Below are 55,393 nucleotides of genomic sequence, written 5' to 3' on the forward strand. Positions count from 1 at the left end.
CGTTCCCATACCGAACACGGAAGTTAAGCTCTTTAGCGCCGATGGTAGTTGGGGGCTTCCCCCTGTGAGAGTAGGACGTCGCTAGGCAAAAGTAAACCGCTGAGTTTTCAGCGGTTTTTTTATTGTAAAAAAGTGACCAACTAATAAGATTGAAGGTTAATTGGCACGACGCGGGTAACGTGGTCAGCCGCCATATCATATGCACTTCGGAGTCTAGCGCCGATGGTAGATGGTTACACCCTGTGAAAGTAGGAATTTGCTAGGAAAACAAACCCGTTGAAATTCAGCGGTTTTTGTTTGGTAAGAGAAATGGAAATTTAAGACTGATATGAGCTAAGTAAAAAAGCTGTTTAAAGCTTCACTCTGTACACGTTTGCCTAGAATGTTGTTGATGTAGTATTGGTAATTCTCAACAATATAACTTTAGAGTCAGGTGTCATTTAGCAAACGTAAGACAGTGCGGAATATATTAGTCTTTTATTGAAGTGTTATAACTTATATCAACTAGATTAATGTAAAAAAAGGATACTCCTATTTAGATGGAAGTTTCCTATTACCAGTGCAATGCTGCTTAAAGCAGAAGAAATGATTAGTAATTGGGCATTAAATGATCATACGGTAGCAGATATGGAAACAACAACAACCTTGGCAGTAGCGAGAAGGTATTTGAAAAAAAGCAATTGGATTGTTAAAACTTTCGGACCACCTAATCATAGGAGATACGCTTTACTCCTATACAAAAGAAAGAGAATTAATTGAAGAGGAGAGGAAATAGATGAAAAATAAGGGATGTTGCATAAAGTCAAAAAAACATTGAATAGTATTTTTTTCTAGTCATGCTCTTTTAACCTATTCACTTCCGTTTTCACACTCTCTGCGACTATAATAGAAAGGGATAAATGAACGGAGTGAGAAGATGAAAAGGGAAAGACCGGTCGTTTCGGCGCTACAAAATTTTGCTGAGATGGAGCCGTTGAGTTGGCATGTTCCGGGGCATAAAAACGGCTTATTATCAAACTTACCAAGCACTATCAAAGACGCACTTACATACGATTTAACAGAGTTAACAGGCTTGGATGATTATCATCATCCAGAAGAAGCCATTGCACGGGCTGAATTGCTTTTAGCGAAGGCATATCAAGCGAATAGAAGCTTCTTCTTAGTGAACGGCTCAACAGTGGGAAATCTGGCAATGATCTATGCAACCTGTAAACGAAATGAAAAAATTATAGTACAAAGAAATGCACATAAATCAATTTTCCATGCATTGGAGCTTGTCGGGGCAAAAGCTATTTTTTTGGCACCGGCATGGGATACCACAACAAAGACTCCCGGAGCTGTTCCAACGACTGCATTAAAAGAAGCGTTGCTGCTTCATCCGGATGCGAAAGCAGTAGTGTTAACCTATCCAACCTACTATGGCGTAGCAGGTCAGGAGCTAGAGACACAAATCGAATTGTGTCATGAAATGAAAATACCGGTTCTTGTTGATGAAGCACATGGAGCACATTTTATAGCAAGCCAATCATTTCCGCCCTCTGCCATCCAACTTGGAGCTGATGTCGTTGTACAATCTGCACATAAAACACTTCCAGCTATGACCATGGCATCGTTTTTGCATGTGAACTCTCAATTGATTAAAGCAGAAAAGATTAATCATTATCTAAGAATGCTTCAATCAAGTAGTCCATCCTATCTGCTTCTTGCTTCTTTAGATGACGCAAGAGACTATATAGATAGTTATTTAGAAAGTGATGCAAATTATTTAAAACAGAAAAGAAATCAGTGGATTGAAGCATTGCGTTCAATAGAACCTTTACAAGTGATTGAAGTAAATGACCCGTTGAAGCTATTATTACGTTTCCCGGGATATACAGGGTTCCAGTTAAAAGAAGTACTTGAACAACAAGGGATTTTTGTAGAGCTTGCTGATCCTTATCAAGTATTATTTATTTTACCTCTTTTAAAACATGGACAAACGTATCCATTCGCAGAGGCGCGTATACGTATTAAAGAAGCAATTTTTAATATAAGAGAAAAAGGGGTAAATACTATTGAAACGGTTACACCATCCAATGAATATACTACCGTTTCAATACCGGAGTATTCCTTTGATGAAATGGAACAGCTTGAAAAAGAATGGGTTCCATATATGCGGGCGATTGGTCGTGTTGCAGCAAGTATGCTTATCCCATATCCACCTGGAATACCATTATTTTTGCCTGGAGAAAAAATTACTGTGGCAAAGTTAAGTCAACTAGAGGAGTTACTTGCGATGGGTGCAGCTTTTCAAGGGCAACATCATTTGAACGAAAAGCTGATTTACGTCATAAAGTAATAGTCGGAGGAATATAGAAATGAAAAGCAATTTATTTATTACATTTGAAGGCCCAGAAGGAGCGGGGAAAACGACAATTTTAAACCAAATCGTTGAGCGACTACGGGAGCAAAACGTTGACGTCTTAGCCACGCGAGAACCAGGTGGAATTGAAATTGCGGAAAAGATTCGGGAAGTAATCTTAAACCCTGCCAATACAGCGATGGATGAGCGAACAGAAGCACTATTGTACGCTGCTGCCAGAAGCCAACATTTTTTTGAAAAAGTAGAGCCGGCAATGAAACAAGGCAAACTGGTATTATGTGATCGTTTTATCGATTCTTCATTAGCCTATCAAGGTTATGCTCGTGGAATTGGCATGGACGAAGTTTTATCCATAAATGAATTCGCTATTGGGAAACAGATGCCTGATTTAACAATTTTATTTGACTTGAATCCTGCAGTTGGACTAGCCCGCATTCATGCACACAATGAGCGGGAGTTGAATAGACTTGATGTTGAGAGCTTATCATTTCATGAAAAGGTTAGGGAAGGCTATCATGAAGTAGTTAAACGTTATCCTAATAGAATTAAAGTAGTAAATGCTGATCAGTCTGTGGAGAAAGTAGTAGAAGAAGTCTGGCGTCTGATATGTAAGTCACTAGAGGAAAAGTAAATGAAGTGTGCTATAATATAAACACCAATTCAATATATGGGAGTGAGTGCGGATGAAGTTAGTTGTTGCAGTCGTTCAGGACCAAGATAGTAATCGTTTGTCTAGCGCGTTAACTAAAAATAATTTTCGTGCAACAAAATTAGCAAGTACTGGTGGTTTTTTACGTTCAGGAAATACAACCTTTATCGTTGGAACGGAGGATGCATTAATCCCCCAATTGCTTGATATTATTCGAGATAATTGTCGTTCCCGCGAACAGATGGTATCACCTGTTTCGCCCTTAGGTGGCAATGCAGACTCTTATATACCGTACCCCATTGAAGTTGAAGTTGGGGGAGCAACAGTTTTTGTATTACCAATCGAACAGTTCCACCATTTCTAACCTAATTTAGTAGAAATTTTCGTATAATTTATTCAACAAAGTATTGTAGAATTTATATAGTAAGATTTATATTCGATAATAGGTGTTACCAATGGCGGGTGCTTAAATATATAGACACTTAAGCTACTGGTTTTGTGATTAGGTGGAGGCGAAAGGTAATTGAAGATAAATCAAGATTTACGTTTAGGTTTAAAAACGAATCATCAAGATATAAAACAGCCGAACCAATCCGGAAATCGCTTTAGTGAAGTGCTTGTAAAACAAGGCTCAAAGCTACAAACAGAGCAGTTAACGAGATTAATTGGCGATATATCTGCAGCTGGTGACCGTGTGGCAAGGTCTCGTAACTTGCGTGAATTGACTCGTTTTAAAATGCTAATCAAACGTTTCCTGCAAGAAGCTGTTGAATATGGTCTTGATATGAAACAATCTCATACATGGAATCGCTTCGGAGAAGGGCGTCGCCTGAAAATTGTTGAAACGATTGATGAGCGATTAGTAGAACTTGCACAGGATCTTTTAAATGAAGAGAAGAGTTCAATCGATTTGCTTGATAAAATTGGTGAAATCAAGGGATTGCTAGTTAATTTATATATGTAAAACCCGTGTCTACTTACTTTCCTGTATGGGACACGGGGTTTTTTCTAAGAAAAGTGAAATTAGGAAGACTTAACTATTTTCATTAAATGTTACGTTTAGAGAAAAAGGTGAACAAAGTGGTAGAAAATGTGGAAGAGCTAAAGGTTTTACAGCCTGTAGTAATGAAGCAGTTACAAACGATTTTTGAGAAAAATAGAACCGGACATGCGTACATATTTGATGGTGAAAAAGGGACAGGCAAAAAAGCAATAGCAATGTTCTTCATAAAACTACTTTTATGTCTGAACCCGTCGAATAATGTTCCATGTGAAACATGTCGAAATTGCAAACGTATTGAAACCGGGAATCATCCGAATATAAAACAGCTGGAACCAGACGGACAGTTTATAAAAATCGACCAAATTCGAGACCTTATTTCTGGAATGACGAAAACAAGCATGGAAGAGGGGCGTAAAATTTATGTCCTACATCATGCTGATCGTATGAATACATCTTCCGCTAATACACTACTAAAATTTTTAGAAGAGCCCGAGGGTAATGTGACAGCTATTTTATTAACAGAAAGCTATCAGTCTATTCTGCCGACGATACAGTCACGTTGCCAACATATAAAATTTGCTACTGTTCCACGGGATATTTTATTAAAGCAACTTCAAGAACAAGGTATCACCTTTTCAATGGCATCTACTGTCAGTATGCTGACAAACAACTTAGAAACGGCTATTTTATTGGCACATGATGAGCAGTTTGCACATGCAAGAAAAACAGTGTTAAAATTAGTAGAGACAGTCAGAAAAAATGTCCATGAGGCATTATTGGTTGTCTATGAAGATTGGCTGCTTTCCTTTAAAGAAAAAGAGGAGATAGAACGAGCCTTAGATTTACTACTATTCGCATATCGTGATATTGTAGCTATAAAGGCGAATCCTCAAAGCTCTTGTACATATCCAGACATGTTACAAAGTTGGAAGGAAATTGCGTTACACACAACGTATGATCGTCTGTCTGATCAATTGCAAGCAATTTTACAAGCAAGGCAAAATTTGCAGCGCAATATGAATCGATCGCTTTTGATGGAGCAGCTAATGCTTAATCTGCAGGAGGGGTATACATTTGTATAATGTAGTAGGAGTCCGCTTTAAAAAAGCGGGTAAAATATATTATTTTGACCCCGGTGAATTTCTACTTGAAATTGGGCAGTATGTCATAGTAGAAACAGCAAGAGGGGTCGAGTACGGAAAGATTGTCGTTCCGATGAAGCAAGTTGGGGAAAATGATGTTGTTTTACCACTAAAACAAGTTTTACGCCCAGCAGACGAACGTGATCGAATCCAAGTTGATGAAAATAGGCAAGAATCACAGCGAGCTTTTGAACTAGCCAACACTAAAATTAGTGAACATAAGTTAGAAATGAAGTTAGTTGATGTTGAGTATACATTTGATCGAAACAAAATTATCTTTTACTTTACGGCTGAAGGAAGAGTGGATTTCAGAGAATTAGTAAAGGACTTAGCTTCGATTTTCCGTACACGTATTGAGTTACGTCAAATTGGTGTGCGTGATGAAGCGAAACTTCTTGGCGGTATTGGCCCTTGTGGCAGAATGCTTTGCTGTTCGACATTTTTAGGGGATTTTGATCCAGTTTCCATTAAAATGGCGAAGGACCAAAACCTTTCATTAAACCCAACGAAAATTTCTGGCCTTTGCGGTCGTCTTATGTGTTGTCTAAAGTATGAGAATGATGATTATGAAAACGCTAAGGTAGGAATGCCTGATATCGGTGATTCAACAATGACACCGGATGGCCCAGGTAAAGTAGTAGGAATTAATGTGTTAGAACGGTTGATTCAAGTGTTCTTAGAAGAGCAGGTACGTTCTGTTGAATATACTTTAGAAGAAATTATTGAATGTGAGAAGAATTTGATTTAGATAAACAATGGGGTGGCTTTCTAGTGAAGGACCGTAATTTCTTAGATACTGTTATGGAATTCGAACAACAGCTCGAATCGCTACAGCAACAATATAATGATTTAAAAAAATATGTTGCACATATGGTGGAAGATCATCAAGCAATTCAAACGGAAAACCTTCACCTACGTAGACGTCTAGAAGAGCTTTTATCTACAGATTCTACAGATGAGAGTAGCAATGAAGAGAAAGTAAGCTTATTAGATATTGGCGAGGGGTATGATAATTTAGCACGTCTATACCAAGAAGGGTTCCATGTTTGCCATGTGCATTTTGGCGGTTCTCGAAAAGGTGAAGATTGTTTATTTTGTCTATCGTTTTTAAATAAACAAAATGCATAAGTTCTCTCTTTAGGTAAAAGGCTGATACCACTTAATGTGGCTTTCAGTCTTTTCTTTTGTTTAATTTTTATTAATTCTTATTTGATAGTACAATGATATAAGTAAATAGAATCGAAAGGTTAGTGAAAGTATAAATAAAGTAACTTATCCTTTCCTGATTGGATATATGGGTGCCTAATATTAATTTAAAGGTGCAGATAGTGGTTTTAGGCAACCACTACACAGTGGATGCATATGGAGGTTTTTTATGGAACAGTGGTTAAAAGAAGATGAACGGCTGGATTATCTATTGGCTGAGGATTTAAGAATTATTCAGAGTCCGTCTGTTTTCTCTTTTTCATTAGATGCAGTATTATTATCGAGGTTTGTCAATGTCCCTATAAATAAAGGGAAAATTGTCGATCTCTGTTCTGGAAATGGTGTTATACCCTTGTTTTTAAGTGCCCGTACAAAGGCTGAAATTATTGGTGTCGAATTACAAGAGCGACTATTTGATATGGCTGAACGCAGTGTAAAATACAATGGATTAGAAAGCCGAGTCAAAATGGTTCTTGGAGATGTAAAGACGGTACCACCTCAACTGGGAATAGAAAAATATGACGCAGTGACATGTAATCCTCCTTATTTTTTAGCACATGAACTAAGTGATAAAAATGTTAGCGAGCATTATGCAATTGCACGTCATGAACTATATCTCACGCTGGATGAAGCAATTGAGTCAGCAAGTAAATTACTTAAACAGGGTGGAAAGGCTGCCTTTGTTCATCGTCCGGGAAGACTTCTTGATATTGTAACAGCAATGCGGGCACATCGTCTTGAACCGAAACGAATTCGTTTTGTCTATCCGAAATTCGGAAAGGAAGCCAACACATTATTAATAGAAGGAATTAAAGATGGGAAACCAGATTTAAAAGTATTACCTCCATTATACGTATATAATGAGAACAATGAGTATACGGATGAAGTGAGTGAGATTCTTTATGGAGACAAAAAATAATCATTTCTTTTATGTATTAGAATGTGCAGATCAGTCTCTCTATGCGGGTTACACAAATAACTTGGAAAAACGAGTGGCAACTCATAATGCTGGGAAGGGAGCAAAATATACAAAAGCACATCTACCTGTAAAATGCGTTTATTATGAGACCTATGAAACAAAGCAAGAGGCGATGCGTGCGGAATACGCATTTAAACAATTAAAACGAAATGATAAATTGAAGTATATCGGAGGGGCACCAACATGAAATCGCAAAAAAGCAGTCTGCATGAACAAGGAAGCTGTCTGTATTTAGTGGCAACGCCAATAGGAAATTTAGAGGATATGACGGTACGTGCACTGCGAATCTTAAAAGAAGTAGATGTGATTGCAGCGGAAGATACACGAAATACAAAGAAGCTATGTAATTACTTCGAAATTCAAACACCGCTTGTGAGCTATCACGAACACAACCTCGAACAAGGAGGAGAGAAGCTGCTCGGCTATTTAAGAGAAGGAAAATCTGTTGCCTTAGTTAGTGATGCCGGTCTTCCTTGTATCTCAGATCCAGGTGCGGATATTGTGGTGAAAGCGATTGAAGAAGATTTTGCAGTTGTGCCAGTGCCAGGGGCCAACGCGGCTTTAACCGCATTAATCGCATCGGGGATTACACCGCAGCCCTTTTACTTCTTTGGTTTTTTAAGTCGTCAAAAAAAAGAGCGTAGACTGCAGCTAGAGAAGTTAGGAAAGCGTGAAGAGACAATGATTTTTTATGAAGCTCCTCATCGACTGAAAGAAACATTAAAAGATTTGGACCTTGTTTTAGGGGATCGGAAAATTGTATTAGCACGAGAACTGACAAAGAAATTTGAAGAGTTTTTGCGCGGAACTATTTCAGATGCACTCAATTGGGTAAATGAAAATGAAATCCGAGGCGAATTTTGTGTAATATTAGAAGGAAATGTAAATGGTGAGATGGAAGAGGAAGAAACAGCCTATTGGACAAACCTTTCAATAGTAGAACACGTTGACTATTTAATAGAAGAAAATCAAATGAACTCAAAAGATGCCATTAAAGAAGTGGCAAAATTGAGAGGATTAGGTAAACGTGATGTATATCAGCACTATCACGTATAACGCTTATAAATTTTGCTTCCGAGTATTGAAGAAAACTGTGTAATATATAGTAATTAAAAAGGAGAATCTCACCCACTAATGAGATCTCCTTTTTTCGTTTGAGAAATTAATGAAAACGACTCTCGCAAGTTCTGCGAAGATTGTATTTTCTCATATATTATTTTGAAAAGTGTTGTTGAATTTCTTTTACTAAAATATCCGCGCCTTCTGGACTTAAAATTAATTTCCCACCAGCAAGACGGAAATTCTCATCAGATACTTCCCCAGTTACAGCACAAGTCATGTTAGGCATGTATTTTTTAAGAATAATTTTATCGTCATCAACGTAAATTTCCAATGCATCTTTTTCTGCAATTCCTAGTGTGCGACGGAGTTCAATAGGAATAACTACACGTCCTAATTCATCTACTTTACGAACGATACCTGTTGATTTCATGACAATATTTCCTCCTATGTTTGTATAATATATTTTACATTCGTCAAAATTCGACATATTTTTTCTTTCTGAATAGAATCATACCAAGTAATCCCATATACGTCAATTATTTAGTATTAATGGTTGAAACTTGATGTGAACATGTTGTGAACATTATTATAGATAAATGAGGTTTAGTAATTATAAATCGCTTTAATTGGAGATTATTATTATAAAACAAAATATATAGTGGAAAAGTGCCAGTGATTTTACACCTTTTTCTAGTCATATTTTTCGACAAATCCCTGTAATAATATTCTTTCATTGAAACAATTTTCTTACTTCGATAAAATAAACATTATAAAGTTGACAATGGAGGCCATTATACGTGAATGAAAAGAACACATTTTATATAACAACCCCAATTTATTATCCAAGTGGTAAATTTCATATCGGTACCGCTTATACTACAGTTGCATCAGATACAATCTCGCGTTACAAACGTTTAAGAGGATATGATGTTCGCTTTTTAACAGGAATGGACGAGCACGGACAGAAAATTCAAGAAAAGGCTGCAGAAGCTGACAAAAATCCTCAAGACTATGTAAATGAAATTGCTGAAAGCGCTAAGAAACTTTGGGCTTTAATGGATATTTCCTACGATGATTTTATCCAAACTACACAAGAACGCCATAAAAAAAGTGTAGAGAAAATTTTTCAAAAGTTCTTAGACAATGGAGATATTTATAAAGGTGAATATGAAGGCTGGTACTGCACACCTTGTGAATCATTTTATACGGAAACTCAATTAGATAATGGAAATTGCCCGGATTGTGGAAGACCAGTACACAAAGTTAAAGAAGAATCTTACTTCTTTAATATGAAGAAATATTCAGAACGCCTACTGCAATATTATGAAGATAACGTTGAATTCATCGAGCCGGAATCACGTAAAAATGAAATGATTAATAATTTTATTAAACCTGGATTAGAGGATTTATCTGTTTCTCGTACTTCGTTTGACTGGGGAATTAAAGTTCCAGGTGATCCAAGACATGTTATTTATGTTTGGGTGGATGCACTGACAAATTATATTACAGCTTTAGGATATGGCTCAGATAACGAGGAATTATTTAACAAGTACTGGCCAGCAGATGTGCATGTAGTTGGGAAAGATATTGTTCGATTCCATACGATTTATTGGCCAATTTTCTTAATGGCCCTAGATCTTCCATTACCAAAGAAAGTATTTGCACACGGCTTTATTATGATGAAAGACGGAAAAATGTCGAAGTCGAAAGGAAATGTCGTATACCCAGAAATGTTAATTGAACGTTATGGATTAGATGCGACAAGATACTTCCTTCTTCGCGAATTGCCATTTGGTTCAGATGGCGTATTCTCGCCTGAATCCTTTGTTGAACGAACAAACTTTGACTTAGCAAATGATCTAGGAAATTTATTGAATCGTACTGTATCCATGATGAATAAGTATTTTGATGGCATTATTCCAACTGAAAACCTGGTTGAAACAGAATATGATGCCGCTTTAAAGATTCATGCAAAAGAAACGCGTTTAATATATGAGAAAAATATCGAAAAAATGCAATTTAGTGTTGTATTATCCGATGTTTGGTCACTTGTTTCACGTACAAACAAGTATATCGATGAAACACAGCCATGGGTATTAGCGAAAGATGAGGAAAACAAAGGGAAACTTGCCTCTGTAATGTTGAACTTGGCTGAAAGTCTTCGTCACATTGCTGTTATGCTTCAGCCATTTATGACGTCAACACCTAAGCAAATTGTCGAACAATTAGGTTTGGACGCGACTCATCTGACTTGGGAAACAATTGAAACATTCGGAAATACTATTTCAGCAAATACTAAAGTGGCAGAAAAAGGAATTCCGATTTTCCCGCGTTTAGACGTTGAAGTTGAAGTTGCTTATATAAGAGAACAAATGAGAGGATCTGTGAAAACACCTCAAGAAGAGGAGAAAAAAGCAGAAGTAGAAGTTCCGGAAGTACCTGAAATCAGTATCGACGATTTTATGAGAGTGGACTTGCGAGTGGCGACTGTTACAGCGTGCGAACCAGTCCCAAAAGCAGATAAATTACTAAAACTTCAAGTTGATCTTGGCTACGAACAACGCCAAGTTGTATCTGGTATTGCACAGTATTATAAACCAGAGGAATTGGTGGGACAAAAAGTTATTGTTGTGGCAAACTTAAAACCTGTAAAACTCCGTGGAGAATTATCTCAAGGAATGATTCTAGCGGGATCACATGATGGTGTTTTAACACTCGCAACAGTGGATCCAACACTTCAAAATGGTGCAAAAGTAAAATAATTATTAATAATAAATAAGCCTGTTGGACAAACTTCGTTCAACAGGCTTTTCACTCGAAGTTATTCTAAAACACTATACTATTATAATAAAATGATAAAAAGTACATGTCGAAATAGGGAAATATTACTAAAGTAAGTGGAAAATTGTATGATTTATGACACAAATAATTCACCCTGTAATAATTCTGTAATTTTATTGTCAACTACGAAATGTTTATATCCAATACAATAGGTTAGGAGAATGAAGTATGTTTATAGATACACATGTCCATTTAAATGCAGATCAGTATGATGAAGATTTACAGCAAGTAATCGAGAGAGCAATAGAAGCGAAAGTTGAAAAAATGGTGGTAGTTGGGTTCGATCGAAAAACAATCGAAAGAGCTATGAAGCTTGCAGATGATTATGAATTTATCTATGCGGTTATTGGGTGGCATCCTGTTGATGCGATTGATTGTACATCCGAAGATTTAGAGTGGATTGAACAACTTGCCGCTCATCCAAAAGTTGTCGGTATTGGCGAAACTGGTTTGGATTATTATTGGGATAAATCACCAAAGGAGGTACAACAGGAACTATTCCGTAAACAAATTCATCTAGCAAAAAAATTGAAACTACCAATCATCATTCATAATCGTGAAGCAACTGGCGATGTTGTAAAAATCTTACGCGAAGAAAATGCAGCATCAATTGGTGGTGTTATGCATTGTTACAGTGGTAGTGTTGAAACTGCTCGTGAATGTATTGACATGAATTTCATGATTAGTTTAGGAGGCCCTGTTACATTCAAAAATGCCCGAATGCCAAAAGAGGTAGCAAAAGAAATTCCGCTAGAGCATTTAATGATTGAAACAGACGCTCCTTATTTAGCACCACATCCTTATCGCGGAAAGCGTAATGAACCGTCATATGTGCCATTAGTTGCTGAAGAAATTGCTCGCCAAAAAGAGCTATCAGTTGAAGAAGTTGCACAAGCGACAACCTCAAATGCTATTAAATTTTTTAATCTCGATGAATAGATTTCCTAAATGCCTCCAATACTGCGTTTAGGAAGGCTTCGTATAAATGGACTATAATTCTTGAAAAGTTAATTTGGTTGACAGCTAGAAAAGTAGTCCGTATAATCCAACGAGTGCTAAGGAGGCGTTTTTTCATGTCAAAAATAATTTCCATGAAAAACTTGTTCCGAGGATCATTGAGGAGTAAGCAAACAGTAGTTGGTGTGATTTCACTGATTCTGTTTGTTTCAGTAGTATCATTCGTAGTATTTCAAGTCACCAAGGACTCGGTGGTAGTGAATGCAAACGGAAAAGAAAAAGAAATATCAACACACGCAAATACAGTAGGCGACCTTCTAGAATCAGAAGGAATCGCAATCACTCAATATGATAAAGTATCACCCTCACTGAATACAAAAATCGTTAATGGTTTGACGATTGATTGGGAACAAGCAAGAGAAGTCACAATTTCAGTTGACGGAAGTCAGTCAAAGGTATGGACAACTGAAAGTAAAGTGAAGAACATTTTGGAAGAAGCAAATATCGAAGTAACAGAGCATGATGTATTATCAGCTGCTCTGGACGCAGAAGTAGGCGAGACTAACCAAATTGATATTCAAAAGGCGTTTCAGTTAACGCTTGTCGATGGTTTAGAAGAAAGACAAGTTTGGTCCACTTCGACTACGGTCGCTAACTTTTTGAAACAACAGGGAATTCAGCTTAATGAGTTTGATCGTGTTGAAAATGGTCTGGAGAAAGTAATTGCCCCAGAAGATAAAATCACAGTTGTTCGCGTAGAAAAGGTTACCGATGTAGTGGAAGAATCTATTGATTTCGCAGTAGAAACGAAATCAGACTCTTCATTGCTAAAGGGAAAAGAAAAAGTAATCACACAAGGCGAGGCGGGTAAAGTTGCTCGTACTTATGAAATTACGAAGAAAAATGGTCAGGTAGTACAAAAAGTAGTTAAAGCCGAAGAAGTGATTCAAAAACCGACTACGAAAGTAGTAGCCGTTGGAACAAAGGTTGTAACAGCAGCTGTTTCCCGTAGTAACAGTTCTGCTTCTAGCAGCAGTAAAGAATTTTATGTAACGGCAACAGCTTACACTGCTAATTGCTCAGGCTGTTCAGGTGTAACGGCAACTGGATTAACCTTGAAAGATGGTATGAAGGTAATTGCTGTAGACCCAAGTGTTATTCCATTAGGGACAAAAGTATGGGTTGAAGGTTATGGAAATGCCATCGCTGCTGATAAAGGCAGTGCAATTAAAGGAAATAAAATCGACGTATTTATAGGTTCTAATTCAAAAGCAAATAGTTGGGGCCGCAAAAAAGTACGCGTTAAAATTTTAAATTAAACTAGTAATATACAAAAAGTTTAGCATAATTCAACCAAAATGATGAAAGCCTTCCTGTAGACTGACAGGAAGGCTTTTCCTTTGGATAATTTAAAGTGAAAGTAACTGTGGATGTGTTTCATAAATGAGAAGAATACCACGTATATACGTGAATTTAGATAGCTGTTTGCTTGCAGAAACCGTATCCTACTATGGAAGCTATGTACACTATTACCAGAAAGTCTAGAAGTCTTAACTTTTTGGTCTGGCCTTTATATTAGCTTTTGACAAAACCCCTGATGTAGCTGGATTGTTATCATGATTAAGGCCTTTAAAATTTATAGTAAAGCTTGTATGCCGACACATCGAAGATCAAACAACGCTGATTAGTCTGATTGAAGCCTGTATGGTGACACAACCAAGATCAAACAACGCTGATTAGTCTGATTAGAGTCTGTATGGTGACACAACCAAGATCAAACAACGCTGATTAGTCTAGTTGGAGCCTGTATAGTGACACATCCCAAACTCAAACATGTCCGATTTGTCCATATAGAGCTTGAATTGCACACATCTACTATCAATCTTCTCAGTCCTACCCACATTTTAAGTTTTCGCAGAAACCACTACAAGGTAGCCCGAGCTGCATATGTGCTAATTACGCCCATCTAGCAAAGTCTATATAAATAATTCTAAGCAATCTTAAGTTTCTCCATGCAACATCTATCAAACGAATCAAAACGACGTCACATCACTTTTCGTGTTATTATAAGCAGAGATTGCTTTAGAAGAGGGGTATATTTTTGAATATACAAGAAATCATTGTTGTAGAAGGAAAAGATGATACAACGGCGATTAAAAGAGCAGTAAATGCAGATACAATTGAAACAAACGGTTCCGCTATTTCCGAGGAAACTATTCGTCGTATCGCACACGCGCATTCAAAACGTGGTGTCATTGTTTTTACAGACCCAGATTATCCGGGGCGCCGCATACGTGCAATTATCGAAGAACGAGTTCCTGGTGTAAAGCACGCGTTTTTAGCAAAGGAAAAAACCATTGCAAAAAACGGAAAAGGACTTGGAATCGAACATGCACGTGATGAAGATATCCGTGAAGCTTTACGTCATGTATATACACCAAATCTCGATTTTAAAACAGAAATAGATATTACATTGGAAGATTTGCTATTAGCGCGCTTGATTGGACATCCACAATCAAAGCAACGCCGCAATCGTTTAGGAGAAATCCTGAATATTGGGATGACGAATGGTAAACAATTGCATAAACGACTAGCAATGTTTCAAATTACTGCCGAGCAATTTGGAGAGGCCGTAGTTCAACTAAATCAGGAGGAACAATATGAATAAAGATATCGCAACACCTATACGAACAAAAGAAATTCTAAATAAATATGGATTTTCATTTAAGAAAAGTTTAGGACAAAACTTTTTAATAGATCCGAATATTTTACGTAATATCGTAAGCCACGCAGATTTGACAGAAAATAGCGGAGCCATTGAAGTAGGGCCAGGGATCGGTGCATTAACGGAGCATCTTGCGCGCGCGGCAAAAAAGGTTGTTTCCTTTGAAATTGACCAACGTCTTCTGCCGGTACTAGAAGATACATTAAGCCCATACAATAATGTGACAATTGTACATTCCGATATTTTAAAAGCAGACGTAGAAAAAGTTATAAAAGAGGAAATGACAGGTATAGAAGATATCATGGTTGTGGCAAACTTACCTTATTACGTCACAACACCAATTTTATTGAAATTGCTAAATGATCGTCTTCCAATACGCGGATTTGTCGTTATGATGCAAAAAGAAGTAGCGGATCGTATTACGGCAAAGCCAGGTACAAAGGAATATGGTTCACTATCGATTGCCATTCAATACTACGTTACAGCTGAAGTTGCAATGGTTGTTCCGAAGACTGTATTTATGCCGCAACCCAATGTTGATTCTGCCGTTATTCGTCTAATAAAGCATGATGAACCGCCTGTAAGAGTCATCAATGAGGATTTCCTATTTGAAGTTACAAGAACTTCTTTTGCACAACGCAGAAAGACGATACTAAATAACCTTCAATCAGGTCTTCCAGCAGGGAAGGAAAAGAAGCAGCTTATACTGGAAGCACTTGAAAAAGCGGATGTTGAACCAACAAGAAGAGGAGAAACCTTGTCAATTCAAGAGTTCGGTAAATTGGCAGATGCACTTTATCCTCACTTTTGCAATGTACAATAATTTGAACGTGATTCTATAATCTATAACATTTATAAAATTTTTATATAAAAAAAGTTGACAAGGATATTTGTCTGCTGATAAAATATTATAATTTGTTGACAGTTACCCATAAATGGGCTATAATATTGTGTAGTGAGGTGTATGCGAAATGCCAAAAACGTTAGCTGACATTAAGAAGTCTCTAGATGGTAATTTGGGAAAACGTTTGCGATTAAAAGCAAACGGAGGTCGCAAGAAAACGGTTGAGTGTGATGGAGTACTTAGTGACACATATCACGCAGTCTTTGTCGTAGAACTCGATCAAGAAGATAACGCATGTAAACGCGTTTCTTATAGCTACACGGATATTTTAACAGAAGCAGTAGAAATTACATTTTTAGATGATGTACAGGTTGCCATTGCCAAATAGTTTTTATTTGTCTTATTAAAACACTCAAATTTTGAGTGTTTTTTATTTTCTTCCGCACATACTACGATTGTCAACCTACTTATTCCTAAGGAGGCAAAACTGCATGGCCAGAAGAAAAGGTATCATGTCGAGTCGTCTAAAAGAAGAGATAGCCAAGGAACTCGGATTTTATGATGTAGTCGAACGTGAAGGCTGGGGTGGAATTAAGTCACGTGATGCAGGTAATATGGTCAAGCGAGCAATTGAAATGGCCGAACAAGGTCTAGCACAGCAAAACCAAAACGATATGAATAAGTAGTGTTGACATTTTGCCAATAGCTCCTAATCGGGGTCTATTGGCTTTTACTTTACATAAGAACTGATATTCAATTTAAATCAGACAAGAAATAATGAGCTAGCGACACTTGTATATACAATATGGTAAAATATATGGAAGTATTGAAGCTCAAATTAAAGGTTACAAAAAAGATTTGAATGGCAATCCAAGGAGGACATATATGCTTTATGTAAAAGCCCCTGCGAAAATAAATTTAACATTAGATGTTTTATATAAGCGCCCTGATAATTATCATGAGGTGGAAATGATTATGACAACGGTTGACTTAAGTGACCGAATTGGACTAGAGTCACGAGGTGATGGTTTAATCAAAATTATTTCCACAAATGGATTTATACCGGACGATAGCCGAAATCTTGCTTATCAAGCAGCCCAGTTAATCAAAGATACATATGGCATAGCAGAAGGTGTAACTATTTCGATTGAAAAAGAAATACCGGTAGCTGCTGGACTAGCTGGCGGTAGCAGCGACGCTGCAGCTACATTAAAAGGGTTAAATGAACTATGGAATTTAGACTTACCTATCGATACTATGGCTGAACTAGGTGCCAAAATCGGGTCCGATGTTTCGTTTTGTATTTATGGTGGGACGGCACTCGCGACTGGACGCGGGGAAAAAATTCAAAAATTACCAGCTCCTCCGACTTGTTGGGTAGTTTTAGCTAAACCAAAAATCGGTGTATCAACTGCTCAAGTGTATGGTGGGTTAAGTATTGAGGGCGTAGAACACCCTAATACGAAACAAATGATTCAAGCGATTGAAACAAACGATTATGACTTAATGTGTAATTCTCTTGGGAATGTATTAGAGTCCGTTACATTTAATTTACATCCGGAAGTTGTCATGATCAAAGAACAAATGAAACGCTTTGGAGCGGACGCCGTATTAATGAGTGGCAGTGGCCCTACTGTGTTTGGTTTAGTAGATAATGAATCAAGATTAGGGAGAATTTATAACGGTTTAAGAGGATTTTGTGATGAGGTTTTTGCGGTTCGTTTATTAGGTGAAAGGAATTCACTTGCTTAAATGCGTATGTTTGTGGTACTTTTTCTATAAAATATTCGTGTTTAAAAAATGCTACAAATGAAGGAAATTAAGAGAACTGTCTGCTGTTATAAGTAGGCAGTTAATTTTACATGTAGGATTGGAGTGGATCTCGTGAAATGGAAGCGAAGCGAACGTCTTGTTGATATGACGTATTATTTACTTGAGCATCCACATCAGCTAATCCCGCTTACCTTTTTTTCTGAAACATATCAATCTGCCAAATCATCTATAAGTGAGGATTTATCGATTGTTAAAGAAACGTTTGAAGAAAAGGGAATCGGATTGTTGATGACAGTACCTGGAGCTGCAGGCGGGGTGAAATATATCCCTAAAATGTCTGATAACGAAGTGCGGGAGATTATTCAAATCTTGATTAATGAGTTAAGTCAGTCTGACCGTTTGCTGCCAGGCGGTTATTTGTTCATGACTGATTTGCTAGGAAATCCGGAACTTATGAATCGAGTTGGAAAAGTATTTGCAAGCATCTATGCTGACCAACAAATTGATATCATTATGACGGTGGCAACGAAAGGGATCTCGATTGCCCATTCGATAGCGAGACATTTAAATGTTCCTGTTGTTGTGGTACGCCGTGACAGTAAAGTAACAGAAGGTTCTACCGTTAGTATTAACTATGTATCTGGATCATCCCGTCGCATTCAAACAATGGTGCTTTCTAAACGCAGTATGAAAGGCGGCCAACGCGTCCTAATTACCGATGACTTTATGAAAGTTGGCGGAACTATGAATGGGATGAAAAATCTACTGGAGGAATTTGACTGTAAGCTAGCTGGAATGGCTGTTCTGGTTGAAGCCGAACATGCAGATGAAACACTAGTAGACGATTACTATTCTTTAGTGAAACTTCATGCTGTGAATGAAAAGGATCGTACGATTGCTTTAAGCGAAGGTAATTACTTTTTAAAGGAGAGAAAATAAAATGAAAACAGTATCTACAACAAATGCACCAGCAGCAATTGGACCATATGCACAAGGTATCGTAGTAAACGGAATATTTTATAGTTCTGGACAAATTCCTTTAACAGCTACGGGCGAATTAGTAGAAGGTGATATCGTAGCACAAACAAATCAAGTATTCGAAAACCTGAAGGCTGTTTTAGAAGCAGCAGGAAGCTCACTAGATAAAGTTGTAAAAACAACTGTTTTCTTAGGGGATATGAATGACTTCGCTGCTATGAATGAAATCTATGCAAACCATTTCGGTGACCATAAACCAGCTCGCTCAGCTGTAGAAGTTGCTAGATTGCCAAAGGATGTAAAAGTAGAAATCGAAGTAATTGCGGTAGTAGAGTAGAATAGCAAGATGATGGAGGCAAAAATAGCATCCATCATTTTTTTTATAAATAATATTTATAATTTTTCAAATTTTTGTATAATAAAAGAAGGGAAATTGAAATTTTTGTAGAATCATATCTTTTAAAGGCATCATAGAAGAGAGGAGTGAAAGAATGGAAGTAACTGACGTAAGATTAAGACGTGTCCAAACTGATGGTCGCATGCGAGCGATTGCTTCAATTACATTAGACGACGAGTTTGTCGTACATGATATACGTGTGATTGATGGCAACAACGGATTATTTGTTGCAATGCCAAGTAAGCGAACACCAGACGGAGAATTCCGTGATATCGCACACCCTATTAATTCTGATACAAGAAATAAACTTCAAGAAGTTGTACTAGCTGCTTATCACGCATCTAGTGAAGAAGAAGTTCTGCAACTTGAAGAAGCAAATGCATAGTTTGTAAACAATAGAGCCTACTCAAATACGAGTATGCTCTTTTTTGTATGCAATTATCAAAAATTTCCAATGCAGATGTCATTGATTTGTCAAGCTTGGAAACCTTGAAAATCCACTGAATTTACTATATAGTCATAATAGAATATGAATAAAATTGGAGGACTCAAAGATCATGACGAATATTTTTGCGGTCATTTTGGCTGCTGGTCAAGGAACTCGCATGAAGTCCAAATTATATAAGGTGCTCCACCCAGTAAGTGGAAAGCCAATGGTAGAACATGTTGTAGAGAACATTCAAACATTGAATGTAGGTCGTATTGTTACTGTTGTTGGACATGGAGCGGAAAAAGTAAAAGAGCAGCTTGGTGAAAAAAGCGAGTATGTACTTCAAGAAGAGCAGCTTGGTACTGCACATGCAGTAATTCAAGCAGAAAGCCTATTGAGTTCACTTGAGGGAACTACCTTAGTAGTTTGTGGTGATACACCATTAATTCAGCCGGAAACAATGAAAGCGCTATATGAACACCATAATAATCAAAAAGCAAAAGCAACAATCTTAACAGCTGTAGCAGGAAATCCAACAGGATACGGTCGCGTGATTCGTGATGCGAACGGTCAGGTTTCACAAATTGTAGAACAAAAGGATGCTACACCAGAACAACAGCTAGTTACAGAGATTAACACAGGCACATATTGCTTTGATAACAAAGCATTATTTGAGGCTTTAAAACAAGTTAACAACGAAAATGCACAAGGTGAATACTACTTGCCTGACGTTATCGAAATCTTGCAAAGACAAGGTGAAATCGTTTCAGCTTATACTTGCAGCAATTTTGAAGAAACATTAGGTGTAAATGATCGCGTGGCATTAGCGCAAGCTGAAGAAATTATGCGAAATCGCATTAATGAAAAGCATATGCGAAATGGTGTTACAATCATTAATCCAATGACTACTCACATTAGCGCCGATGCACAAATCGGCCGTGATACGGTGATTAAGCCTGGCACAATTATTGAGGGACAAACAATAATTGGTGAAGATTGTATTATAGGGCCAAATTCTAACATTGTAAATAGTAGAGTTGGTGACCGTACGACTGTACAAAATTCGGTTGTAACTGATAGTTATATAGGAGAAGATACTGCAGTTGGTCCGTTTGCACATTTACGCCCCGAAACACATTTAGGCAATCATGTAAAAATCGGTAATTTCGTTGAAGTGAAGAAAAGTACTTTAGGTAATGATACAAAAGTTTCACACCTAAGTTATATTGGCGATGCCGAAGTTGGAAGTAATGTCAATGTTGGCTGTGGCTCGATTACAGTGAATTATGATGGCAAAAATAAATTCAAAACAACTATAGAAGATAACGTTTTTGTAGGATGCAACTCAAATTTAGTAGCACCAGTCACATTGGGTGCTGGATCATTTATAGCAGCTGGTTCAACCATTACAAAAGATGTACCAGCAGATGCATTAGGAATTGGACGTTCAAGACAAGAGAATAAATTGGACTACGCAAAGAAGTTAAAATAAATTTGTAAAACTATTAGGAGGCCATCATGCCGTATCAATATGCTGACACAAAGTTAAAAATCTTTTCTTTAAATTCTAACTATCCATTAGCACAAGAAATCGCAGAACAAATGGGAGTAGAGCTTGGTAAATCATCTGTAAAACATTTCAGTGATGGAGAAGTTCAAATTAGCATCGAAGAGAGTATCCGTGGTTGTGACGTATTTATCGTTCAATCAACTTCTGCTCCTGTTAATGAACATCTAATGGAATTATTAATTATGATTGATGCTGTAAAACGTGCTTCAGCTCGTACAATTAACGTTGTAATGCCCTATTACGGATATGCCCGTCAAGACCGTAAAGCGAAAGCTCGTGAGCCAATCACAGCAAAATTGGTAGCAAATTTATTAGAAACTGCTGGTGCTAACCGTGTCATCGTATTAGACTTACATGCGCCACAGATCCAAGGTTTCTTTGATATCTTAATTGACCATTTACAAGCAGTTCCTATTCTTTCTACCTACTTTAAGACTAAAAACTTCAATCCAGAAGATTTGGTAATTGTATCTCCTGACCACGGCGGTGTTACACGTGCACGCAAAATGGCTGAGCGTTTAAAAGCACCGATTGCGATTATCGACAAACGTCGTCCAAAACCGAATGTGGCTGAAGTGATGAATATCGTTGGTAATATTGAAGGGAAAACTTGTATTCTAATTGATGATATCATTGATACTGCCGGAACGATTACAATTGGGGCAAATGCATTGATTGAGGCTGGTGCGAAAGAAGTTTATGCTTGCTGTTCACATCCTGTACTTTCTGGTCCAGCAATTGAGCGTATTGAAAATTCAGCTATTAAGGAATTGGTAGTAACAAATACAATCCAACTTTCTGAAGAAAAAATGTCTCCGAAAGTAAAACAACTTTCAGTAGCAAATCTAATGGCAGAAGCAATTTCTCGCGTATATGAAAACAAATCTGTAAGTACATTATTCGATTAATATAATCTAAGTTACTAGAGACAAGGCGAATTCTGCCTTGTCTTTTTAGTTGTGTTGATTGAAAGAATTCCTAGGGAAAAAGAGTTAAGTGATTATTCTTAGGTGAGCCTTCTAAGCACAGTCATATTTCCATTGAAGTATTATCTAAATTTTCTGAATTGACAATTATTTATATTTGTCTTACAATAAAATTCGTAAACTACTGCTGCATGTTTGAACAGCGAAAATCCTTAACCTTACTATTAAAAGTAGAACTACAATACATACCAACTTTTCCCGCAAAATACCCTCAATAAATAACAGTTTCTTACAACGTACATTACTCACACTTAAAAATATATTTTCCGATCAGCCAGGTTGTTGCGTATTTATTTTTAGTGAGTTTTCATAACACGAGACTCCTATTAAATAATTAATTAATAGAAAAGGAGTGATTCTATATTCAAGTTATTGAAAAATAGTACAAATGAAAGAATCTGAAAAAACAATGCTTCATCGTTCGCTAATTAATATTAAGGAGGGTTATATGAGAAAATTAAAAATTGAATTATTTATTGTAATTGCTTTATTAATAATTGCGGGGACTACTAATAATGAAGTGTATGCTGCAAAAAAAGATGATGTACAAACCTATGATGGACTTGTAATCGGAGATCCTATTATCACGAAAGTTAATGATAAGGAGGTTGTTTCAGTCGAATTAATAACACAAGGAAAACGAATGAATCTTCAAACCCAGGCTATTGATAGCAGTGTCGTGGATGATGTAACAGTGAATCTTGTAAAAGGGAATCTAGTAGACTATAAAGTGAATAAGAATGTTGTAATTGTTCCTGAAGACCCTTCAGAAACATTTAATAAGGTTCTGGCTAAAGGTACTTCTACAGATGCCCAGTTCGACACAATGAAATATGGACCAGAGCTTTCGTCAACAAACGGTGAGGCGGGTAATATGGTCGCTGCAGGCTGGGTATATAATAAAACAAAAAATACGATAACTGTCGGGGATGGAAGAATTGTAACTGAAGATATTAGTGGCAGGCCATTACCGGAACCAATAAAACGCTATGAAGAAACATATAAAGTAGCCAAAAATGTATCCGTTTACAATGTCAACACTGAAAATTATGCGTACTCTACGGTCTCTGATTTTGAATCAATACCTGTTACCGCAGATTATCATTATTCAACAACCCAAAGACAAGCGGTATACGTTGTATTTGATCGAAACTATCAACAATCCAACGCTGCAAAGGTAACTTCCATATACTATTTTACTCCGCAGTCAACTTCTGATGGGAAACCTGTGTGGGATGTTCCATCGATGAGTTATTTACTTAAAGACAAAGGCATTGATCCAATATCAGGGGAAAGCTACGATAAAATTAGAGGAAACAAGCCTACTGTATCCCCATATGCTAGTAGTACCGAGCCTTTTGAAATTGTAGAAGATACATTTTATTACGTGGGTGACAATGAGGTATCGGCCTATTTATTCCACGCAGATATGGGAACGAAAGCAAAATCTGATGACCGACTTATTTTATATGATGGTGGTTGGCCGTATAGCGGTTATCAGTATTGGAAGAACATAGAAGCTGTTGGCTTTGATCCACGTGAAATTACAGATATCATGCTTACACATGGCCACCTTGACCACTATGGAACAACAGTAGAATTGATTAATATGATTGAAAATGCTGGTGGGTCTGTTACTCTGCATGGTGCGTATGAAGAGGCTAATGGTATCCGAAAAGATGCGATGGGCAATGAGTGGAATATTGAGGGAGCACTTCCTGAAGAAGAAACAGAAATTAGAAATAGAATAAAACCTTATATCTATGACGAGTACATGGATTTTGGGAATGTCCAACTGTTAATAGCTCATACTCCAGGACATACACCAGGTACAACTTCGGCAATATTCAAGCTGAAAAATCCTCAAAACGGTGAATGGGTGAGCTTTGGGTATATGGGAGGCTATGGGTTTAACGGACTTTACACACCAACTGAAGAGAATGGTTACTTGAGGCTCGGTTTTCAATATGGACTTGCTTGGCTGCAGCAAATGTTTGATGTGGATTATGTAGCGCCTCAACACACAAATCAATATCCGATAATTGAAATTTACCAAGCGTTGAAGGCTTACAACAATGATCCAGCCAATTCGAAAAAACAATTGACGATGCTCGATGCTTTGGCAAAAGATGAATTTGTTAATTTCCTGGAAAAAAGATACTCTGTCGCTACTAATGCTTTAAGCGATCTCTCGAATCCGAATTACCAAAGTATAGAGAACTATGGACCCTTTAAACCAGGCAGGGAAAACGGACTTACAGATGTTAAAGCAACATTGGTAGATGGTGGAAAAATCATTCAAGGGTACGACAGTTATCAAAATGTAAACAAAGAGATACCATTATTAGAAGATGGAATTAGGATTGAATTAGATTCTTATACACATGATCCAGACGGATGGTATGTTCAATTCCATATCGATGTGCACGATACTTACCAAGGTTATCTACCAAATAACGGGCCAGTAGAATCGGTTCATCGAGCAGAAGGCACAACAGAAGTCTTACGTACACAAAGGTTAAACTCAAAAGAAGAGGCAGAAGCAATCCTAAACGCTGTTCAGCAGGGAGAAACCTATACGATCAGTCTCACAAAAGCGAGTGCGATCATCGTTCCTGACAATGTTCTAGATACATTTAGAAGTGCAGAGTAATTGTATCAACTAGGAGAGACTTTTTAGGAATTTAATATGGGTCATCAGAGTGCAGGCAAAGTCGATATTCGACTTTTTCTGCACGTTTTTTAGGTGATTTTTCGATAAGGCTTGGCAGACAATGCTGGCAGGAAAGTGTCGAACCAAATCATTTAGAAATATGGTCGAAGTGAATGATGTTTAATCTATGTAAAGTACGTTGACTAAATATTAGGTACCTCTTCTGAAATGAACAATTTTTAAATATTAAGCTAAAGTGATAGCTGCGGCTTTGTTAGTTCCAAAATAATCCTATTAGCCAAATTTATGTGCTAGAAAAGTTTAGGATTCCAAAAATAAAGGAATACTGAAAGTGGACATAACTTTGAGAGGAGTTTATTTATGGATATTATTTTAGAAGCAAAACTTAGAGAAACAGGAGCTAAATCTACTCTAACAAAACTTCGTAATGAGGGACAGTTGCCTGGAGTCATTTATGGATATAAAGTTGATAATAAACCGGTAACAATTGATTATAAGGAAATGTCAAAAGCTGTTCAAAAGTATGGACGCACAAGTGTTTTTAAAATCAATTTAGAAGGAAACCAAATCAATGCAGTTCTAACTGATGTGCAAAGGTGTGCACTAAAAGGCACTGTAAAACATGTAGATTTACTTTCTATTAATATGGCTGAGGAGTTGGAAGTAGATGTACCAATCACGGTAATTGGTGAGTCCGCTGGCGTAAAAGAAGGCGGCGTATTAATGCAGCCTATTCGTGAATTGAAAATTAAAGTAAAACCATCTGATATCCCAGAGTCAATTGAGGTGGATGCATCAAATGTAGGAATGAATGAATCAATCTCTGTTGCGGAAATCAGAAATACGGTTCCATATGAAATACTAAACGCAGATGAAGACACACTTGTTTCTGTTACTCCGCCAGTTGTCGTAAACGATGATACAGCTGGACAAGGTGATACAGAAGTTCAAGACATTAAAGCGACTGAAGCACCTGAATCACAAGGCTAAATGTGTGCAAAATGTATGAGTCAACTGCTCATACATTTTTATTTTTTAAAAGGGAATAATAAAAATATTCGTCTACATCTAATTGTTAGTTTCCAGAAAGCTGTCCATTTTGAAGTCGCATCCTAACAAGTAAGATGTGCAATATATACAGAAACTAAGAGTGAATACCATGTGAGCGGGCCTTACAACAGCAGGCGACAAAAAAACACCACGTCCGCATTTCTTGTCGCCATGACCGACCTAATATAGATTTCTAATATAGAAGAACTCTATAAATTGGAATTATATATGTACATACATTACTGTATTTTATTTTATCCGAGATTTTTATTTATAAATAAAAGGTAATTCCACTTTTATGAAGTAATAAATACATAAATAAACTAGTTTTTTCTCTTTCAATCCTGCCTATGTTAAAATATTTACGATTAGTGGAAAAAAAGGATGAGTATTCATGAAATTAATAATTGGATTAGGGAATCCAGGGAAACAATATGACTATACACGCCATAATATAGGCTTTGAATGTATTGATGCATTATCTAAAAAATGGGATGCACCATTAAATCAAATGAAGTTTAATGGAATGTATGCCAGTGTTCACCGTCCGGAAGGAAAAGTAATTTTATTAAAACCATTAACATATATGAATTTATCTGGGGAATCTGTGCGTCCATTAATGGATTACTTTGATATCGACATTGAAGATATTATTGTCATTTACGACGATCTGGATTTGGAAACAGGGAAATTACGTTTGCGCCAAAAGGGAAGTGCCGGCGGACACAATGGAATTAAATCATTGATCCAACACTTAGGAACACAAGAATTTAATCGTATTCGAGTTGGCATTAGCCGACCAGCTGCAGGAATGAAGGTAGTGGATTATGTATTAGCTAAATTTTCAAAAGAAGATGGCCCAGCAATCGAGCAAGCTATTGAAAAAACAGTTTCTGCGGTGGAAGCATCCTTATCCAAGAAATTTTTAGATGTGATGAGTGAATTTAATGGTGCATAAGTGACGAAAGCTTGCGACAGTCGCAAATACGAAAGCTCTATATGATTGGTGCATAAATAGGCAAAATTAGGTCAATACTTTGAGTATGCAAAGCTATTGCTTACATACTCAAGGGGGAGGACGATTGTAATGCCTGTAAAATATCGTTGCCGACATTGTGAAACAGAAATTGGAACATTACCATTTGATGCAGATGACACAATTCGTAAATTGCATTTATTTGAAGTGGGAGAAGTTGACGACTATATTGAGAAGAATGAACGCGGTGATACAACCGTACATTGTATTTGTGAACACTGTGAAGATTCATTAAGACAATTTCCCGATTATTATGCACTCAAAAAGTGGTTGCAATAATGCAGATGGTTTGAAACTCTTCTAAAAGGAAGACAGTTGTCATCAGTCATGGGTGAACAAAGGCATCTACAGCCAATGTGCGAAAGAGTGGGCGACTTAAGAAAACAGTCTCCTGCTTTTTCCACTTTGTTCTATGAAAAAATCAAAAGAATTCATATAAAATAGGACTAGTTACATAAATAGGAATGAAGGAAGGGGGTTTATGAATGAATGTTATTCATCAATTATTCTCTAAAGATAAACATATAAATACTTTCATCCAACAAATTGGTGAAAAGAATTATGATTCACAGCTTATTACGGGGTTAACAGGAAGTGCTCGACCTGCATTTATTCATACCATATTTGAAGATCTAAAAAAACCTATCTATATATTGTCGCCAAATCTTCTACAAGCCCAAAAATTAGTAGATGATTTATCTTCCCTAGTAGGAGAAGATGCAGTTCATTATTACCCAGCCGATGAGTTTATCGCTGCCGACATGACAATCGCATCACCGGAATTAAAGGCTGCCCGAATTGCGACCTTAGATCATTTAGTTAAAAAAGAGCCAGCTATTTATGTCATTCCGATTGCCGGAATGCGCAAAATAATGACACCTCCCGAGCAGTGGAAAGGTTACTTTTTAAAAGCAACAATTGGAAAAGATATTGATATAGATGAATGGTTGCTTCACTTAGTGACGATGGGATATACAAGAAGTCAGATGGTTACAACACCTGGTGAGTTTGCGTTGCGTGGGGGAATACTCGATATCTACCCACCCTATGCAGAGTCACCTATTCGTATTGAGCTTTTTGATACTGAAATCGATTCCATTCGTACGTTCTCAGCAGATGACCAACGCTCTATCGAAAAACTGGATTCTGTCGAAATATTGCCAGCTTCGGAAATCTTATTAACGAAGGACCAACGTTTGCAATTAGCTGAAAGACTGGAATCGGCTCTTGCCAAGAGCTTGAAAAAAATTAAAAAGCAAGAAACTCAAGAAGCACTGTATCAAAATATAAAACATGATATCGAACTTTTGAATCAAGGAAGTATCCCTAATCATGTGACAAAATATGGGTCTCTTTTATATGAAAACCTGTCCTATTTAGGAGATTATTTTGATGTTGATGGGATTGTCCTATTCGATGAACTGGGCAGAATCCAAGAAGTAATGGATGCATGGGAGCGTGAAGAAGAGGACTGGTTTATTTCATTAATAGAAGAAGGGAAAATTGTACATGATGTAAAGCCTTCTTTCTCATTTAAGGAAATCAATTCAATGTTGGAACACCAAAAGCTCTATTTTGCACTTTTTGCCCGAACTTTTTCTGGAATCCAATTTAAAAAGACAACGAATTTCTCTTGTAAACCAATGCAACAATTCCATGGCCAAATTGCCCTCCTGCAAAATGAAGTAGAAAGATGGATGCAGGAGAATTTTACGGTTCTCTTTATGGCAGATGGAAAAGAAAGAGTCAAAAAACTCCAAAGTATGCTGGAGGAGTATGGGATTCATAGTTTAATAGGAAACCCGGTCGATGCTGGAATCTATATCGTGGATGGCCAACTAGCTTCAGGCTTTGAATTGCCGCTGCAGCGAATTGCAGTTGTGACGGACGACGAATTATTCAAGCAGCAGTCAAAAAGAAAACAACGCCGGCCACAAAAAATGTCAAATGCCGAACGAATCAAGAGTTATACGGAAATTAATCCTGGTGATTATGTCGTTCATATTCATCATGGGATAGGAAAATATATCGGTATTGAAACATTGGAAGTGAACGGTAATCATAAAGATTATCTTCATATTAAGTACCGGGCAGATGATAAGTTATTTGTCCCTGTTGAGCAGATTGACTTAATCCAGAAGTATGTAGCCTCTGAAGGAAAAGAGCCAAAGCTGCATAAACTGGGTGGAGCAGAGTGGAAAAAGGCAAAAGCCAAAGTTTCATCCGCTATTAATGATATAGCAGATGATTTAATTAAACTTTACGCAAAACGTGAAGCAGAAAAAGGATATGCCTTCGCTCCTGATACAGATGAACAGCGAACTTTTGAAAGTGCTTTCCCATATGAAGAAACTGAGGATCAACTGCGTTCTATTATCGAAGTAAAACATGATATGGAACGGGAACGCCCAATGGATCGCCTTGTTTGTGGAGATGTTGGTTATGGGAAGACAGAAGTTGCGATTCGTGCAGCTTTTAAGGCGATTATGGATGGAAAACAGGTAGCCTTTCTTGTACCAACAACAATATTGGCACAACAGCATTATGAAACAATTCAAGAGCGTTTTGAAGGCCATGCTATTAATGTAGGCTTATTAAGTCGCTTCCGAACAAAAAAACAGCAGACAGAAACGATAAAAGGGTTAAAAGAAGGAACTGTTGATATTGTGATAGGTACACACCGAATTTTATCGAAGGATCTTATTTTCCGTGATCTAGGTTTGTTGATTGTCGATGAAGAGCAACGATTTGGTGTAACGCACAAGGAAAAAATTAAACAGTTAAAAACGAACGTGGATGTTCTCACTTTAACCGCTACGCCAATTCCGCGTACATTACATATGTCGATGGTGGGGGTAAGGGATTTATCGGTTATTGAAACACCACCTCAAAATCGATTCCCTGTACAAACCTATGTCATGGAGTATAGTGGTGCACTTGTACGTGAAGCTATTGAAAGAGAAATGGCACGTGGCGGACAAACGTTTTATCTCTATAATCGTGTAGAGGATATGACAAGAAAAGTAGAAGAAATTCAAATGCTTGTCCCGGAGGCACGTGTTGGCTATGCCCATGGAAAGATGACCGAATCTCAATTAGAGTCCATCATTTTAAACTTCCTAGATGGTGAATATGATGTCCTCGTTACAACAACCATCATTGAAACGGGAGTAGATATTCCTAATGTGAATACATTAATTGTCCATGATGCCGATCGTATGGGATTATCGCAGCTTTATCAGCTACGCGGTCGTGTGGGTCGATCAAATCGTATTGCATATGCTTATTTCATGTATCAAAGAGATAAAGTATTAACAGATGTGGCAGAACAACGACTGCAAACAATCAAGGAGTTTACAGAGCTCGGGTCTGGATTCAAGATCGCGATGCGAGATTTATCGATTCGTGGTGCAGGTAACTTACTAGGTGCACAACAGCATGGCTTTATTGATTCTGTCGGGTTTGACTTATACTCACAAATGCTTGAAGAAGCGATTGAAGAGCGAAGAACAGGTGTTGTAAAAGAGGAAAAACCTGATGTTGAGATTATTCTGCAAACAGATGCCTATATTCCGGATGCCTATATTCCAGATGGCTATCAAAAAATTCAAATGTATAAACGCATTAAATCAATGGAACGGGTGGAAGACTTTAATGAAATTTGGGATGAATTAGTGGACCGCTTCGGCGATTTGCCAGTTGAAACAGAAAAGCTTTTACGCATTGCCCGGGTAAAAGTATGGGCGCTTGAAGCAGGTATCACAGCGATCAAAGAAAAACAAAAAGTAATTTCCCTTTATTTATCAGAACAAGGTACAGCAAATGTTGATGGTAGTGTGATTGTAACAGAATCCATGAAATTTGATCGTGCAGTTGGATTTTTAATGGAAGGGGCAAAGTTAACACTAACAATAGAAGAGAAAAAATGTGGCAAGATTCCTCCTTTTGAAGTGTTGGAACAATTAGTTGAAATTGTTGCTAAAGCCAAAAAGCAATAAGAAGACTTTCATACAAAGTTAAAATGAAACTTTATTGAATATTAGCATAATAATTTACTTTTGTTGCCCGACTTTAGAATTTAAACCTCTTCATACACTTTCTGCATACATTGACCAATTCTTAACCATACTATCTGTGTGAATGAAAATTGATTCTGAAAGAGAGGCAGCAAAGATGAAAGCAACAGGAATTGTCCGTCGTATCGACGATTTAGGTCGCGTTGTTATTCCAAAGGAAATTCGCAGAACGATGCGTATACGTGAGGGAGATCCATTGGAGATTTATACGGACCGTGAAGGTGAAGTTATCTTAAAAAAATATTCCCCAATAAATGACTTAAGTGAGTTTGCAAAAGAGTATGTTGAATCACTTTATGAAACAGTTGGTACGCCAGCGCTAATAAGTGACAGAGATGAAATGATTGCGATTGCTGGGTTAGCGAAGAAAGAATACGCAAATCGTCGTTTATCAGTATTTGCAGAAGATTTCATGAAACAACGATCCATTGTATTGGATAAAAATGAATCGACTATAGAACTTGTACCGGGCCAGTTTGAACAAGTGAAATCCTACTGTGTAGCACCAATTGTTACGAATGGCGATGCAATTGGAGCGGTATATTTATTATCAAAGGTTCATGTTATAAGTGAAGTTGAATCAAAAGCGGCAGAAACAGCGGCCAATTTCTTGGCAAAGCAAATGGAAAACTAAAAATATAAAACAACGTCTCTATTCGAAGGGGACGTTTTTTTATGCATTTATAAAATGCTTTAGTCGATTGTCATAGAAGACACTTATCTGGAAGTCGAGCCCCTCTGGTATTTCGTGATATACTATTGGCAATGTTACGGGGGATAGGATGAAAATGGCAGATAATTTTGGAATGAAGGAATATATGAAAGGTGCACTGCTATTAACGATGGCAGCTTTAATTGTGAAGGTTTTAAGTGCGGTCTATCGGGTACCCTTTCAAAATTTAGTTGGAGATCAAGGTTTTTATATATATCAACAAGTCTATCCGTTTATTTCTTTCTTTGTCGTTTGGACATCTGGTGGCTTTGCAGTAGCCATTTCCAAAATGTTGGCGGAAGCGCAGAGTATGACGGATGTTGAGCAAAGAAGAAATTTCATCAAGCGCACGATTTTTCAGTATCTAACATTACTATCCATTATGTTCTTTTGCGTATTATTTTTTGGAGCAGATTTGCTCGCGCATCTAATGGGTGATGCACAGCTAGCTTCACTCTTAAGGACGGGTTCTTTTGTAACGCTATTTATGCCAATTGTTGCGTTAATGAAAGGGCATTTTCAGGCAAAGGCCGAAATGACGCCCGTTGCATATGCACAAGTAATTGAACAGTTTGTTCGGGTGAGTATTATATTACTGGGTGCAGGGCTTATAATGACAACATCGAAGTCACTATATGCAGCAGGAAATGCAGCGGTCATTGGTACAGTCATTGGGGAGATAGCGGGAGTCCTTTTACTGCTTTATTTCTCCAAAAGAATAAACGTGATACCAGGGAAAGTTAAAAGTAAGGAACGGAAATGGCCAATCGTAAAAGAAGTTACCATCTTAAGTTTAAGTGTGAGTATGAGCAGCTTATTACTTTTGTGCTTTCAATTAATTGATTCATTTACTGTATTTTCAATATTACTTGAAAATGGTATGGCAGAAATAGATGCAATGAATATGAAAGGAATCTATGACCGTGGTCAACCTTTAGTGCAGCTAGGTGTTATAATCGCTTCCTCACTTTCGCTTGCGATTGTACCTCTAGTAGCTTATCAATCCAAGAAAACGAGTGGACGTGGAGCCGCCCCCTTTATTCAATTGACCTATCGAGTTTCATTGCTTTTAGGTGTTGCAGCATCAATAGGACTAATCATTGTCATGCCTTACGTAAATGAAATGCTTTTTGAAACAAATAGCTTATCAACTGTATTAAGGATTTATGTATTACAAATTATTCCCTTATCAATTATATTAACTTTTACGGCAATCCTCCAAGGTATGAATAAGCTGAAATTTCCAGCAGTCATTTTATTAGCAGCGATACTCTTAAAGTTTATTGGAAATCGGCTGTTTATTCCTAACCTGGACGTATTAGGGGCTGCTATCGCTAGTAATATCGGTCTGTTTATCAGTGCAGGCTTTCTGATGGTTTATTTAAAAAAATTATTGAAGATGAGACTAGCAAAACGTGATTTCTACATAAAACTGGGTTTTGCCAGTGGAGGTATGATTTTAACGGTAATGGTTATGGACGGCATTCTACAAAACGCAATCGCCTTACATTCAGGTCGAATAGGTGCGGTTGTAACAGGTGGCAGCTTGATCATTATCGGCGCATTTGTTTATTTAACAATTGTTGCCAAAACGAGACTGCTGGCAGAGAAAGAATGGTTTTTAGTGCCTTTTGGGCGTAGAATGGCGGCTTTCCAGCTATTGCTGAATAAAAAGAGGTAGGTGAACATATGCACAAGTTAACAGTAATTGGCCTAGGTGCAGCAGAACTTAATCAGCTGCAAATGGGTGTATATAAAAAATTGAAAACAGCACAGAAAATCTATGTTCGAACAATGGACCACCCTGTGATCAGTGAACTGCAGGAGGAAGGTATTGTATTTGAAAGCTTTGACGCAGTTTACGAGAAACATGGTACATTTCAACCGGTTTATGAAGAAATTACAGCGAAACTAATAGAAGCAGTAGAATTGGAACCAGTGATGTATGCTGTTCCAGGGCATCCTTTAGTTGCAGAACAAACTGTCCAGCTTTTGATCGATGCTGAAAAAGAAGGGAAAATCGACTTGGTAATAGAAGGGGGTCAAAGCTTTTTAGACCCAATATTCGGTGCGCTTAAAATTGATCCAATTGAAGGGTTCCAATTGTTGGACGGGACAAGTTTTTCGATTCATGATATCAACATGCGCGGACATGTATTAATTGCCCAGGTGTACGACTCTTTTAGTGCATCGGAAGTTAAACTATCGTTAATGGAAAAGTACCGAGATGATTACCCGGTCACGATTGTAACGGCTGCAGGATCTTCGTTAGAACGTTTAACAACTGTTCCTTTGTATGAGTTGGATCAGTCGATGGAAATCAATAATTTAACTACAATCTACGTCCCGCCAGTTGAAGGTGACTTGGATGCTCTACGTGATTGGACTACATTCAGACGAATTATTGCAACCCTGAGAGGGCCAAATGGCTGTCCATGGGATCAAAAACAAACCCATGAAAGCTTAAAGAAATACTTATTAGAAGAAGCTCATGAATTTTTAGCAGCAATCGATGCAGAAGATGATTTTGGTATGGTAGAGGAACTTGGAGACGTACTCCTGCAAATCTTCTTGCATGCTCAAATTGGCGAAGATAATGGGTATTTTAACTTAGAAGAAGTTTTAGCTTCAATCAGTGAGAAAATGATCCGTAGACATCCTCATGTTTTTGGTGATGTATCGGTTCAAAATGCTGATGAGGTAGTGGTAAATTGGGATGCAATCAAACAACAGGAAAAAGGGGAACAAACAGGCTCCTTATTAAAAGGAGAGTATCGAGCAACTTCTTCTCTTTTAACTTCTTTTAACTATCAAAAGAAAGCAGCTTCTGTAGGCTTTGATTGGCCAAATGAAGATGGTGCATGGGAGAAGTTCCTGGAGGAATGGAACGAGTTTAAAAAGGAAGTAACAAAAGGAAGTTCTGCAACTCGCCTAGACGAATTCGGGGATGTTTTATTTACGCTTGTCAATATTGCTCGATTCTATAAAATTTCTCCTGAGGAAGCGATGATTCATGCGAACGAAAAGTTTGCTCGGAGATTTCAATTTGTAGAACAAAAGGTACAGGAAAGTGGGCTTACGTTTAGTCATTTTACTTTGGAGCAATTAGATGCATTTTGGAATGAAGCAAAAGTATTAGAGAAAAGGGAGAACTTATAAATGCGAATCGATAAATTCTTAAAAGTGTCCAGATTAATAAAAAGACGTACGTTAGCGAAAGAAGTCGCAGATCAAGGTAGAATTACGATCAACGGGAAAGTGGCTAAGGCTGGGTCTGCCGTGAAAGTAGGAGACGAGCTTGCGATCCGTTTCGGACAGAAAGTAGTAACTGCTCGTGTAGAAGATTTACGAGAAAATGTTCGTAAAGAAGAAGCCATGAATATGTTTACGATTCTTAAAGAAGAAAAGCTTGATAAAATCGAACCTCAATTTATCGATGATGAAGAATAGAGTTTAGAACTTCTTATTTGAATTAACATTACGAGAATAAAAATATTAAATTTCTAGAGCATGGCAACAAAATAGTTGTCATGCTTCTTTTAGTTTCAGCATAAAGTGAACAGAACAAACACAAACAAGCGAAGGAGGAACGATATGACGCTACATCAAGAAAGTAATCGTTACACTATGACATCTGGTGACCATCTTGTGACAGTGCGCAATCGAAAAAGAATGGACATGACTTCTGTAAAGGAAATTGAGCGATTTGATCAGGAAGAGTTTTATATCCGAACTGCTCAAGGCCATTTACTAATCCGTGGTGAGGAATTACGTATTGTCCATTTAGACGTCGATAAAGGGTTGTTGACATTAGAAGGAAATGTAAAACTAGTACAATACGATGACGAAGATTCAGGGTTATCAAAAGGCTTCCTCCATAAATTATTTGGATGACCATAAATGAACAGGTTGTAAGTATATTGATCATGGCGCTTAGTGGTTTATTGGTTGGTGCAATTGTTGATTGTACACGTTTTTCACTAAGTGCTTTAAGTCAAAAATCAATCTTAAGAAAAATGGGATATGGAGTAGAGCTTATTGTTTGGGCACTTTTAGGTGCCCTAACATTTTATATTTTATTTACTATTAAGGGTGGAGAATGGCGTTTAGTCGACCCATTAGCGCAGATTTTGGGTATCTTTTTATATGAAGCTGTTTTTCAACCGACTTTTCGTTTTATTGGACGAGTCTTTATTTTCCTTATAATTAAGCCTATTATCGCAATTATTAAATTGGTGAAGAATGTTATTATAGGTACTATCAAACTGGTTATTCGTATTATTTTGATTATATTCCTACCATTTCGCAAAATATATAATAAATTCCTCAAAAAACATTTTCAAAAACTTTATACAAAAGTTAGAAGGACTTTCTTTAAAAAACGTTGAAATAATAGTATAATAGAATGTACAGACTTTTGGAGGTGACGGATATGGCAGAGCGTAAAAAACGACAATCTAATAATGTTCGAACGCTTGAAAATGACTATGTCCGATCAACTGAAACACACGTACAATATTCAAGAAAACAAAAAGTAAGAACGCGTAGAAGATTAACCGTTTTCGGATTGCTTGCAACGATTGTTCTTGTTTTTTTAATAAGTACATCTTTAACGCAAAACAAACGACTAGCTGAAAAGCAACAGCAGAAAGAAGAAGTAGTTGCAAAGCTGGACGAAGTTAAAGAACAGCAGGATATGTTAAATTTACAAATAGCAAAACTTGAAGATGATGAGTATATTGCAAAATTAGCTCGTAAAGAATATTTCTTATCCGATGATGGAGAAATAATCTTTACTATCCCAGAAGATGAAGAAAAAGATGAAAAGTCTAACAATATTTCCAATTAATGTCATACAAAAACGACAAACAATCGCTTATTTTCAATAAAAAAAGTGTTTTTCGAGTAATAGAAAAAGAGTTGTCTTGTTGACACTCTTTTTTTGTTGGCTATAATAAAAGATAAACGTGAATCAATTATGCACGTTACACTAAATTTGACTACTGGCTGTTAAGCCGCTTAAATTTTAAGGAGGAGCATTTTTTTTATGTCAATTGAAGTAGGCAGCAAAGTACAAGGTAAAGTAACAGGAATCACAAATTTTGGAGCATTCGTTGAGCTGCCAGATGGCAAAACGGGCCTAGTTCACATTAGTGAAGTTGCAGACAACTATGTTAAAGACATCAACGAGCATCTTAAAGTTGGAGATGTTGTTGAAGTTAAGGTGATGAATGTTGAAGCGGATGGCAAGATTGGTTTATCAATCCGTAAAGCAAAGCCACAACCAGAAAGAACTGAACGTCCTGAACGTCCTGAACGTCCTCATCGTCCACGTCGCGATAACAATCGTTCTAATGATCGTAATGGTCCAACAAAAGAAAACTTTGAGCAAAAAATGGCGCGATTCCTAAAAGATAGTGACGAACGTCTTACAACTTTAAAACGTGCAACTGAGTCTAAACGCGGTGGCCGTGGAGCTAGAAGAGGGTAGTTTGCTGTCTGTTTTAAAGCGTAGAAAAAGTGTTATATAGATAAAGGCTGTTGGTGAGATGTCTCCCAACAGCCTTTTTGGTTTAGTGAAATAAAAGAGTCTCAGAATTACTTTAGTAAAACAAATTTTAGGTTACTATACAGAAAGTCTTTCTATATAGAACGCGCAGCCTACCACGTAAGCTGCGCAATAGTTGCGGAAAGTCTAGAATTTGGAGCTAGCTGATTGTGTGCCAAGACCAATAACCCAAAGGACACTACGAGAATCTATTTAGTAAAGTAAAGATATCGTGAGTTATTTTAATAAAGCAAAACTGGGTTACTATACAGAAAGTTGTTTTAAATAGAAGCCGCAGCCTACCACGTAAGCTGCGCAATAGTTGTGGAAAGTTTAGAAGTGGGGCCTTTGTGTGCTAAGACCGCTCACCTAAAGCCCGCTTTATCAGAATCTTTATTAGAAAAATCCTTTAAAGAGCACCTTTTGATATAACAAGTAATCTTCCTTTTATCTCCCTTTTTCGCTCAATAGAAGTTTTGTGACGCCGAAAATGCCAGTCCCACAAAGGATTAGACCAACAATAAGCATGAAGATCTGCCACACAGCGGGGATTGTTAAAATGATACCTAAAACGACTAAAATCGAGCCAACGGAACATAAAAGAGCAAGTAAACTAAAACTATTTAACATGATAAATTGCCTCCGAAATTCTACTTCATAATCCATAGTCTTAGTTTATCCTTCAGAACCATTGAAATAAAGTAGTCTCCCTTAACGATCCTCAACTTTACGACAAGTATTTTTTATTGTTGTCTTATCGGACATTACGTCGAACGATTTTATTCTATTATTTCACTACTAGACAAATTTTATGGAAACTCTTTTATATAATAGGCGCTAACACTATTAATTAAAGGAGCTGTAAAAATGGCAAATATCGAAATGATCAACGAAAAGACATCGGGGCTAACTTTCTTTAAAAGCTTCGCTCTTAAGAAATCAAGTTTCTTTATTCACATTTTCTTTTTGTTATTGGCATTGTTTCTGTCAAGAGCAGTAATGTTTGAAGCGGCCGTTCCGTTTTTATTACCTCTTTGGGCAATTGTCAAACAAAGATATGAAAATGAAAAATGGGCAGTTCTTGTTGGAGGTTTATTAGGGGCGCTTACTTTAAGTTTAGGACAAGTATTTATTTTAGGGTTACAGCTTGTGCTATATGAAGCAATTACCCGATTTAAGTATTGGAAACTGCCAATTGGAATTTCAGTTGGTTTAGCCATCTTCTTTGGACAATTTCTATGGCAAGGCATTGCACATGTAGGAATACCGCCATTAATTGTACAGCTGTATATTTACTACGAAGTCATATTAGCATTTTTAATGACAATTTTTGTGAATCTCTTTTTAGTGCAGCCTCACCGATTTTGGGCGGCAGGCTGGAGTTATGAACGAGTGGGGGCAGGACTTGTTATTTTAGCCATGGTGTTGACAGGAGTTCAATCAGTAGTCGTTTCCTATTTTGGTTTGTATCCTTTTTTGCTGCATATAGCAATTTGTATTGCCGCAATAACAGGAGGCGTTCCGATAGCCGCAATGGTCGCAACAATTGTCGGTGCCTTGGTTGGGGTAGCGAAATTATCTTTTACCGGGATGATTTCCGTTTATGCCATGACTGGTGTTGTAGCCGGGTTGTTTAGTAAGGTTGGTCGCTTTGGAGTTGTAATCGGGAGTATGGTTCCAAGTGTATTCTTTTTCTTTTACGATGCAACCTTACCACTAGATTCAGTGTATTTTGTGTCAATTGCTATTGCAGGGATTGTTTTCTTCGCCTTACCAAAAAGTATGGTTACATTCCTTTACGATGCAATTCATCCAAAACGAGATGAAGTTTTACTTCAACGGCAGCAATGGTTGACAGAACATACAACAGAAAAGTTGGAGTCCTTTCAAAATTTCGTCTTATTCATGAAAGAATTAGTGTTTGATCGATTTACATCGACAGAACCGGTAAATGAACCTAGGAAAGTTGAACCGTGTGCAACGTGTTTAAGTTGTTTTCGATATGATAGTTGTTGGGGTGCCAGAAATACAATGGAGCCCATTATCGAAGATTGGTTTGTGGCGAGGGCAGGTGTTAAGGAATCCGAGCAGATTCGGGCTGAGAAACGGATAAAAGCACAGTGTGTCAAATCAACACGACTGTTGGAAGAATTGGATCATCAACTCTATACTGACAAAATGAATGGCCAATTCTATCACGGGAAAAAAATGATTGCCCTTCAGCTTCGAGATTTAAGTAACCACTTAAATAAATTAATGGAGGATATGAGAGATGAGACCCTTTCTTTTAAAACGATAGAGGAGGAATTGGAACAGCAATTTAAACGAGCTCAGGTGCAATGTTTCCAAATTGATGTATTAAATAATACTGTGGGAGAGCGAGTTGTTATTTGTTCTTTTGCACAAAAGAATCGTACTCACGACGATCAATATATGCTTTGTGAACGGATTGTTCTACCCATTCTATATGATGTCTTTTCCGAGCCTTTTCAAGTGGAGAAGATTTCGGACCAAAAAAATCCATTTGCTCATGTGCAAATACGTTTTCGCTCAGCAGTTCGTTATGAAATAGAGTATGATATATATAGTAGAGCAAAAAATTCAGCCTGGGTTTCAGGAGATACACACGCAATTTTCCATATCCACCCGGGTCTTGTCGCGGTTATGCTATCGGATGGTATGGGGCAAAGCAGGGAAGCACAGCGTGAAAGCCGCAGATTAGTGCGTCTGATGAGAGAATGCTTAAGCTATAATATGAATCCGGAAACAGCAATGCATACTCTACACTATGTTATGTCTCTAAATCGAGAAGTAGACATGTATGCAACAATCGATTTTGCTTTAGTCGATTTGCAAAAAGGATCGCTTTGGTCATGGAAGGCTGGAAGTATGTCGACCTATATATTACGCGGGGAGAGATTACTAAAAGTAGATGGTGCAGCGGCCCCTGTTGGATTCATGCCAGTATTCTCAATTGAAACAGAAAAAGTGAATTTACTTGCAGATGATTTTGTTGTCATGGTATCGGATGGTGTATTCTCAAGTGATTTTGATTGGGAAGAACAAGAGAGATATCTGGTAAAGCTATTAAAGGCACGCATCCAAAATGATATGCCAATTGAAGTAATTTTGTATGATGTAATGGAGCAATTTGGAGAAGTTTATCCGGTTGATGATGATTGTACAGTCATTATGTTTACAGTCAACCATGTTGTTCCGAAATGGGCTGTATTTAGTCCTTTAAGTAAAGAAATATCATAATGGATGAGTAATATTGATTAACCTGAGGTGAGAAGATGTGTCATTTGAATTAAAAGTACAAAAGTATATTTCTGAACAACAACTAATTGAAAAGGGCGACCGTCTTCTCATTGCTTGTTCTGGTGGAATTGACTCTATGGGGTTAGTACATTTTTTTAAGAAGTTCCAACATATTTTTGAAATTAGATTATTTGTTGCCCATGTAGACCATATGTTAAGAGGAGAGACATCTTTAGAAGATCGATTTTTCGTCGAACAGTTTTGCCATCAAAATAACATTCCTGTTTTTAGTACCTCAATCCCCATCCCTCAATTACTTCGTGAAGAAGGAGGTAACTCTCAAGCCATTTGCCGTAGAGAGCGCTACACTTATTTTGAAGAGTTGATGAAACAAAATAACATTCAAAAGCTTGTAACTGCTCATCATGCGGACGACCAATTGGAATCTATCCTAATGGCTTTAACAAAAGCTGGGACCATTAGTGGCATGAAAGGTATCTATGCAAGTAGAAGTTTTTCTACTGGTACAATTATTCGCCCTTTTTTAGCGGTTACAAAAGAGGAAATTAGGGAATATTTACAGGAAAAGGGGGGCTTGTATCGAGAAGATGCAAGTAATGCAAAAGATGATTACACGCGAAATCGCTTTCGTCATCATATAGTACCCCTATTAAAAAATGAAAATAGAAATGTTTCTTCCCATGCAGTCCAGTTTGCCCAAAATTTACAGCAGGATGATGATGTATTAAGAGCTATTGCTTTAGAGCGTTTTCCCCACATTGTCGCAGAAAGTGGAAAACAGTCCTATACACTAAAGATTCCCTTATTTCAAAAAGAACCAGTTGCTTTACAAAGGAGGATCATTTTAATACTATTAAACTATCTTTACAATAGTTCTAAATTTAACCATAGCTATACACTCATTTCCTCTATTTTAAGTTTGTGTGAATCGTCCCATGGGAGTGCAAGTCTTCATTTACCGGAACAGTTCGTTGCCAAACGAAATTACGAAGAAGTGAAATTCGAGAAGTTAACAGACTTTATGTATGAAAACCTTTCTCATCAAACAGTATTGATGGAAGAGTGGACACAACTGCAAAATGGCACTCGAATATACATAGGAGAAGCCTCAAATGTTGTACACACAAAGGGACAGAATGTAAGGACATATTTCTTTAACTCGAAATTGGTTACTACCCCACTCTTAATAAGAACTCGTGCAAATGGCGACCGCATTTCATTGAAAGGGATGGAAGACCCCAAACGATTATCCAGACTTTTTATTGATGAAAAGATACCATTAGAAGAACGAGCATATTGGCCAATACTCGTTGATGCCAAAGATCAAGTGCTGGCTGTTATAGGTTTAAGGGTGAGTAAATCGCTTTCAGATCTTAAACGGGAAAGTGATGATATGGTTCTTATGATTGCAAGTGAAAATAGTAACGTTTCTTCATTAAAATAAGTTATTATAATTAGTAAGGAAATATTTTTAAGAGCAGCGCATCTTGCGTTACGCTAAAGGGTTTATATTTTTCATATAAAGTAAGATAAAAACGATTAAAGTTTTAAGCAATTGAACACATTTTTAAAGAGTATTTACATTAGTGATTGTTTTTAAGGTGTTTGATAATTCAAGGAGGAACCACCATGATTCAAAATGATATTGAAAAGATTCTATTAACAGAAGAACAAATCCAAGAAAGAATAGCTGAACTAGGAGCTCAATTAACAGAAGAGTATAAAGATCTGTTCCCGCTGGCGATTGGTGTTTTAAAAGGTGCTGTCCCTTTTATGACAGATTTAATGAAGCGTTTTGAATCATACATTGAAATCGATTTTATGGATGTATCGAGCTATGGAAATGCAACGGTATCTTCAGGAGAAGTAAAGATTTTAAAAGATTTGAATACAAGTGTGGAAGGCCGTGATGTCATCATTATTGAAGACATTATTGATAGTGGCCTAACACTAAGCTATCTAGTTGATTTATTTAAATATCGAAAAGCAAAAACAATTAAAATTGTTACACTTTTAGATAAGCCTTCTGGTCGTAAAGTAGACTTGAAAGCTGATATTGTCGGTTTTAAAGTACCAGATGGATTTGTAGTTGGATATGGATTAGATTACGCAGAAAAATATCGTAACTTACCGTACATTGGCATTTTGAAAAGAGAGGTTTATTCCTTCTAAAAATTTCAATTTTTGAATTCTTTTCAACAAAAATTGTAAATTGTGAATTTTACCGGTGCTTTTCGTTGTATGAAAAAATAATGGTATGATAAGATTTTACTTATAGTTTTTCTGTTATGTTGTGAGGAGGCTGGGGATGAATCGAATATTTCGATACACCATATTTTACTTATTAATTTTTCTCGTGATTATAGGTATTTTTGGAACTTTCAATGGAGGCAGTACCCCTTCAGAAGAGTTAACGTATCATGAGTTTTTAGAGGCTTTAGATGCAGGTACAGTTGAAAATGCAAATATTCAACCTGATGCAGGTGTACTTGTAGTAGAAGGGGAATTGACAGGGTATGAAGAAGGGCAAACCTTTGTTGTTAATCTCCCACAGGACAACCAAGCTTTAATGACTAAGATTAATGAAACAGCGGCAAATAATCCGAATATTAATTGGCTAAAAGCCCCGGAAACTAGTGGGTGGGTTCAATTCTTTACTGGTATTATCCCGTTCATCATTATTATCATTTTATTCTTCTTCCTATTGAGTCAATCTCAAGGTGGCGGTAATAAAGTGATGAACTTCGGTAAAAGTAAAGCGAAGCTATACGATACTGAAAAGAAAAAAGTACGATTTAATGATGTTGCTGGTGCAGACGAAGAAAAAGCTGAACTAGTTGAAGTAGTTGACTTCTTAAAAGATCATCGTAAATTTACTGATATGGGTGCACGTATCCCGAAAGGTATTTTACTAGTAGGTCCTCCAGGGACAGGTAAGACATTACTTGCTCGTGCGGTTGCTGGCGAGGCTGGCGTACCATTCTTCTCGATTTCAGGTTCTGACTTCGTAGAAATGTTCGTTGGTGTCGGTGCAAGCCGTGTTCGTGACTTATTCGAAAATGCAAAGAAAAACGCACCATGTATTATCTTTATCGATGAAATTGATGCAGTTGGTCGTCAACGTGGAGCAGGACTTGGCGGCGGTCACGATGAGCGTGAACAAACGCTAAACCAATTGCTTGTAGAAATGGATGGTTTCGGTGTAAATGAAGGTATTATCATTATCGCAGCGACTAACCGCCCAGACATTTTAGACCCAGCATTACTTCGTCCAGGACGTTTTGACCGTCAAATCACGGTTGGTCGCCCAGATGTTAAAGGTCGTGAGCAAATCTTAAAAGTACACGCACGCAATAAACCATTACGTGAAGATGTAGATCTTAAGGCGATTGCTCAACGTACACCGGGCTTCTCGGGTGCCGATTTAGAAAACCTATTAAACGAATCAGCACTTGTTGCTACTCGTCGTAATAAAAAGAAGATTGACATGTTGGATATTGATGAAGCAACTGACCGTGTTATTGCGGGTCCAGCAAAATCAAGTCGTGTTATCTCAAAAAAAGAACGCAATATTGTTGCCTTCCATGAAGCTGGTCACGTAGTTGTTGGTTTAACTTTAGACCAAGCTGAAAAAGTGCATAAAGTTACAATTGTTCCTCGTGGTCAAGCGGGGGGGTATGCAGTAATGCTTCCTAAAGAAGATCGTTACTTCATGACAAAACCAGAGTTATTGGATAAAATTGCAGGACTTTTAGGAGGTCGTGTTGCCGAGGATATCACATTCGGTGAAGTTTCTACAGGTGCACATAATGACTTCCAACGCGCTACTGGTATTGCTCGTTCAATGGTTACAGAATATGGGATGAGTGATAAGTTAGGACCAATGCAATTCGGTTCTACTCAAGGTGGTAATGTGTTCTTAGGTCGTGACTTTAACTCGGAACAAAACTATTCTGATTCGATTGCATATGAAATCGATAAAGAAATGCAATCCATTATCGTGAATCAATATGAACGTACAAAGCAAATCCTAACGGAAAAGCGTGATTTATTAACATTAATTGCCAATACCTTACTTGAGGTTGAAACATTAGATGCTGCACAAATTGAGCATTTAAGGGATCACGGGACACTTCCAGAGCGTAAAGACTATTCAAAAGTTGAAGAAGATTCAACAGTTGAATTATCAAAACCTGGTTCTGAAAACCCTGAATCAAAAGATTTAGCAGTAGAAACTACGGGTAATACTTCGTTAGAAAAAGAAATTGTTGGCCAAACACAAGACCCAACAATTAAGGATTTACCAAAAGAAAAGGATTCAACTCAATCTACTGAAGGAATCAAAGAAGATCGAGAAAAGTAACCATTTCTTTAAGTATTGACATCCAAACAAAAAGAATTGAATAAATGATTTTTGCACTGAATGAGTATGCTAAGGCCATACTCATTCAGTTTTTTTGTGTCCAAAGACAACTTTTTTATTACATGCCAGAAAGTTGTCTTGGTAAATTAAATTACTACTACCTTAAGAGGAAATTTTAATCAGTTCAAAACAACACAATCAAGGGAGTAACTTTATGCAGTCCGTAGAATTCTATTACTGTGTATATAAATCAATAATATGGTATTATTTTAAAAAATTGGACTAAAAATTGGGCGTGATTAGATGATTCTTGTATTGAACGCAGGCAATTCAAATATTGCCTTGGGAATATTTGAAGAGGAAAAATTAAAGCATCATTGGCGAATGGAAACTAATCCTCATAGAACAGAAGATGAATATGCAATGCAGGTAAAAGCATTTTTCTCACATGTCCAAATTTCTTTCGGGCATATAAAAGGAATCATTATTTCCTCTGTTGTCCCGCCAATCATGTATGTATTAGAAGAAATGTGCCGAAAATATTTTCATATTAAACCGTTAATCGTCGGTCCGGGAGTCAAAAATGGGTTGAATATTAAATACGAAAATCCGCGTGAAGTAGGTGCAGATCGAATCGTAAATGCTGTTGCAGCTATTGAAGAATATGGCGGTAAAAGTCCAATCATTGTAATAGACTTTGGCACTGCCGTAACATATTGCTTTATAAATGAAAAAGGAGACTACCTGGGGGGAGCGATTTCTCCTGGAATTACTATATCTACGGAGGCACTTTATTCAAGAGCCTCAAAATTACCGCGCATTGAAATTTCTCGCCCACCGAATGTAATCGGTAAAAATACAGTTTCTGCAATGCAGGCAGGAATTATTTTCGGATTTGTAGGGCAAGTTGAAGGCATTGTTAGTCGAATGAAAGAAAATAGTATGGTAGAACCACTCGTAGTGGCAACAGGAAGCCTAGCAAAGCTATTAGCTAGTGAAACGACAATGATTGATATTGTGGATGATTTTTTAACCCTAAAAGGTCTTCGTGTTATTTATAAAAGAAACCAATAAGAAATGAGGAATAACTTCATGAATGATTACCTAATAAGAGCATTGGGATTCAATGGGAATGTCCGTGCCTTTGCTGCAAGAACAACAGAGACAGTTGGAGAAGCTCAGAAAAGACATAATACTTGGCCAACTACAACGGCTGCCTTAGGACGTTCAATGACCGCTACTGTCATGATGGGGGCAATGTTAAAAGGTGAGGATAAATTAACGGTGAAGATTGAAGGGAACGGTCCAATCGGTCCAATGATTATTGACGCCAATGCTGATGGCGAAGTACGCGGTTTTGTAACGAATCCACAAGTCCACTTTGACCTAAATTCAGCCGGTAAATTAGATGTTCTACGTGCAGTAGGGTCAGAAGGAACACTTACAGTCGTAAAAGACTTAGGATTACGCGATATGTTCTCTGGACAAACTCCTATCGTTTCAGGCGAAATTGCAGAAGACTTCACCTATTATTTCGCGGTTTCCGAGCAAGTTCCTTCATCGGTCGGTTTAGGCGTACTCGTAAATCCAGATAATAGCGTATTAGCAGCAGGTGGTTTTATCATTCAAATTCTGCCAGGCTGTGATGAGGATACAGTTTCACGAATTGAACAACATTTGCAAAACATAGAACCGGTTTCGAAAATGATTGAAAGAGGTTTAACTCCAGAACAAATTTTAGAAGTAGTTTTAGGTGAGGATAATGTTCAAGTACTTAGTAAGTCTCCAGTAGAGTTTAAATGTCAATGTTCAAAAGAGCGTTTTGGTGTAGCAATCATTAGTCTGGGTGCCCAGGAAATTCAGGAAATGATCGATGAGGATGGTGGGGCAGAAGCGGAATGCCATTTCTGTTTAGAAAAATATCATTTCGATCAACAAGAACTTGAAGGTTTTATAAATGAAATCAAAGCACAATAATTATTCAAATCAAACATCCAACCAAACACCACTATCACAGCGAAGATTAAAAACCAAACCGACTTTAACATTATTAGCGATTTTATTTGTGGGGAATATTCTATGGTTTATCCTTTGGCTATGGCCAGATGGGAAACAACTGGATGGCGGCGACGAAATCGTCGCTGCCATCGATGAAAAAAAGATAACTCGCCAGGACTGGATGGCGGCCATGGAAAGTAGATACGGGAAAGAGACGCTACAAACCTTAGTAAACGAAGCGGTTATGGAAAAAGCCGCAGAAGAGTATAATATTAAGGTAACAGATGAGGAGATCGAATTGGAAATTGCCCTCATGCGTTCCGCACAAGATAAAACAGACACGACAATTCAAGAACTAACGGATGAGGAGTTGCGTCAAAAAGTACGTGCCCAGCTCATCCTGGAAAAGGTTCTAACAAAAGACATTGTTACAGATGTGGAGCAAGTAGCTACTTACTATGATGAAAATCAATCGCTTTATAACATCCCAACTACATATGGAACAAGCATCATAATAGTGGAGTCAAAGAAGGATGCGCAAAGCGTAAAGAGTGAACTGGAAGAAGGATCGGATTTCTCTGTTCTTGCACGTGAGCGTTCTCTTGACACGACTTCAGCAAGTTTAGGCGGAGATATTGGGTTTATCACTCAGTCTCAAAAAAATATCGATTCAAGCATACCGCAGGCTGTTCAGGAGTTAAGTGCGGGTGACATCAGTGAACCATTTGTTATGAGTGATGGCCGATATGGAATCGTCTATGTAAAAGAAGTTAACGATGGCAAGTCGTTTACATATGAAGAAGTAAGGGGTCATATTGAAAGAGTATTATCTTTGGAACAATTACCGACATCAATTACGCCTGAAACATTCTGGAAAGAATTCAACGCTACATGGTTCTATGGAGAGTCTTAAACGTATATTTGTAAAATATTCACAATATTTAGTTCGATTTTGTTGACATAAAGTATCTTAAATTGATAATATACTAAATAGATAAAACCTATTAATATAGTAGGTATTGAGGAGAGGGATGACGAATATGAGTAAATTAGTGAATTCAGTTGCAGAGTTAGTCGGGCAAACACCAATCGTAAAATTAAACCATGCAACAGGGGAAAATGAAGGAAACGTTTATGTAAAATTAGAATTTTTCAACCCAGGCAGTTCTGTAAAAGATCGTATTGCATTAGCAATGATTGAAGCAGCAGAAAAAGACGGTACTTTACAACCAGGCGGCACAATTATTGAACCAACTTCAGGCAACACTGGTATCGGTTTAGCAATGGTTGCAGCTGCAAAAGGTTACCGTGCCATTTTAGTAATGCCGGAAACAATGAGTATCGAACGTCGTAAATTACTTCGTGCTTATGGAGCTGAATTAGTATTAACACCTGGTCCAGAAGGAATGAAAGGTGCCATCGCAAAAGCTGAAAGTTTAGCACAAGAAAATGGCTACTTCTTACCACAGCAATTTGAAAACTCAGCAAATGCTGAAGTTCACCGATTGACTACAGGTCCGGAAATCGTAGAAGCATTTGATGGGCTTAAATTAGACGCATTTGTCGCGGGTATTGGAACTGGTGGTACGATCACTGGTGCCGGGGAAGTGCTAAAAGAAAAATACCCTGAAATTGAAATCATCGCTGTTGAACCTAAAGACTCTCCTGTTCTTTCAGGCGGTAACCCAGGTTCGCACAAAATCCAAGGGATCGGTGCTGGATTTATACCTAAAGTATTAAACACAGAAGTATATACTTCAATCTTCCAGGTAGATAACGACACTGCTTTTGAGGTAGCTCGTAAAACTGGCAGTGAAGAAGGTATTCTCGTAGGGATTTCTTCTGGGGCAGCGATCTATGCTGCAATTGAAACTGCTAAACGACTTGGCAAAGGTTCAAACGTATTAGCAATCGTTCCATCTAATGGGGAGCGTTACTTATCTACAGCTCTTTACAACTTCGAAGACTAATGGAATAAAATCATTCTGGCGTTACCCTTAGGGGTAATGCCTTTTTGTTTTAATGTAATACTTTCGAAGATGAAATGCTTTTTCTTATCTATGGGTAAACTAGTTTTATGTCAGTTTACTTAAAGATTCTTATAAAATTCCTTTTTGCTAAGGTGTAACCAGTTGGTTAAGTTCGTTTACTTAGAAGCATTTTCTTCATTTGTATTATTTCCTTTTCCAAATTATCAATCTTTCTTTCTATGTTTCTTAAATCGATTTTAGCGTTGTTAGTATCACTTTCTTGATTGTTTTGTTGTTGTGTTGCCTGCAGTGCAAGGGCAGTGGAGATTGTTGCAATTCCTTCTCCCAGCGTTGAAAACAAGCCGGCAATTACTGCAAGTGCAGCAGCTTGATTCTCTAGATTATTAATCTCATTTTTTTTATCAACGTTATTATTATTTTTCATCTTATAAGCCTCCTAAAAAATAACTCATATGCATCATATGCCATAATTATTTTCTTGTGTAAGAAGAGAGACTATGAAGGAATCACGTTTTTACTCAAAACTTAAGCAATTAAAAATAATAAAGTATAAAATGATGGTAAAATTACTTGGAGCCCGAGCTTTAATAAAATTCCGCGGGAAATATTTTATTGAAAAAATATTTCCTGAAACAATACATAGAAAACATCAAGTAAAGAGGGGTAAACTATGCTTTCGAAATATCAGAAACCTTTAAAACTTAATAATATAGAACTTGATTATAAGAAAGAAACGTTTGTTATGGGGATTTTAAATGTAACTCCAGATTCGTTTTCCGATGGAGGGAAATTTAATTCCGTTGAAAGAGCTGTGCAGCATGCCAAAGAAATGGTTGCGAATGGTGCCAAGTTAATCGATATCGGGGGAGAGTCAACGCGCCCAGGATATACACGAATTTCAGATGAAGAAGAAATTGAGAGAGTCGTGCCTGTCATAAAAGCTTTGTTGAAGGAAGTGCCAGCTATCCTTTCCATTGATACATACAAATCAGCGGTTGCAAGAGCGGCAGTTGAAGCTGGTGCTCATATGATTAATGATATATGGGGGGCAAAAGCCGATCCTGAAATTGCAAAAGTAGCAGCTGAGTTCAATGTTCCCATTATTTTAATGCACAATCGGGAAGATGCGACTTATAACAACTTTTTTGAAGACTATATGGAAGATCTTCAAAAGAGCATCGATATTGTGAAACAAGCTGGTGTGCCAGAAACACATATTATCCTGGATCCAGGGATTGGCTTTGTAAAGAACCTCCAACAAAGTATTGAAACAATGCAACGATTAGAGAATCTTGTGTCAATTGGATATCCGGTATTACTTGCCACTTCTCGTAAACGCATGATAGGGACCATTCTTAATTTACCTTTAGAAGAACGTGTTGAGGGAACGGCGGCAACTTGTGCTTATGGCGTAATGAAGGGATGCCATATTGTACGGGTTCATGATGTGAAAGAAGTGGCACGTACCGTTAAAATGATTGATGCGTTAACGGGGAAATTCGAGGTAAATGAAGAATTACCTGCTAGACACTAATTGCTTTAGGAGATGGAAAGATGGATTATATACATTTAAGAGATATGCAGTTTTTTGGTTATCACGGGGTATTACCAGAAGAAAACGTACTGGGACAAAGGTTCAGAGCAACTGTTTCCTTGGCTGTTGATATTCAAAAGGCAGGACAAACTGATGAGCTGGATAATACGGTAAGTTATGTAGGAGTCTATGATATTTGTAAAGAAGTAATAGAGGGGAAACCCTATAAGTTAATCGAAGCTGTTGCTGAAAACATCGCGACTATTATTCTAAAGAATTATGAAGGACAAGTTTATGGATGTAAGGTAGAAGTGATTAAACCTGATCCTCCTATTCCAGGACATTATAAAGAAGTAGCAGTAGAGATTGTAAGGGGTCACTTTTATGAATAAAGTATATTTATCTTTAGGAACCAATATGGGGGAACGGGAACAAAACTTGCAGCTTGCGGTTCAACTTTTAAAGGAAAAGCCACACGTAACTGTAAAAACGATTTCTTCTATTTATGAAACTGCCCCTGTTGGCTATGTAGACCAGCCTGCATTTTTAAATATAGCTCTTGAGATAGAAACATCTCACCCGGCTATGGATATGCTAAAAATATGTCAATCCGTTGAGAATGAGCTAGGTCGTGTTCGTGAAATTAGATGGGGTCCTCGAATTATAGACCTTGACATTTTGCTTTATAATAACGACAATATTGAAACTGAGCAATTAATCGTTCCACATCCTAGAATGTTCGAAAGAGCCTTTGTATTAGTTCCGCTTTTAGAAATGGCTAATGGCTTTCAGACACCCCAGGTTGAAAGGGCTAAGTCAAGCCTGGAAAGTATGGACCTCGCAGGAGAAGGCATTACTAAATGGAAAACGCTAAACAGTGTTGAGGAGTTTTTACGAGAAGAGTAAAACGCTTTTCGATTGAGATTTAGGGTATATTTTTAAGCGAATTGTGATTCGTGATATATAGAATAATTAAGTAAGGGGAAGGCTGGCCTTTCCTATTCGGAGGAGAATGTATTGACTACACAAAATAAGCCATTTCAAATTGGCGATATCGTTATGGATAATCGTGTCGTACTAGCGCCTATGGCTGGAGTATGTAACTCGGCTTTTCGCTTAACAGTAAAGGAATTTGGTGCTGGTTTAGTATATGCTGAAATGATCAGCGATAAAGGGCTGGTTCAGCGTAACCAAAAAACATTAGATATGCTGTATATCGATGAGCGTGAAAATCCACTTTCATTACAAATCTTTGGTGGAGATAAAGAAACACTGGTAGAAGCTGCACAATATGTTGATAAAAATACAAATGCAGATATTATTGATATCAACATGGGCTGTCCGGTAAATAAAATCATCAAATGTGAAGCGGGAGCAAAATGGCTGCTTGATCCAAATAAAATCTATGAAATGGTTTCCGCTGTTGTGGATGCAGTCGATAAACCTGTTAGTGTAAAAATGCGTATAGGCTGGGATGACGAACATATCTTCGCAGTCGAAAATGCACAAGCTGCAGAACGTGCCGGAGCAGCAGCAATTGCCATGCATGGACGTACAAGAGTACAAATGTATGAAGGAAAAGCGAACTGGGAAATTATTAAAGAAGTAAAGAAAATTATAAGTATTCCATTCATCGGGAACGGTGACGTTGAAACTCCTCAAGATGCTAAACGCATGTTAGATGAGACTGGCGTTGATGCTGTTATGATCGGACGCGCTGCATTAGGGAACCCCTGGATGATTTATCGAACGGTACAATACCTAGAAACTGGTGAATTAAAACCAGAACCTTCAGTAGCTGAAAAAATGGACGTTTGCCTACTTCATTTTGAACGTTTAATGCAGCTTAAAGGTGAGGGGGTAGCTGTTCGTGAAATGCGTAAACACGCTTCATGGTATTTAAAAGGAATTCGCGGTAATGGAAAAGTCCGTAACGCCATCAATCAAATGGAAACAGCAGCTGAATTACGTGCTGTACTACAAAGTGTAGCAATGGAATTAGCAGAATACGACGAAGCAGAAGCTATATAATAAATAGGCATCCTTGTATCAGTAGTGATTAAGGATGCCTTTTAGCGTATTTATCTCGCTAAATCTTCTTTTGTTGGCCCCATTACACCAGGAACACGTAATCCTGCTTGGCGAAGCAATACTTGCATTTGAGCGCGGTGATGTGTTTGATGATCGACCATTAAACGAAGAATAGCCCCAATAGGTGTTAAGCGGCCATGGCTATTCACTTCTGTTAAAAGCATTTCATCAGACAGGTTTTCTTTTGCCACTTTAACAATATTTTTACTTGCAGATTTATAAGTACTTACAATTTCACTGATTACGGATGGAGTATTTTTAGAATCCAACTCGACATCAAGAGAAAGTCCCGCTTGTCCCATGAAATAAGCAGGAGAAGTTGTTAAGTGCCAGCTTAATGATTCAAGTGAACTATGACCTTCAACGATTGCTGCATGTTTTTTTTCATCTGTTATTGATTCGAAAACTGCTAAAGTCCCCTTACAGTTTCTTTCCCATTCTTGAATAAAATCATTTAAATTACGATACATAATGAAATCTCCTCTCATGTTAATACGGAAATTTTAGCATATTTTTACTTCAATATAGGAATAAATAAACTTGGATAAGTAATAAAGATGGAACCGTGTCTAACACCTAAGATAGCTGAAATTAATTTTCTGAAAAGTGAAATCTTTGTAAATCCGTACAAATTGAATCGAAAGTGGTGAATAGAGTGCGGAAATTGTGTACAATAGGTACATTATGGATTAATTGAACGCTATTGGTGGAATGCAAGTAATTACATTTAGTTAATTGGTTGTAGAGGGGTTCAAACACTTTCTAAGGAAGTTTGTATCCTTCTAACCGACTTTTAAGACGGTCTCTACTAACGAAGCACAAATAGAAGGAGTGAAACACGTGTCAAACATTGAAGAATTAAACGACCAACTTTTGGTGAGACGCCAAAAGATGACGAATATTCGTGAAAACGGTATGGACCCATTTGGTAGCCGTTTCGAACGTACACACTTATCAAATGAAGTGGTTGAACAGTTCGACCAATTTTCAAAAGAAGAATTAGAAGAGAACTTACGTGAAGTTGTTATTGCTGGACGTATTATGACTAAGCGCGGAAAAGGGAAAGCCGGCTTTGCTCACATTCAAGATTTAGCAGGACAAATCCAAATCTACGTTCGTAAAGATCATGTAGGTGACGACCAATACGATTTATTTAACCAAGCAGACTTAGGTGATATCGTAGGGATCCGCGGAAATGTATTCCGTACTCAAGTAGGCGAGTTATCTGTGAAGGCAGAGGAATTTACTTTCCTAACGAAATCATTACGCCCAATGCCTGAGAAATTCCATGGTTTGCAGGACGTAGAACAACGATACCGTCAACGTTATTTGGATTTAATGACAAATTCAGATAGTAAAAAAACGTTCATCACACGCTCTAAGATTATCCGTGCTATCCGCAGTTATTTAGATAGCCATGATTATTTAGAAGTCGAAACACCAATGTTGCACACGATTGCTGGTGGTGCAGCGGCGCGTCCGTTCATTACACATCACAATGCTCTGGATATGGAATTATACATGCGTATAGCAATTGAATTACATCTTAAACGTTTAATCGTGGGTGGACTTGAAAAAGTTTATGAAATTGGACGTGTCTTCCGTAATGAAGGTATCTCAACTCGTCATAACCCTGAGTTTACAATGATTGAATTATACGAAGCCTATGCAGATTACCGAGATATTATGGCGCTTACTGAAAATTTGATTTCTCATGTGGCACAAGAAGTATTAGGTACTACTGATATTCAATATGGCGATGACTTAATCCATCTTGCTCCAGGCTGGAAACGACTTCACATGGTAGATGCGGTAAAAGAAGCAACAGGTGTAGACTTCTGGAAGCCGATGACAAAAGAAGAAGCGCAAGCTCTAGCGAAAGAACATGGTGTAGAAGTCAAAGATGTTCATGAAGTTGGACATATTATTAATGAATTCTTTGAACAAAAAGTAGAAGAAACATTAGTTCAACCAACATTCATCTACGGACACCCAGTGGAAATCTCACCATTAGCGAAGAAAAACCCTGAAGACGAACGCTTCACAGATCGTTTCGAACTATTTATCGTGCGTCGTGAACACGCGAATGCCTTTACAGAACTAAATGACCCTATCGATCAAAGAGAACGCTTCGAAGCGCAACTAGCTGAAAAAGAAGCGGGTAATGATGAAGCACATGATATGGACAATGACTTCATTGAAGCGTTAGAATACGGTATGCCTCCAACAGGTGGACTAGGAATAGGTATTGATCGTCTAATCATGTTATTAACAAATGCTCAATCAATCCGTGATGTATTACTATTCCCGACAATGCGCCATCGTGACTAATTGCTTGTAGCTGTTTTGCGAGGAATAGCGACAGAGGGCAATATAAGGAAAAACCACCACATTGAGATACGGTGTAAATCATATAAAGGGAGTCGAAGTGGATCGAAACTACTTCGACTCTTTTTTATTGGTGAAGAATATCAGAGTAGAAGTAAGCGTTAATTCGAAAGTGAATTTTAGAATTACTGTACCTGACAATAGTTTCAGCTAAAATAAAACTGGTGTGAAATACAAATCTATAGAATTAGATTATTCCAGTATTATAAATATAGAGTGTTATTTTTCTGCAATTCTTTTAATCTAAATAAAATGACGGGTATGAACTGCTGGTTTCATGGAAATTTATTATGAATGAAAAAGGATTAAAGTTTTTTTAGAAAAACACTTGCATGTTATCATGAAAGATGATAACTTATTAAAGTCGCTGAAACGCGATGAGAAATAAATTACGCTTTCAAAAAACCTGTTGACAAAGAGGTTTGAAAGTAGTAAGATATAAAAGATGCTTCGAAAGCAACGAAATAAAAGTTTTAAAAAAGTGTTGACAACTAAGTTGTTAATAAGTATAATATAAGAGTTGTTGTTGAAATTGCAGCAACGAACATGAACCTTGAAAACTGAACAACAAAACGTTAATGAATATAGTTTCTTCTATTAATTTAGAGAAACAAAATTTTGGACATCAAAATTGATGCCAGCAAAAATTTGAGCTTTATCAAATTTTCTCTTTTATGGAGAGTTTGATCCTGGCTCAGGACGAACGCTGGCGGCGTGCCTAATACATGCAAGTCGAGCGGACTTGA

At 37.4% G+C, this 55,393-nt stretch carries 52 protein-coding genes and 2 rRNA genes; 51 read left to right on the forward strand and 3 right to left on the reverse strand.

The features are described from left to right. The 11 genes from rrf to rsmI form a co-directional block, all read left to right on the forward strand. A 5S ribosomal RNA gene (gene rrf / locus ACFQU5_RS16990) occupies positions 1-87 on the forward strand; the annotation flags it as partial. Between the two features lie 829 nt (positions 88-916). After that, the gene (locus ACFQU5_RS16995) at positions 917-2,338 is read left to right on the forward strand and encodes an aminotransferase class I/II-fold pyridoxal phosphate-dependent enzyme (RefSeq protein ID WP_390290493.1); all 1,422 of its coding nucleotides are present in this window, start codon (positions 917-919) and stop codon (positions 2,336-2,338) included. A 19-nt stretch (positions 2,339-2,357) separates the two neighbouring features. Next, the gene (gene tmk, locus ACFQU5_RS17000) at positions 2,358-2,993 is read left to right on the forward strand and encodes a dTMP kinase (RefSeq protein ID WP_390290496.1); all 636 of its coding nucleotides are present in this window, start codon (positions 2,358-2,360) and stop codon (positions 2,991-2,993) included. Positions 2,994-3,045: 52 nt separating this feature from the next. Next, a complete protein-coding gene (locus ACFQU5_RS17005) occupies positions 3,046-3,375 on the forward strand; it encodes a cyclic-di-AMP receptor (RefSeq protein WP_036197895.1) in 330 nt (109 codons plus the stop codon). Between the two features lie 159 nt (positions 3,376-3,534). After that, positions 3,535-3,975: a YaaR family protein gene (locus ACFQU5_RS17010; protein WP_390290500.1), complete on the forward strand. Its 441-nt coding sequence runs from the start codon at positions 3,535-3,537 to the stop codon at positions 3,973-3,975. A 116-nt stretch (positions 3,976-4,091) separates the two neighbouring features. Then, positions 4,092-5,096 carry a DNA polymerase III subunit delta' gene (holB, locus tag ACFQU5_RS17015; RefSeq protein ID WP_390290624.1) on the forward strand — a complete coding sequence of 335 codons (1,005 nt, stop codon included), beginning with the start codon at positions 4,092-4,094 and terminating at the stop codon, positions 5,094-5,096. Continuing rightward, on the forward strand, positions 5,089-5,904 hold the full coding sequence (locus ACFQU5_RS17020; RefSeq protein WP_390290503.1) for a PSP1 domain-containing protein: 816 nt from the start codon (positions 5,089-5,091) through the stop codon (positions 5,902-5,904). Before holB ends, ACFQU5_RS17020 begins: the two co-directional genes overlap by 8 nt. Positions 5,905-5,927: 23 nt before the next feature. Continuing rightward, complete coding sequence (gene yabA, locus ACFQU5_RS17025; RefSeq protein WP_282992010.1) at positions 5,928-6,284, forward strand: DNA replication initiation control protein YabA; 357 nt, start codon at positions 5,928-5,930, stop codon at positions 6,282-6,284. Positions 6,285-6,531: 247 nt separating this feature from the next. Further along, positions 6,532-7,281, forward strand: a complete 750-nt coding sequence (locus ACFQU5_RS17030) for a tRNA1(Val) (adenine(37)-N6)-methyltransferase (protein ID WP_390290506.1) — start codon at positions 6,532-6,534, stop codon at positions 7,279-7,281. Further along, entirely contained in the window at positions 7,265-7,528 is a 264-nt protein-coding gene (locus ACFQU5_RS17035) for a GIY-YIG nuclease family protein (RefSeq protein WP_390290509.1), read from the forward strand. The genes ACFQU5_RS17030 and ACFQU5_RS17035 overlap by 17 nt, the downstream gene beginning before the upstream one ends. Beyond that, positions 7,525-8,397 (forward strand): 16S rRNA (cytidine(1402)-2'-O)-methyltransferase, encoded by an 873-nt coding sequence (gene rsmI / locus ACFQU5_RS17040; protein ID WP_390290512.1) that lies wholly within the window; start codon positions 7,525-7,527, stop codon positions 8,395-8,397. Before ACFQU5_RS17035 ends, rsmI begins: the two co-directional genes overlap by 4 nt. 157 nt (positions 8,398-8,554) lie before the next feature. Here the strand turns inward: rsmI and abrB are convergent, their stop codons facing one another. Next, positions 8,555-8,833 carry a transition state genes transcriptional regulator AbrB gene (abrB, locus tag ACFQU5_RS17045; protein ID WP_107936282.1) on the reverse strand — a complete coding sequence of 93 codons (279 nt, stop codon included), beginning with the start codon at positions 8,831-8,833 and terminating at the stop codon, positions 8,555-8,557. A gap of 367 nt (positions 8,834-9,200) precedes the next feature. Here abrB and metG point away from each other — a divergent pair, with 367 nt between their 5' ends. The 34 genes from metG (at position 9,201) to cysK (ending at position 48,613) form a co-directional block, all read left to right on the forward strand. Continuing rightward, positions 9,201-11,165: a methionine--tRNA ligase gene (gene metG, locus ACFQU5_RS17050; protein WP_390290515.1), complete on the forward strand. Its 1,965-nt coding sequence runs from the start codon at positions 9,201-9,203 to the stop codon at positions 11,163-11,165. A gap of 247 nt (positions 11,166-11,412) precedes the next feature. Beyond that, positions 11,413-12,183, forward strand: coding sequence for a TatD family hydrolase (locus ACFQU5_RS17055; RefSeq protein ID WP_390290518.1), 771 nt, complete (start codon positions 11,413-11,415; stop codon positions 12,181-12,183). 134 nt (positions 12,184-12,317) lie between these two features. Then, entirely contained in the window at positions 12,318-13,520 is a 1,203-nt protein-coding gene (locus ACFQU5_RS17060) for a ubiquitin-like domain-containing protein (RefSeq protein ID WP_390290521.1), read from the forward strand. Positions 13,521-14,302: 782 nt separating this feature from the next. Next, complete coding sequence (rnmV, locus tag ACFQU5_RS17065; RefSeq protein WP_390290524.1) at positions 14,303-14,869, forward strand: ribonuclease M5; 567 nt, start codon at positions 14,303-14,305, stop codon at positions 14,867-14,869. Continuing rightward, the gene (gene rsmA, locus ACFQU5_RS17070) at positions 14,862-15,749 is read left to right on the forward strand and encodes a 16S rRNA (adenine(1518)-N(6)/adenine(1519)-N(6))-dimethyltransferase RsmA (protein WP_390290527.1); all 888 of its coding nucleotides are present in this window, start codon (positions 14,862-14,864) and stop codon (positions 15,747-15,749) included. The genes rnmV and rsmA overlap by 8 nt, the downstream gene beginning before the upstream one ends. A gap of 148 nt (positions 15,750-15,897) precedes the next feature. Beyond that, positions 15,898-16,158 (forward strand): biofilm formation stimulator Veg, encoded by a 261-nt coding sequence (gene veg / locus ACFQU5_RS17075; protein WP_390290530.1) that lies wholly within the window; start codon positions 15,898-15,900, stop codon positions 16,156-16,158. A gap of 103 nt (positions 16,159-16,261) precedes the next feature. After that, positions 16,262-16,456: a small, acid-soluble spore protein, alpha/beta type gene (locus ACFQU5_RS17080; protein ID WP_390290532.1), complete on the forward strand. Its 195-nt coding sequence runs from the start codon at positions 16,262-16,264 to the stop codon at positions 16,454-16,456. 199 nt (positions 16,457-16,655) lie between these two features. Continuing rightward, complete coding sequence (gene ispE, locus ACFQU5_RS17085; protein WP_390290535.1) at positions 16,656-17,522, forward strand: 4-(cytidine 5'-diphospho)-2-C-methyl-D-erythritol kinase; 867 nt, start codon at positions 16,656-16,658, stop codon at positions 17,520-17,522. Positions 17,523-17,654: 132 nt separating this feature from the next. Then, complete coding sequence (gene purR / locus ACFQU5_RS17090) at positions 17,655-18,482, forward strand: pur operon repressor (RefSeq protein ID WP_390290538.1); 828 nt, start codon at positions 17,655-17,657, stop codon at positions 18,480-18,482. A gap of 1 nt (position 18,483) precedes the next feature. Then, positions 18,484-18,858: a RidA family protein gene (locus ACFQU5_RS17095; RefSeq protein WP_390290540.1), complete on the forward strand. Its 375-nt coding sequence runs from the start codon at positions 18,484-18,486 to the stop codon at positions 18,856-18,858. 154 nt (positions 18,859-19,012) lie between these two features. Then, complete coding sequence (spoVG, locus tag ACFQU5_RS17100) at positions 19,013-19,303, forward strand: septation regulator SpoVG (protein WP_036197863.1); 291 nt, start codon at positions 19,013-19,015, stop codon at positions 19,301-19,303. A gap of 172 nt (positions 19,304-19,475) precedes the next feature. Beyond that, positions 19,476-20,840 carry a bifunctional UDP-N-acetylglucosamine diphosphorylase/glucosamine-1-phosphate N-acetyltransferase GlmU gene (gene glmU, locus ACFQU5_RS17105; RefSeq protein WP_390290544.1) on the forward strand — a complete coding sequence of 455 codons (1,365 nt, stop codon included), beginning with the start codon at positions 19,476-19,478 and terminating at the stop codon, positions 20,838-20,840. Positions 20,841-20,866: 26 nt separating this feature from the next. Further along, entirely contained in the window at positions 20,867-21,826 is a 960-nt protein-coding gene (locus ACFQU5_RS17110) for a ribose-phosphate diphosphokinase (protein ID WP_390290547.1), read from the forward strand. A gap of 526 nt (positions 21,827-22,352) precedes the next feature. Next, complete coding sequence (locus tag ACFQU5_RS17115) at positions 22,353-24,557, forward strand: MBL fold metallo-hydrolase (RefSeq protein ID WP_390290549.1); 2,205 nt, start codon at positions 22,353-22,355, stop codon at positions 24,555-24,557. Positions 24,558-24,938: 381 nt separating this feature from the next. Beyond that, positions 24,939-25,568 (forward strand): 50S ribosomal protein L25/general stress protein Ctc, encoded by a 630-nt coding sequence (locus ACFQU5_RS17120; RefSeq protein WP_390290552.1) that lies wholly within the window; start codon positions 24,939-24,941, stop codon positions 25,566-25,568. A 454-nt stretch (positions 25,569-26,022) separates the two neighbouring features. Continuing rightward, positions 26,023-26,586: an aminoacyl-tRNA hydrolase gene (gene pth / locus ACFQU5_RS17125; protein ID WP_390290555.1), complete on the forward strand. Its 564-nt coding sequence runs from the start codon at positions 26,023-26,025 to the stop codon at positions 26,584-26,586. Between the two features lie 129 nt (positions 26,587-26,715). After that, positions 26,716-26,943, forward strand: a complete 228-nt coding sequence (locus ACFQU5_RS17130) for an anti-sigma-F factor Fin (protein WP_036197852.1) — start codon at positions 26,716-26,718, stop codon at positions 26,941-26,943. Between the two features lie 206 nt (positions 26,944-27,149). Next, the gene (gene mfd, locus ACFQU5_RS17135; RefSeq protein WP_390290559.1) at positions 27,150-30,662 is read left to right on the forward strand and encodes a transcription-repair coupling factor; all 3,513 of its coding nucleotides are present in this window, start codon (positions 27,150-27,152) and stop codon (positions 30,660-30,662) included. 175 nt (positions 30,663-30,837) lie between these two features. After that, positions 30,838-31,374 (forward strand): stage V sporulation protein T, encoded by a 537-nt coding sequence (spoVT, locus tag ACFQU5_RS17140; protein WP_390290562.1) that lies wholly within the window; start codon positions 30,838-30,840, stop codon positions 31,372-31,374. A gap of 154 nt (positions 31,375-31,528) precedes the next feature. Beyond that, on the forward strand, positions 31,529-33,133 hold the full coding sequence (locus ACFQU5_RS17145; RefSeq protein WP_390290565.1) for a putative polysaccharide biosynthesis protein: 1,605 nt from the start codon (positions 31,529-31,531) through the stop codon (positions 33,131-33,133). Between the two features lie 8 nt (positions 33,134-33,141). After that, positions 33,142-34,611, forward strand: coding sequence for a bifunctional methyltransferase/pyrophosphohydrolase YabN (gene yabN / locus ACFQU5_RS17150; RefSeq protein WP_390290568.1), 1,470 nt, complete (start codon positions 33,142-33,144; stop codon positions 34,609-34,611). Continuing rightward, positions 34,612-34,902, forward strand: a complete 291-nt coding sequence (locus ACFQU5_RS17155) for an RNA-binding S4 domain-containing protein (RefSeq protein WP_301139688.1) — start codon at positions 34,612-34,614, stop codon at positions 34,900-34,902. A 144-nt stretch (positions 34,903-35,046) separates the two neighbouring features. Further along, positions 35,047-35,346 (forward strand): sporulation protein YabP, encoded by a 300-nt coding sequence (gene yabP, locus ACFQU5_RS17160; RefSeq protein ID WP_036197841.1) that lies wholly within the window; start codon positions 35,047-35,049, stop codon positions 35,344-35,346. Next, a complete protein-coding gene (yabQ, locus tag ACFQU5_RS17165) occupies positions 35,343-35,840 on the forward strand; it encodes a spore cortex biosynthesis protein YabQ (protein WP_390290573.1) in 498 nt (165 codons plus the stop codon). Before yabP ends, yabQ begins: the two co-directional genes overlap by 4 nt. 44 nt (positions 35,841-35,884) lie before the next feature. Beyond that, entirely contained in the window at positions 35,885-36,301 is a 417-nt protein-coding gene (locus ACFQU5_RS17170) for an FtsB family cell division protein (RefSeq protein WP_390290576.1), read from the forward strand. Positions 36,302-36,499: 198 nt separating this feature from the next. Continuing rightward, the gene (locus tag ACFQU5_RS17175) at positions 36,500-36,943 is read left to right on the forward strand and encodes a S1 domain-containing RNA-binding protein (RefSeq protein WP_390290579.1); all 444 of its coding nucleotides are present in this window, start codon (positions 36,500-36,502) and stop codon (positions 36,941-36,943) included. A gap of 924 nt (positions 36,944-37,867) precedes the next feature. After that, on the forward strand, positions 37,868-40,261 hold the full coding sequence (locus ACFQU5_RS17180; protein ID WP_390290582.1) for a SpoIIE family protein phosphatase: 2,394 nt from the start codon (positions 37,868-37,870) through the stop codon (positions 40,259-40,261). Positions 40,262-40,298: 37 nt separating this feature from the next. Then, positions 40,299-41,726, forward strand: coding sequence for a tRNA lysidine(34) synthetase TilS (gene tilS, locus ACFQU5_RS17185; RefSeq protein ID WP_390290585.1), 1,428 nt, complete (start codon positions 40,299-40,301; stop codon positions 41,724-41,726). A gap of 185 nt (positions 41,727-41,911) precedes the next feature. Further along, a complete protein-coding gene (hpt, locus tag ACFQU5_RS17190; RefSeq protein WP_390290588.1) occupies positions 41,912-42,454 on the forward strand; it encodes a hypoxanthine phosphoribosyltransferase in 543 nt (180 codons plus the stop codon). 136 nt (positions 42,455-42,590) lie between these two features. Further along, entirely contained in the window at positions 42,591-44,645 is a 2,055-nt protein-coding gene (ftsH, locus tag ACFQU5_RS17195) for an ATP-dependent zinc metalloprotease FtsH (RefSeq protein WP_390290591.1), read from the forward strand. A 303-nt stretch (positions 44,646-44,948) separates the two neighbouring features. Further along, positions 44,949-45,719 carry a type III pantothenate kinase gene (locus ACFQU5_RS17200; RefSeq protein WP_390290594.1) on the forward strand — a complete coding sequence of 257 codons (771 nt, stop codon included), beginning with the start codon at positions 44,949-44,951 and terminating at the stop codon, positions 45,717-45,719. Positions 45,720-45,737: 18 nt separating this feature from the next. Next, positions 45,738-46,622 (forward strand): Hsp33 family molecular chaperone HslO, encoded by an 885-nt coding sequence (gene hslO / locus ACFQU5_RS17205; protein WP_390290597.1) that lies wholly within the window; start codon positions 45,738-45,740, stop codon positions 46,620-46,622. After that, on the forward strand, positions 46,603-47,556 hold the full coding sequence (locus tag ACFQU5_RS17210) for a peptidyl-prolyl cis-trans isomerase (RefSeq protein ID WP_390290600.1): 954 nt from the start codon (positions 46,603-46,605) through the stop codon (positions 47,554-47,556). The genes hslO and ACFQU5_RS17210 overlap by 20 nt, the downstream gene beginning before the upstream one ends. 127 nt (positions 47,557-47,683) lie before the next feature. Next, the gene (cysK, locus tag ACFQU5_RS17215) at positions 47,684-48,613 is read left to right on the forward strand and encodes a cysteine synthase A (RefSeq protein ID WP_390290603.1); all 930 of its coding nucleotides are present in this window, start codon (positions 47,684-47,686) and stop codon (positions 48,611-48,613) included. Between the two features lie 166 nt (positions 48,614-48,779). Here cysK and ACFQU5_RS17220 read toward each other — a convergent pair whose 3' ends face one another. Beyond that, the gene (locus ACFQU5_RS17220) at positions 48,780-49,058 is read right to left on the reverse strand and encodes a translation initiation factor 2 (RefSeq protein ID WP_390290606.1); all 279 of its coding nucleotides are present in this window, start codon (positions 49,056-49,058) and stop codon (positions 48,780-48,782) included. A gap of 246 nt (positions 49,059-49,304) precedes the next feature. Here ACFQU5_RS17220 and folP point away from each other — a divergent pair, with 246 nt between their 5' ends. The 4 genes from folP (at position 49,305) to dusB (ending at position 52,199) form a co-directional block, all read left to right on the forward strand. Beyond that, positions 49,305-50,168 carry a dihydropteroate synthase gene (folP, locus tag ACFQU5_RS17225; protein ID WP_390290609.1) on the forward strand — a complete coding sequence of 288 codons (864 nt, stop codon included), beginning with the start codon at positions 49,305-49,307 and terminating at the stop codon, positions 50,166-50,168. A gap of 20 nt (positions 50,169-50,188) precedes the next feature. Further along, positions 50,189-50,560 carry a dihydroneopterin aldolase gene (gene folB / locus ACFQU5_RS17230; RefSeq protein ID WP_390290612.1) on the forward strand — a complete coding sequence of 124 codons (372 nt, stop codon included), beginning with the start codon at positions 50,189-50,191 and terminating at the stop codon, positions 50,558-50,560. Then, complete coding sequence (gene folK / locus ACFQU5_RS17235; RefSeq protein ID WP_390290615.1) at positions 50,553-51,074, forward strand: 2-amino-4-hydroxy-6-hydroxymethyldihydropteridine diphosphokinase; 522 nt, start codon at positions 50,553-50,555, stop codon at positions 51,072-51,074. The genes folB and folK overlap by 8 nt, the downstream gene beginning before the upstream one ends. Positions 51,075-51,185: 111 nt before the next feature. Continuing rightward, positions 51,186-52,199 carry a tRNA dihydrouridine synthase DusB gene (gene dusB / locus ACFQU5_RS17240; RefSeq protein ID WP_390290617.1) on the forward strand — a complete coding sequence of 338 codons (1,014 nt, stop codon included), beginning with the start codon at positions 51,186-51,188 and terminating at the stop codon, positions 52,197-52,199. A gap of 50 nt (positions 52,200-52,249) precedes the next feature. On the opposite strand, the gene ACFQU5_RS17245 is transcribed toward dusB, so the two are convergent. After that, on the reverse strand, positions 52,250-52,729 hold the full coding sequence (locus ACFQU5_RS17245; RefSeq protein WP_390290620.1) for a DinB family protein: 480 nt from the start codon (positions 52,727-52,729) through the stop codon (positions 52,250-52,252). 361 nt (positions 52,730-53,090) lie between these two features. On the opposite strand from ACFQU5_RS17245, the gene lysS reads away from it, so the two are divergent. Together lysS and ACFQU5_RS17255 are read left to right on the forward strand one after the other, a co-directional pair. Continuing rightward, positions 53,091-54,590, forward strand: a complete 1,500-nt coding sequence (gene lysS, locus ACFQU5_RS17250) for a lysine--tRNA ligase (protein ID WP_390290622.1) — start codon at positions 53,091-53,093, stop codon at positions 54,588-54,590. Between the two features lie 728 nt (positions 54,591-55,318). Further along, a 16S ribosomal RNA gene (locus ACFQU5_RS17255) occupies positions 55,319-55,393 on the forward strand; the annotation flags it as partial.

This window comes from Ureibacillus sp. GCM10028918, from assembly GCF_042666115.1.
Classification (GTDB): domain Bacteria; phylum Bacillota; class Bacilli; order Bacillales_A; family Planococcaceae; genus Ureibacillus.

Excerpts from the sequence above, each read along its gene's own strand:
- ACFQU5_RS16995 (WP_390290493.1), top strand. The coding sequence starts at position 917 with ATGAAAAGGGAAAGACCGGTCGTTTCGGCGCTACAAAATTTTGCTGAG.
- tmk (WP_390290496.1), top strand. The coding sequence starts at position 2,358 with ATGAAAAGCAATTTATTTATTACATTTGAAGGCCCAGAAGGAGCGGGG.
- ACFQU5_RS17005 (WP_036197895.1), top strand. The coding sequence starts at position 3,046 with ATGAAGTTAGTTGTTGCAGTCGTTCAGGACCAAGATAGTAATCGTTTG.
- ACFQU5_RS17030 (WP_390290506.1), top strand. The coding sequence starts at position 6,532 with ATGGAACAGTGGTTAAAAGAAGATGAACGGCTGGATTATCTATTGGCT.
- ACFQU5_RS17035 (WP_390290509.1), top strand. The coding sequence starts at position 7,265 with ATGGAGACAAAAAATAATCATTTCTTTTATGTATTAGAATGTGCAGAT.
- rsmI (WP_390290512.1), top strand. The coding sequence starts at position 7,525 with ATGAAATCGCAAAAAAGCAGTCTGCATGAACAAGGAAGCTGTCTGTAT.
- abrB (WP_107936282.1), bottom strand. The coding sequence starts at position 8,833 with ATGAAATCAACAGGTATCGTTCGTAAAGTAGATGAATTAGGACGTGTA.
- ACFQU5_RS17055 (WP_390290518.1), top strand. The coding sequence starts at position 11,413 with ATGTTTATAGATACACATGTCCATTTAAATGCAGATCAGTATGATGAA.
- ACFQU5_RS17060 (WP_390290521.1), top strand. The coding sequence starts at position 12,318 with ATGTCAAAAATAATTTCCATGAAAAACTTGTTCCGAGGATCATTGAGG.
- rsmA (WP_390290527.1), top strand. The coding sequence starts at position 14,862 with ATGAATAAAGATATCGCAACACCTATACGAACAAAAGAAATTCTAAAT.
- veg (WP_390290530.1), top strand. The coding sequence starts at position 15,898 with ATGCCAAAAACGTTAGCTGACATTAAGAAGTCTCTAGATGGTAATTTG.
- ACFQU5_RS17080 (WP_390290532.1), top strand. The coding sequence starts at position 16,262 with ATGGCCAGAAGAAAAGGTATCATGTCGAGTCGTCTAAAAGAAGAGATA.
- ispE (WP_390290535.1), top strand. The coding sequence starts at position 16,656 with ATGCTTTATGTAAAAGCCCCTGCGAAAATAAATTTAACATTAGATGTT.
- ACFQU5_RS17095 (WP_390290540.1), top strand. The coding sequence starts at position 18,484 with ATGAAAACAGTATCTACAACAAATGCACCAGCAGCAATTGGACCATAT.
- spoVG (WP_036197863.1), top strand. The coding sequence starts at position 19,013 with ATGGAAGTAACTGACGTAAGATTAAGACGTGTCCAAACTGATGGTCGC.
- glmU (WP_390290544.1), top strand. The coding sequence starts at position 19,476 with ATGACGAATATTTTTGCGGTCATTTTGGCTGCTGGTCAAGGAACTCGC.
- ACFQU5_RS17110 (WP_390290547.1), top strand. The coding sequence starts at position 20,867 with ATGCCGTATCAATATGCTGACACAAAGTTAAAAATCTTTTCTTTAAAT.
- ACFQU5_RS17115 (WP_390290549.1), top strand. The coding sequence starts at position 22,353 with ATGAGAAAATTAAAAATTGAATTATTTATTGTAATTGCTTTATTAATA.
- ACFQU5_RS17120 (WP_390290552.1), top strand. The coding sequence starts at position 24,939 with ATGGATATTATTTTAGAAGCAAAACTTAGAGAAACAGGAGCTAAATCT.
- pth (WP_390290555.1), top strand. The coding sequence starts at position 26,023 with ATGAAATTAATAATTGGATTAGGGAATCCAGGGAAACAATATGACTAT.
- ACFQU5_RS17130 (WP_036197852.1), top strand. The coding sequence starts at position 26,716 with ATGCCTGTAAAATATCGTTGCCGACATTGTGAAACAGAAATTGGAACA.
- mfd (WP_390290559.1), top strand. The coding sequence starts at position 27,150 with ATGAATGTTATTCATCAATTATTCTCTAAAGATAAACATATAAATACT.
- spoVT (WP_390290562.1), top strand. The coding sequence starts at position 30,838 with ATGAAAGCAACAGGAATTGTCCGTCGTATCGACGATTTAGGTCGCGTT.
- ACFQU5_RS17145 (WP_390290565.1), top strand. The coding sequence starts at position 31,529 with ATGGCAGATAATTTTGGAATGAAGGAATATATGAAAGGTGCACTGCTA.
- yabN (WP_390290568.1), top strand. The coding sequence starts at position 33,142 with ATGCACAAGTTAACAGTAATTGGCCTAGGTGCAGCAGAACTTAATCAG.
- ACFQU5_RS17155 (WP_301139688.1), top strand. The coding sequence starts at position 34,612 with ATGCGAATCGATAAATTCTTAAAAGTGTCCAGATTAATAAAAAGACGT.
- yabP (WP_036197841.1), top strand. The coding sequence starts at position 35,047 with ATGACGCTACATCAAGAAAGTAATCGTTACACTATGACATCTGGTGAC.
- yabQ (WP_390290573.1), top strand. The coding sequence starts at position 35,343 with ATGACCATAAATGAACAGGTTGTAAGTATATTGATCATGGCGCTTAGT.
- ACFQU5_RS17170 (WP_390290576.1), top strand. The coding sequence starts at position 35,885 with ATGGCAGAGCGTAAAAAACGACAATCTAATAATGTTCGAACGCTTGAA.
- ACFQU5_RS17175 (WP_390290579.1), top strand. The coding sequence starts at position 36,500 with ATGTCAATTGAAGTAGGCAGCAAAGTACAAGGTAAAGTAACAGGAATC.
- ACFQU5_RS17180 (WP_390290582.1), top strand. The coding sequence starts at position 37,868 with ATGGCAAATATCGAAATGATCAACGAAAAGACATCGGGGCTAACTTTC.
- hpt (WP_390290588.1), top strand. The coding sequence starts at position 41,912 with ATGATTCAAAATGATATTGAAAAGATTCTATTAACAGAAGAACAAATC.
- ftsH (WP_390290591.1), top strand. The coding sequence starts at position 42,591 with ATGAATCGAATATTTCGATACACCATATTTTACTTATTAATTTTTCTC.
- ACFQU5_RS17200 (WP_390290594.1), top strand. The coding sequence starts at position 44,949 with ATGATTCTTGTATTGAACGCAGGCAATTCAAATATTGCCTTGGGAATA.
- hslO (WP_390290597.1), top strand. The coding sequence starts at position 45,738 with ATGAATGATTACCTAATAAGAGCATTGGGATTCAATGGGAATGTCCGT.
- ACFQU5_RS17210 (WP_390290600.1), top strand. The coding sequence starts at position 46,603 with ATGAAATCAAAGCACAATAATTATTCAAATCAAACATCCAACCAAACA.
- cysK (WP_390290603.1), top strand. The coding sequence starts at position 47,684 with ATGAGTAAATTAGTGAATTCAGTTGCAGAGTTAGTCGGGCAAACACCA.
- ACFQU5_RS17220 (WP_390290606.1), bottom strand. The coding sequence starts at position 49,058 with ATGAAAAATAATAATAACGTTGATAAAAAAAATGAGATTAATAATCTA.
- folP (WP_390290609.1), top strand. The coding sequence starts at position 49,305 with ATGCTTTCGAAATATCAGAAACCTTTAAAACTTAATAATATAGAACTT.
- folB (WP_390290612.1), top strand. The coding sequence starts at position 50,189 with ATGGATTATATACATTTAAGAGATATGCAGTTTTTTGGTTATCACGGG.
- folK (WP_390290615.1), top strand. The coding sequence starts at position 50,553 with ATGAATAAAGTATATTTATCTTTAGGAACCAATATGGGGGAACGGGAA.
- ACFQU5_RS17245 (WP_390290620.1), bottom strand. The coding sequence starts at position 52,729 with ATGTATCGTAATTTAAATGATTTTATTCAAGAATGGGAAAGAAACTGT.